This is a genomic window from Larkinella punicea (genome assembly GCF_003334855.1).
GTDB classification, from domain to species: domain Bacteria; phylum Bacteroidota; class Bacteroidia; order Cytophagales; family Spirosomataceae; genus Larkinella; species Larkinella punicea.
In genome coordinates, this window is the sequence record NZ_QOWE01000028.1 from 57,672 (window position 1) to 115,342 (window position 57,671).

A 57,671-nucleotide genomic window follows, 5' to 3' on the forward strand; every position below is an offset into this window, starting at 1 on the left:
ACGAGCGATACCACGACCCGAACGCCATGCCTTTGGGGTCGATAAACGACTGCTCCAGTTGCCGCATGGTCTTGTTCAGTTCGGCCAGTTTGTCGGTGCGACCCGCCTGCAAATAATTCTGGCGGGCGGTTTCGGCGGCTTCAGCATTCTTTTTCAGATCGACCACCGCCGTCAGCAACGGTTCAATGGAATAGGTCGGCGCATAGGCTTTGATGGCTTTTTCGGCGGCTTTCAAATGAGTCGAAAGATCGTTGGCATAGCGCACCAGATCGTAGGGCAGCACGTCGGCATTGGCCAGCCGCAACGTCATGGTTCCCACCACCTGCTCCACCATCGGCCCCATTTTGTAAGTCGGATCGGCAAATTTATCGTAGAAAAACAGGTCGTCGTAGGACGAATGGTAGAGCGTCGGCCCACCCGTTCCGGCGTTCAGCGACGGAATGCCGACGTGCATGTAGGGCGCAATGTGATCCGAACCACCGCCCAGGTTGCCGATAACCGGCTCGTTGACGACCGTAGCCGGTGCCGATGAGGCAATGCCGACGGTGCTGCCACCCCGGCGACCGCCCTGCGCTAGCCAATGCTCATAGACGGTTTTGTTGGAATCGGGGTATTGAACAGCCTGCGTGGCTTCAATCAGAATCTTTTTCAGAGACGGCGACGCGCTGGCCCCGAAATTCCGGCCCGATACGGCGGCATCATAATTCATGTAGGCAACGGCTTTCTGCGTCAGTTCATCCCGAAACTGCTCCGCCCATTCCGCCGAGCCGATAACGCCGAACTCTTCGGCATCCCAGTGCGCTATTTTGATCGTCCGCCGGGGTTTTTGACCGGTTTTTGCCAGTTTGCCCAACGATTCGGTTAGGCTCAGCAACATCGCCGTGCCGCTGTTGGGATCGGTGGCTCCGAACGACCAGGCGTCGTAATGGCAACCGGCAATGATCCATTCGTCGGGAAATTCCGTTCCGACCATCGTCCCGACCACTTCATAAATCCGGGTAATGGCTTTTTCCTGCTTCACCATCAGCCGCACTTTCAGGGCCGAACCGCCTTCCAGACGGTACGTAAACGGCAAGCCGCCCTGCCAGCCCGTCGGAACGGCTTTGCTGCCCGTCATGCGTTTCAGAATTTCGGTGGCCGAACCGTACGGAATGGGCGTCACCGGAATGGTGTGCAGGGCAACATCCTTTGGATCGAGCCGTTTGATTTTGGTTTTTCCGTCGATCGGCAGCGCGGGTTCGCCGGGTGTCAGTGGGTCACCGGTGTACGGAACCGTCAGCAGCGATCCGCGCTGAATGACGCTCTCGCTGGGTTGTGGCCCTTCCGGAAACGTCAGTCCTTTCGTATACCCGTTGTCGGCCGGATCGGTGTAAATAATGACCCCGGCGGCTCCGGCGGCCTGGGCAAACAGGGCTTTGTAGCCCCGGAAATTACCGCCATAACGCGCCATGACGATTTTTCCCTGCACCGAAATGCCCATCGCCTTCAGTTGCTCGAAGTCTTCCTTGCGTCCGTAGTTGGCGTAAACGATTTCCGCTGTCACATCGCCCGAACCGGAATAGGCATTCCAGCCCGGCATCAGGCGCGGGTCTTTGGCGTATTTGTCCTCCGCAAAAAGATACTCCCGAATGTTCAGCGGCTGGCGAATGGGTTCTACCAGTTCGACGGCAATTTCGCCCGGACCTTTCGGCAAATAAATGTCGTGCGGGTAAATATCGACCTGCCAGCCCGCTTTCCGCATGGTTTCGGCAATGTAGTCCCGAACCTTCTCATTTTCAGGCGTTCCGGCCACGTGGGGCACACTGCTCAGCATTTCGAGGTGCTTTTTGAAAGCCGCCGACGACTGGTGTTTCTTGAATTCGGCTTCCGCTTTTTCCTCAGTGGCCTGACGAGCGGGGGTAAAACCGGTAAACTTTTGGGCCTGTGCCGCGGTCAGACTCAACGCCAGCCAAAGCACTGAGCAAACGGAGTTGTGTTTCATAGATGAGCAGGTTGTTCAGGTTAACAGGCCTAAAAGTTACAGAATAGTTGGCAAAAATCGTTTTTGGCCGAATATTTTCCGGTTTTTATTATACAATAACTACTTTAGTGAATTGAAACCACCGATGAAACCGCCCATGAAACCACCGTTTACCCGTTCCGTCCTTTCCTTCCTGCTTTTTGTCGGCCCACTGGTGGCATTCGCTCAACCGAATCCGGCGAACGGATTATACCGGCAAACGAGCGATGTTCATCATCTGCTGACGAACTATGAAGCCGATCGGGGCAGTCTCAGCCGGTTTTACACGCTTGAAAATTCGCCCGAACGGCGGGAGCGTTTCAAGACGTTTCACACCGATTACCTGCGGCAATTGCAGCAACTGGATTTTGACCGGATGAACACCGACAGCCGGGTGGATTATCTGCTGTTTCAACGAAATCTGAAGAAAGCGCTTCAGGAATTAACGGACGAAGAACGAGAGGTTAACCAGACCAAAGACTGGTTTCCGTTTGCCGACAAAATCTACGCACTGGAAAAATTCCGTCGGCGCGGAATGCCGTTGGTGGCCGAGCAGGTAGCTGCGGACCTGAACACTATTGGGAAACAAATTTTAACGGTTCGGAAGGTGGTTGAGAAAACCGAGAAGATCGAACCAGCGCAGGCCCGGCGCGCCGAAGGAACCGCCAAAGGCTTGCAGGCCGCCCTGAAAAGCGTCTTTACGTTCTACAATGCCTACGACCCGCAGTTTAGCTGGTGGGTACCGGAACCCTACCGAAAAACCGACAGCTTGCTGACGACGTATACGGCTTTGCTGGCTAAAAAAGTCACAGAAGCGGCCCCGGCCAAAGACGACGGCAGCGGTATTTCGGGCATTGCCGTGGGCCGTGACGAACTCCTCCGGCAGCTTCAGTTTGAACTCATTCCATATTCGCCGGAAGAACTGGTCGACATTGCCAACCGCGAATTTGCGTGGTGCGACCGGGAGTTGCTGAAAGCCTCGCAGGAAATGGGGTTTGGCACGGACTGGAAAGCTGCCCAGGAAAAAGTCAAAAATACCGCCGTCCCGACCGGCAAACAGCCGGAACTGATCTTACGTCTGTACGATGAATCCATTGCGTTCCTGAAAAAAAACGACCTGGTAACCATTCCGCCCATCGCCGAAGAAACCTGGCGGATGAACATGATGGCAGCCGCCCGGCAGAAAGTATCGCCCTTTTTCCTGGGGGGCGAATCCATCCTGATTTCGTATCCGACGAACACCATGGAACACGAGGATAAGCTGATGAGTATGCGGGGCAACAATCCGCATTTCTCCCGCTCGACGGTTCATCACGAACTCATTGCCGGACACCATCTCCAGGGGTTTATGAACAACCGGCACAAGACCTACCGCAATTTCGACACGCCGTTCTGGACGGAAGGCTGGGCCTTATACTGGGAAATGATTCTGTGGGACATGAAGTTTCCGCAGTCGCCCGAAGACCGGATCGGGATGCTGTTCTGGCGGATGCACCGCTGCGCCCGCATCATTTTTTCGCTGAATTACCACCTCGGCAAATGGTCCCCGCAGCAGTGCATCGACTTTCTGGTGGACCGGGTTGGCCACGAGCGCGCCAATGCCGAGGGCGAAGTGCGCCGTTCGTTCGTGGGCGGCTATCCCCCGCTCTACCAACTGGCTTACATGACGGGCGGTTTTCAGTTTTACGGCCTGAAAAAGGAATTCGTGGACAGTAAAAAGATGACCTACAAGCAATTCCACGACGCCATTTTGCAGCTCAACGCCATGCCGGTCGAAATGATCCGGGCCATTCTGACCAATCAGAAACTGAGCAAAGATTTCAAGACCTCCTGGCGGTTTTATGAGAAAGACGGGAAGTAAACGGTTTTGTGGTTCAGACAGACAGTCTTACGGCTTTTTCGGAACAATCAGGAAAGGGTAGCTAAATGATCCGATGGTGGTTTCGGGGAACCCGGTTTCGGCAACGGACGACCGGGCCATCACCTGAGCCCGGCCAAATAGTATTTCCAGCACATTGTTGACGCCCCTCATGCTCAAATTGCCCCGTTCACGCATTTTAATGACATTACGCAGGTCAAATTTTTCGAGGGATGCCAGCACTTTGAACGTCTCGCTTCCGTAGGGCGCAGAAATTGCCACACGGCTCGGAATGATCAGGCTTTGCTTCGGCTCAAGTCGGTATTGGTCGGGCGTATCGGGCGTGTTCGGTCGGGGAAAAATAACCGACACCAGGCCGTCGGGTTGAATGTCGATCACGGAATAATAGACCGGTAAATCGCCTGCATTGATCATGCGCACCGAGATCCAACCCGGCGGCAACGCCAGCAACCCATTCTGAAGAAACGGCTCCCGGCTGGTGGTATCGTTGGCGTCGCGGCTTTGGGGTTTGTTGGGAAGGATTTCCATCCGAACGTCGATACCGGGATACGACGGGTTGAAATTTTGCAGAAATTTGGCCTGTACATAATCCTGAATCCGGAGACTCACCCTTTCTGCCCCGCCCGGTTCATCCAGCCTTATCAAGTCGCCAAATTGCGTTCCGTCAGACGTTCGCTTCACGGCCACCCGCGAAAATCCCGCGGAATCGCGCTGGCAGAGTTGCAAGTCGGGCGTCGTCCGGTCAAATTTCACCAGCGGCAGTTTAGCCAATGAAGCTTGCATCTGTTGTCGCAAGGCGGGTCGCGGCAGGCTGTCGAGACTAACCCGAACCGTCAGATCGCCAAAAGTCCGTTCCTGCAGAAACACCCAGTATTCACTCTCCAGACCCGGAGGAAGCGGTTTGGCCAGGTTGATGGTCGTCGAAAACAGCGTACCGGTCGTTACGGTGCCCGAAACCGCCTTCGTTGCCATCGCGGGATTTTGGGTTCCGGCCGGGCAAACGCGGACGGTTGTTCCGGGATAAATCATTTCCAACCGCCCCGCCGGAATGGTCAACTGGCGCCGGTTTTCGGCCATTTCGCTGAGGGTGTAATAGGGCTGCTGCTCCACCACCTGCCCCCCAAACAGTTGCCGGTCCACATCCCCTTCCACTTCGGGGTGCTGACTCTTGCCCATGCGCAGCAACTCCGTGACAATCCGGTTAAATAATAACCGGTAGGTCTCCCCCGGCCGAAGGTTCGTCATCGATCGGGTGAAAGCGTAGGAGAGTGATCCGGCGGGCATTTTGGTCGCCGTAATGCACTCCTGATTGACTTCGTTTGCCCGGGCCGCCGAGATCACGACGTAGGGTGCCATATCGGTCTGGCTGGCGGGGCGGTTGTAGGTCGCAGCCAAAAAAGGACGCGTTTTTTGCGCAACCGGAGGGGCGGTTTTGGTTTTATGATTTGCCAGATACATCGTTTTTTTGTTGCCGCGTACGAGGAACGGGCCATCGTTTCCGCGCGTAATGGTGCCGGAATGACAGGCATCGGCAATCAGCAGGACGTCGCCACCGACCCCTAGTTTGGTACGGAGCCGGTTGATGGATTCGCCCAGATCTTCATCGCGCAGGTGCTGGCTTCCGTCATACGCTGCAAACTCACCGGTTGTATCGCTCGGTGCGCCGTAACACACAATGGCTTCGTCGAGGGCATCCAGTTCGTCGCTGTCATTATCATTAATCTGCTGGCCGTGGCTGGAGAAATGAATGACCACAATATCCCCTTTCTGGCTATGGGCAATCAGGGTGTCTACGGCCGCCAGAATACCCTTCCGGGTCGCTTTGTCGTCGCGCAGCACGACGATGTCCGTAAAATTTTGCCGTTTCAGCGCTCCCTGAATCAGCAACACATCGTTGGCCGAATTGATATCCGGCCAGTCGGTGTTGCCCCGGTTTTTGTTGGTTTCGTTCGGGTAGTCGCCAATGGCTACAATGAGCGCTCGTTTGGTCTGGGCCAGCGCGGGCGTCGTTGCCAGCACCAACGTAGCTAAAACCGCCAGAACCGAATACGGGATAAATGGAGGCAGGATAGGCATAGAGAACACGACTTGGATTGAGAGACTGTATTTAGTGGGTTATTCCGAAAACCGGGGAAAAAGTAACAGGTGAGAACGACCGAAATGGGTTAAGAGTAGCGGTTTTATTTCTTTTCCGGGCAATAGGTTCGGATCAAGTTCATAAACCCGGTGTCCGGTTTGATGGGATCAAAATCGGGATTGGTCAGAATGACGCTGGCATCGGTGCCGAAGCCTTGTTTAAAGGCTTTCTCCAAGTGGGGTAACGCTTCTCTGGTGTTGCCCTGCCGCGCAAACCAGCGGGCATAAAAATAGGGCGCTTCCCACAGATTGACTGTGGCTATTTTTTCGAGCCGTTGCCCCCACTGCCAGGCTTCGGCATACCGGTTTTGGCGCATGACGGCAACGGCTAAGGTCTGCGTAGCCCGCACATTGACGGAGTCCAGGCGCAACGCGGCTCTGGCTTCGGTTTCACCTGCGACGGCATCACCCGATCGGACCAAAGCCACCATTAACTGTAAACGATAACTGATATCCTTGGGCTTTAATCGAATGGCTTCCCGGAAAGAGGAGATGGCTTTGGCGGGTTGATTTAAATCGATGTAGGCCAATCCAATCTGGGACAAATAATAATCGTTGAACTTGCTTTCAGGTTGTTCAGTTATCGCTTTCCTATTCCAAAGAATGGATTGTAGATGCTGTTTCCGGGCAAATAAAACTTTTCCTAACATGCCATAAGTTGTCGCTAGCCGGGCCCTTACGACAGAATCACGACGGGCGGCTACGGGATAAGCAATTGTGTCGACAGCGATTACGCGACTGGCCATCTCGAAAACCAGGTCTGGTTTGCTCAGATTGTAGCCATCATAGAAGTATAATTTAGCCGCTTCAAATGCATACTTGACATTTGTACTGTCCAAATCGGAAGCCCGTCGATAAGCCTCGGCGGATGATTTATATTGCTTAGCAAGCATGTGGATATTTCCGATTGCAAAATAGCTCTTCGCATTTTTAGGATTCAGCCGAATCGCTTCAGTATAAGCAGCTAGTGCCTGAGAATATTTTTTTTCTTCGTAATAGATAGCACCGGGCACGATCCAGACGCCTTCGTCGGTAGGTGTGAGTTTTTGAAGGCGTTCACACAGTGCTATAATTTCGGTCCAATTTCTCTTTTGAAACACCAAACTCTTTGCCAGGCCAGCCAGATTGGTTGGATCGTTGGGGTTCAGCGTATCCGCCCTGCGGTAGGCCTTTTCAGCGGCTGCATAGTCTTTCCGGATTTCATAAAGAAGGCCAAAGGCTTGCTGAATAAGAGCCTTATCGATGCCGTTTAGCGAGTCGGCACGCACCAAACTAAGTCTAGCCTGTGTAGTATCCTTGAGTGCAATGCAAATCACTCCTATAAAATAGTGCGTTTCAGCAATAGACGGGTTACTCCGAACTGCTCGCTGGGCCAGCGGTAAAGCCGCCCGGAAATTTTGGCGATCAAATTCAACGATGCATTTAACAAACAGCCCTGCGAAATTTCCTGGATTCCAACGTAGACTTTCTTCGGCACTTTCATTCGCTTGGCGCAAATCGGCAGGTTCCTTTGTTGTCTCATACCGTTTATAATACTGTAACCCCCGGTAAGAATGAGCTACCCCCAAAGCAGGATTCAACCGAATGACCTGTTCAATTGCAGCGATGCTTTCATTTATTTTCTTCTGATCTGAAAAAATCAAACTGAGTTCCAAATACGCTTCAGCGTCGGTCGAATCCGTTTTTAGTAGTTTTCGTAATTGACTGATGGCCAGATCATATTGTCTGGTATTTTCGAGTAACCGAACTAAGTCCAGCCCCCCCTCTCGTTTGCTATTTCCAGTAGACTGCCGTTGATATTCCGCCAACGCTTTTTTTCGGTACATTTCCACCTGCTTTTCATCGCCCAATAGACGAAAAATATCGGCTAATGCAGCATGAATGCCCAAGTCGTTAGGGTCAATTTGACGAGCCTGTTCAAAGCAAAGCCGTGCTTTTTGTAACTGGTGCCGAATTTTATACTGATGACCGAGAGACTGCAATACGGGTGAGCTATTGGGTACTAATTCACGGCATTTTTCCAGATAAAATAACATTGAATCGATTTGAGTTAGGATTAGATTAGCGTGGCTCATCTCCCAATAGGTGTAAGGAATATTCGGCTCTAAACGAGCCGATTCGCGAAAGCGAGAAATAGCCAATAGGGTCAGGCTATCGCTGGTATCCTGCCGTTTGCTAATCAGAAGCCGTTTCCCCTCCAGAAAAAACCGCCGGGCCTTTAGGTTCGGAATCAGGTTATGATTATTCCCCAACAGCACAATAGAGGTATCGATTTCAGCCATGGCGGAGTCGAGTTGGCCGGTGGGCATAGGCGGCTCATAATCTCGGATCACCCGCAGCAAAGGGCGTAACAACCCTTCCGTGCGGACTTGCAGCGCTGCCACCAGGTTTCGCGTCATCAGTCCCCGCAATTTAGCATTGTTGCGGGCGGGCAGTTGCCGCAGGTAATCCAGTGCCGACTGCCCGGCGGGGTGCAGCAGATGCCGGGCGGTGAGGGCTTGCTCAAACTGCTTATAGACCCGCTGCGTGGTCGAGTCGAGGCCCCGGAGCAAGTCGGCTTCAAAGCCCTTGGTTTGGGTGGTCGTCAACAACGAATAGTCGCGGGTTTTGCGCTGTTGATAAACCCGCAACGAATCGGAATTGACGGTTCCGATGGACATATCGCCCTCGCCACCCAGCAGTTCCGGATGCTGGACGTGGGGTCTGGCGGTTTTGGGCACGGTGGTTTTCAGGTACACCTCCAGTTCCGATTTGGTGACGATACGATCCTTGTCGCTGTCGGCCATGCCCATCAGGCCATCGACCAGACAGTAGGAAAACAACCCCCGGCCGTTGCCGAATTCAACCCCTTCGATGGCCAGTTCACCCGGTTCGCAGGACAGAATTTTGACCTGCCCCGCCCACTCCTTGCCCAGACCCAGCATCGTCCGGCTTTGGCCCACACTCCCGCCCATCAGGGCAAACGCCCCCGACCGGCAGGCATCAGCCACAAACACCACTTCGGCTCCGGCTGCGGTCAGTTCGTCGAGCCAGCGTTTCATCTCCCGCAGGTAACACTTGTCGAAGGTTGCATTATAGTCCTGGCGGGAAGCTCCGTAGAGCATCAGCATGGCGTTTTCGGCACTGTCGGTGCGGGTTTCGATGTCACCGTGTCCGGCAAAATAGACATACACCCGATCACCGGTTTTCACCTTTTTTTTGACCGTTGTCAGGGCGTCGGTCAGGTTGATGAGGGTCGCCTGCCGGTTGACTAGTGTTTCGACCTGCGACGCGGGTACGCCCGCTGACCGGACGAGGTAATCGGCAAAAACGAGCGCGTCCCGATCCGCAAACCGCAGCGACGGCAGGAACTGGTAGGTCGAAATTCCCACCACCACACCGTAGGCCGTCGTGCCGACGCCAGATGCCGTCTGAGCCGTCTCGGCCTTGCCGCCCCGGTTGGTAGACGGTGGCTGGGCGAAGACGGAAGTAATCAAGAGCCAAAAAATGCAGGATTGAAGGAGCAGAGAAAGTCGGGTGAGCATAGCGCAAATGCTGGTCTTTTTTGATTATTCCGTTGATGCTTAAGAAAGTAACAAAACCACAAAATTGATTTTACGCTGAATCAGACGCCTTACTCCACCAGCACAAAAGCCGCCCACTTGAACGGCTCCTTCGGATGCCGCGTCCGCATTTGGCTTTGGGCATAGTCGTAGGCTGCGGGGACAGAACCTTTTTTGAGTAATTGACCGTAAAAGAGGGTCATGTATTCGGCGGTTTCCTGGTCCGACACCCGCCACAGGCTCATCAGCAGATACCGCGCTCCCGCCATCTTCACCGCCCGTTGCAGGCCATATACCCCTTCACTACCCCGTACCTGCCCCAGCCCCGTTTCGCAGGCACTCAACACCACCAGTTCCGTGCCGCGCAGGTTCAGATTCGACAATTCGTAAGCGGTCAGAATGCCGTCATCGACGCCCTCGATGGGTGTGCCTCCTTTCCAGACGTAGTTGGCTCCGGCCATCACCAGCCCCGACCGCAGCAGCGGATTCTCCGAAAACTGAAACCGACTCCGGTCGTCGCTGGCATCAGCCAGCCGTTTAGCAGCCTCTCGTTCTTTTCTGGCTTTTTCGGATAATTCTCTCACGTCGATCGTAATGTTGTCGCCCGGAGGAATCTCGATGACATTTTGCGGTACTGGAGGGGGAGGAAAGAAAAAACCGTGGGTGGCAATGTGTAACACGGAAGGAGCCCGGCCCGACAACGCTTTTACACTGCCTTCGGTGGCGGCTTCGCGATTCAGGAAGGTCGTATGGGCAGGCGGTAACAGCCGGCGCAGGGCATCGATTTCAATTTGAGTGCCGGGCAAATAATCCCAGGCCTTAACTATTTTATTGTCAATTGATTGATCTATTTTCTGGCTCGAAGACCTACCCTTGTTAGCATCATACGTAATGCCACCATACAGACTGGTTTTAAATGATTTTTCAGCGAAGGGCCGTTCGATCTGTGCATTGCGCAGGGCCACCACGCGGGTACTCCCCACCTCCCGAATCTGGAAACGATCGGCCATGCGCTGGTTCGTATCGGCTGGGTAAGGCAAGGCTGCCAGTGCAATCTGGTGCAACCGCCCGGCGGGGGACACATAGACGGTTTTTACGCCCTGCAACAGCGAATCGAGGGGTTGCCAGATCAACCGGGAAAGGGCTCGTCCCCGGGCTAACTGCGTTTTGTCGTTTCCCCTTTCGGCCACACCGCCCCGGTACAGGTCGTTGATCTGAGCGGGCGATTCGGTATCGGTAATGAGAAGTTCATCAAGATCTCCTTCTTTCCCCAAATGTATGAACTTGGGATGGCGATAGCCCGGCCGCAACACCAAGGCTGCGTAAACGATGCCGCGAATACCCGGTGCGTATTTGTTGTGATAAAAATCGTAAACAACAAATTCAATCGCAGCTTCATCGTTACCAAGGGCTCGTTGAACCTCTGGCCACTCCATTTTCAGCACGTTGAACGATTCACGGTATTCGGGCAATCGCATCACAAGCTGTTGCTCCAGTCCATCCGATAAGCGTTGTAACGAGTCGACGCCCCGCTGTTGGCGAAGCGGTACGGTAAGCTGGCGATTGAGGAGTTCCTGCGTGTCCCGGTGCCGTGTTAGTAAGCGGACGGTTGCCGTATCCTTGATTTGACCCAACAAGCGATTAAATTGCTGACCAGCCATGAGTCCTATCCCTTTACTCAGTAGTAAATCATTGTAACTCTGATCGATAAGAGAGACATCGCGGGTTTGCCTGGCGAGAGAATACGTGAAATCTTTGCGATCAAACTGCAGTTGAAATTGGATCAACGCTTTTTCACTGAGGATCGTACTGTTTTTTAGAAGCTGGTTTTTATACTGTTGCCGGGTCTCAATAAGCAGGGATGCGGCTTTCTTGAATTCGCGGGTTTCTTCATACAAATCGGCCAGTTCATACTGGATTTCGGCATAGTCCGGGTGCCATTTCCCCAGCACTTTCTCCGTGTTTTTTAGGGCTTCCAAATACAATTCAAGGGCGGGTTGATATTGCCTCCTGCCTTTGTACAAAGTAGCAAGGCGCACCTGGATAGCGATGTAATCAGGATGCATTTTCCCCTGAAACTTTTCACTAACGGTCAGAGATTCCTGCAGCAAAGAAAGGGCTTTGTCATATTGACCATCTTCTTTATAAAAATAAGCTCGCTTTAGTAATGAATTGACGTAAGCAGTGTGTTCTTTCCCAAGCACAGCTTCCCGAATCCGCTGACTTTCTTTTAATAATGAATCGGCCTCTGTGTGAAGCCCTCTTCCCTTGTACTGGCTAGCGATGTCAGCCAATGTCGTGGCATAATGATCCTGTCCCAGGTTGCTGTTTTTTATAACCGCTAAAACTTCTTTATACAATTTTAAAGCTTCATCACTTTTGCCCATTTCGTTATATAAACTGGCCAGGTTATGTAGTGTTGTTACATACAAAAAATGTTGTTTTCCTAAAATTTCTTCCTGAATCTTCAGGCAATCTAAAAATAGGGGGAGCGCTTTATCGAATTGGCCCATTTTGTCATACAAAACAGCCAGATTATTCAGTGTAGAGGTATAATCAGGATCTCGTTTCAGTCCTACTCTCTCCTGAATCGTTTTACACTCAATATACAACGGCAGCGCTTTATCGTACTCCCCCTTCTGTTCATAACTATGAGCCATGTTGTTACACAAGAGGGCGTAGGAAGGATGAATATTGCCAAAAACCCGCCCCCCAATCGACAAAGCTTCTTTGCAAGTCTCCAACGATTTGTCGTACCTATCTAGATTATCGTAAACAGTAGACAGACCGGCTAAAATGCTGACATAAGTCCGGGTTTCTTTTCCTACTGCTCTTTCACAAATACCCAGTGCTTCTAAACCCAGTGATAATGCTTTATCGTAATGCCCCATACCCCTTTCCAACACCGCTATGTCGTTCACCATAACGGCGTACAATCCATCCGTTTGGCTAACGGTTTGGGCGTAAATCGCACGTCTTAGTTCCGCAAAATAAGCCGCTAGATCATACCTGCCCTTTTTATTATACTCCCTTGACATTACCCCGATCAACCCTAGATATCGTTCACTGTATTTTTTATAATCCGGATGTGTCGGCTGCAATCGCAATCCCTTATAAATTAAAAATCCGGCCACAGGGGCTTTTTTCTGATCCAATGCCAATACGAGTGCATTGTCGTTAGTTACCTTCAAATCTGCCCCTCGTTCAGCCAGATAAGTCAGTATCGCCAAATGGCCATTAAAAGCCGCCCACTCCACCGGTGTCCAGCCGTCATTCTTACCGGTTTCAGGATTAAATTCCGGCCCGTTTATAGGTAATTTCAGCGTTTCGAGCAAATACCGCAGCAGAGGCAACTTGTTCAGTCCGGCGGCCAGGCCCGTCAGGCTCCCGTAGTAAGAACTGGTGTCGGCAGAAATGATGCCCCGGCACTCGGTTTTGGCTCCGCGTTGTACCAGAAGCTTCACCACGGCAGTATCGGCTTTAAAACACGCCCACATCAGGGGAGTGGCCCCCAATGAGTCGGTGGCATTCGGATTAGCTCCGGCCTTGAGAGCGGTTTGCACCCCGGCGGGGTTGTTCTGGCGGATGGCGGTTAGCAGACGCGGGTCAATCTGAGCCTGCACCAGCAGCGGCATCAACAAAAAAAGAAGTCCGAATCGACCTGACCGGGAAAGTGTTGGCATACAAACAGGATTTTCATCTATATTCGCCAATTCGGTGAAATAGTAACATCAAAACGCTGTTTTTTTTGATCCGCCATTCTTTTCTGCCGCTCCGAGCCTGGCTGCTGCTTTTACTTGCCCCGCTGGGGATGCTCCCTGCCCTGGCGCAGTCGGCAGAGGCTCTGCAACGGGAGGGCAACGCCATCTACCGCACCGAGCCCGCCAAAGCCCTCCGGCTCTTCGGTCAGGCGCGGCAACTGGCGCTCCGGCACAAACAAGCCGACCTTGCCGCCAACATCCGCGTGGACGAAGCCACGGTGTATAACGTGATGTACGATAACTACCAGCAGTCGACCACGATTTGCCGGGCCGGGCTGCAACTAAGCCCGCTGGCCGACAGCACCCGGTTTAAACTCTGGGCCAGTTTGGGTGAGTTGTACCACCTGCGAAACCGCCCCGACTCGCTGAACTGGTTCTGGCAACGCGCCAACGCCCTGCTGACGGCCCGGCACGCCCTCGAACGGGAAACACCTGCCTACGTAGCTGTATTCTGGAGTAACCAGGGTATGGCTTACCTGGAACAAGGCGACTACCGACGGGCTGAAACCTGTTTTCAGAAACGGCTCCTGCTACTGGCCAACCAGAATACCCTTACCCGTCAGGCCATCGCTGAAAATCAGTTCGCTTATTTCTACCTCCAAACAAACCAGCCTGCTCTCGCTGACTCGCTCTTTCGCGCATCGCTACAACATTACACCGCTCCGGATCTCACGCGGGGATGGTTACTGCTGGGTCTGATTGAGTGTCGATTACACCAAAAGCGGACCGATTCGGTCTTGCTGTTCGTGCGTGAAGCGAGGCAATGCGTACGACGGGCGGGGGCCGATGGAGCCGAACTGGCTGCTTACCTCAATCAGTCGCTGGGTAAGTACCGGGAACAAAAAAACCAGCTAGTCAGGGCAAAGGGTTTGTTTGCCCGGTCGTTGGTAATGAGCCAACGGCTGGCGGCATCGTACCGGTTACAGTGGCGTGGTTTGATGGCGATGAGTCGGATTGCCCGGCAGCAGAACGACCTGCCCGGCGCACTGGCCTTTGCCCAGCGGGCTATCCAGCAGGCCAGCATCCGGTTTCAAAGCGCCGACCTGAGCCAGAATCCCGCCCCCGGTGATTTTTTAAATGGACCTGACCTCTTCGAATCGCTTTGTCAGAAAGCCCGCTTGCTCCGATCGGCGGGAGAAATCCCCAACCACCTGCGCCTGGCCGACCAAACTTTTGAGCGGGCCTTTGCCCTCAGCGACCTGTTGCAGGGGTCATACAGTTCAGAACTGACCAAATTATTTGTGCAGGAAAAACTCCGCCCAGCCTATCGCGAAGCCGTCGCTGTCGCCTACGCCCGTTACCGGCAGCAGCCCGACCCCGCCACGCTCGCAACCTTGCTGCACCGGCAGGAACAGGGCAACGCGTCGGTTTTGCACGAACTGCTCCAAACATTGCAAAAACCGTATGCCAACGCGCCCCCGCACCTGATTGAAGCTCTGCAACAGGCCAAAAGTCGGTTATCGGAGGCCAAAACCGTCTGGGTCGAACGTAATCAGGCGGGTGTACAGCAATCCATTGATCCTGACCTGGTCAACGCCGAACTGGCCTGGAGCCGCGCCTACCAGAAGCTACAGCCCTACAGTCGGCATCTCCCCACGCAACCCAATGAACTAAAGCACCTGCAAAGCCGCCTGGATCGCCAAACCGCCTTCTTACAGTACAGCCTTACGCCCGACTCACTGCTGCTGACGGTGGTGAAGGCGAATACGGTTCGGGTGCAGTTGTTGCCCATTAGCGGAGCCGACCTGAACCGGCTGAGTGTCCTCCTCCGGCGCGAAGCCTACCGCAATCCCGATCCGTTTCAATACGCCGGTCAGGCCACGGCGCGGGCCTTGTTCGAGCGGCTCCTGGGTCCCGTCTGGACGGATTTACAAGGCATCACCCGACTGATGATCGTGCGCGACGGGCCGCTGCACTACGTTCCCTTTGAGGTGCTGGAAACGGGCCTTCGCCCGGATGATTACCTGCTGCGCTATGCTGCCATCACCTACGCGTACGCGATGAACCGGGTAGCCGAAGGCCAGGGATCTCGCCCGGACGGGAATCCATCGGTGCTGAGTATGGCGCCATTTGCCGTAACAAAAACCGCCCTGGCAACCGTTCGGCAATGGGGCTACGAACCTCTGGCGGGGTCAGATGTTGAAGCCGAGGTGTTGTCGGGAACCCATTCAACGGCAAACAACGCCAGCAAAAGCACTTTTCTGGCCCTGCTTCCCCAACACCAGTTGCTGCACCTGGCCACCCATGCCGAAGCCAGCGATACCGACCCCGGTAATTCCAACATTGCGTTTTTCCCCGCCGATTCGTCGCACCGGCTCTATGCCCACGAACTGGATTTACTGGATTTGCGGCACATCCGGTTGGCGGTGCTGAGTGCCTGCCGCACCGGAAGCGGCCAATTCCACGAGGGCGAAGGACTCCTGAGCCTCAGCCGGGCTTTCGCTTCTGCCGGTTGCCCGCAGGTGATCACCTCGCTCTGGAATGCCAACGACGGTACCACGGCGACCCTGACACGACTGTTTTATGAAGAACTCCGGCGCGGCCAACCGACGGATGTAGCCTTGCAACAGGCCAAGCTCCGGTTTCTGACGATGCAGGCGACGGCCGGCGCATTTACCCCACCGCATTTTTGGGCTCACCTGATCCTGATGGGCAACCACCAGCCCGTTTACCCAGGCACGTCCGGGTGGCTCTGGAGCTGGCTGGGATTTGGCATTACGGTTTTTCTGGGTTTTTCTACGTATATATTATACCGTTACTATCAATTACACTAAGGTGCCAGTTTTTTCCAGCGAATTTGCCACCAGACCTTCCAGCGATCGGTTCGATTGATGGGATACACCGGCTCCCCTGACTGGTCGAGCAACTGAAACGTCGCATCGGCATTGTCGGGCTGGTTGTTCAGAAGATACGCGTTCAGCAAGTGCCACTGCACCGCCTGCCGGAAATACGGCCGCAGGCTGTCGGCCCGCGACAGCGTCTCCAGCGAGGGAATGGCCATTTCGGGTTGCCCATTGGCCAGAAACGCCTGCGCATCGAAAAAGTCGCGGTAAAACGCCCGCTGCCGGGGGGTCAGGTCGGTCTCCTGCAAATCGTCGCCCGACGCCCGGTAGCGTTGGGTTAGCGTCACGTCGTCGCGGTAGCTTTGCAGATCAACCCGGTCGAAGGTCAGGTACGCCAGTCCCAACCCGATCAAAACCATTCCGCTCACCACGACCCGCCCCAGGCGCCACCGGCGGAGTGGCTGGCGGTGCGCCAATTCGTGCCGGACGGTTTTCCGAACGGTATGTTCCAAACTTAAGATCCTCAGGGCCTCATCGGCGGTTTGCAGCCGGAGAGCGGTTTCCCGAAAGTCGGCATCGCGGGCCAGTTCCTGTTCAAAAACCAGCCGCTCGGCAGCCGGTAATTTGTTCTGGTAGTAGGCTTCGATCCATTCCCATTGTTGTACTTGATCGGTTGGTCGCATAACAGATGTGGTTTGTGGGGAGCGGGCCGAAGCCCTTGCTCCTGGTGTTTTTAGTCAATCATCCGTTCGGAATCAGAACGGTTTCGGTACGGGCAAATCACTCAGCCCGACCGTTTTTTTTGCGCAGGATTTCACCCAGTCGCAGCATACAGCGGTATTTCCGCACTTTAGCCGCTTCCATCGTGATCTCCAGCAGGCGGGCAATCTCCTCCATGGAATAGCCCTCCCAGTAAAACAGTTTGAGTAGTCGCTGGCAGGCCTGACCCAGCCGCGCCAGAGCCTCTTCCAGATCCGGGAGCCGACGGTCTTCGGTGAATGCGTCGCTGGTCCGGTTTTCATCAAGATCGCCGGGTACGACCACCGACCGTCTTTGCAGCGTTCTCAGCCATTTATTCCGCACAATGGTCGTCGCATACGCATCCAGCGCTACATCGGGCCGAACCTGATAGCTGCCCGACCGGACCTGCTGCCAAACAGCCAGCACCGTATCCTGCACCACATCATCGACATCCGAACGGGTTCCGCTGTTGCCCAGCACCATGCGCCGGGCAATCACGTTGACCCGCCGGGTTAGCAGGCGGATCGCACCGGCCAGTCGGCGCGGGTCGTCTGAGCAGAGGTCTTCGTAGAGCTTTTGGTCCTGGCTGGTCATGCGGCAGCGAATTGGGTTTCACACACCTATTCCGCGATAGCCGAGGAATGTAACATTTTTTTCAGGCGGGTTGTGATTTTTTTTTCGAAGCCGGGCATACACCCTCGAAACCCTGCTTCGAAAGCTTTTAGCGGACGTCCCGGAGCCGGTTTTCACCAACCAATAAACGACCCGTAAAAGGGTATCGGCTATGCAAAAAAAGACCAAAGCTTCGACTATGGGCTGGATGGGCATGTGCGGATTGGTGGTGATGCTGGCGATGAGTGCCTGCGAATCGGTGGCGGTTGAACCCGCTCCGGCCGAAACGCAGCCCACTGTCCGCGTGACTTCCGCCGACGAAGACCCACCAGACCGACCTGGCAAGCCGCCCGGACGGTAAAAAACAGCCGCCACGTTACGGGAGTGTAATGTGGCGGCTTTTTCTTTACTTTGTGGCTTAATCGTTCCCGTTCCTGATGGCTGCCCCCCCGCGTACTCCCGACGACCTCCCGCTGTATCTATCACAAATCGAACCCGTTATTGCTCAGACCCTGGCGACTGACTTTGCCCATTTGTCCGAAACAGCTATCGACCTGATTATGGGCAAGACGATTGAGACGGCGCTCCACATCCGGCGCGTGGCCACCAAACAGCGGCTGCACCAGGCCGCTTTTGCGCAACGGCTGACCCGGGAGCAGGCGCAGGTCTGGCTGACCGTACACGGTACATCCCGAAAGCAGGCGGAAGCCATGAACCAGATTATGGCCGAAAATCAGGCCACCGTCCAGCGGTTTTTAAGTGCCTATACCTTTCGGACCACCGACCAGCAACAAGAGGTTCTGAACGACAGTTTCAGGGTGTTTTTTGAAATGATCGCCAACCAAAAACCGGTGGTGGCCCTCATCTCAACCGTCGTGAAGGGAATTGCCCGCTATAAGGCCCTAAAACAATTGGGCATCAATCGAAAAGATTCGTGGCAATGGCTCGAAACACCCTATGAATCGGATGGAGACGACGACATCGGAACTTTCGACTACCCCGTCCCACCCGATGACAGTCAGGAACCAGACAGTGTCGATCTTCACCTGCGGTTCGAAGAGGTTGTCCGGGAAAATACAACACCAGGTCGACCCGATGAGGAAAGACCCCTCCTCAAACGAATTGACTATACAGAACTCCAGCGCTCCATTGCTGATTGTTTCAAGAAGTTACAGGACCGACGGCAATTGTTGCTGCGGCTCAAATACGCCTTCTGGAAAGGCTATGATAAAGTCCTGCTGAGCGACGAAGACATAGACAGTAGTTTCGACAAATTAACCATGGAACAAATTGCCGCAATGGCCGGCTACAAGGACGCCCACACCGCCAGTGTACGCCTGAAAGAAACCCGGCAAAAGATTTATGATTGCCTGAAAAGCAAACTTAACATTACCCCTTCAGCCCAATGATTACGGACGAAAATAAATGGACCTTTATCGAGGCATTCCTGGCCGGAAAACTCGATGCGTCGGCGCAGGCCCTGGTTCGGCAGAAGATAGACGAGGATCCGGTTTTCCGAACCGATGTGCTGATTCAACAGGCGCTTAACCGCGAAATCGAAGCGCAGAAACAGGCCGAAGACCGCGAAATCGTAGCGCAGTTCATGGCGAACCGGCCGAAGCGAGGCATCGTGAAGCCGCTGCCGATACCGATTTGGCGACAAACCTGGTTCCGGGCCGCAGCCGTCCTCGTTCTGGTGGTGGGCTTAGGCTGGCTGGCCTACAACAACCGCGCTCCGGAAATGCTGGCGGTTGAAATTCCGTATGACCAACGGGACTTTGGGATGGCAACTGACACCTCAGTTAACCGAACGACTTTTTCGGTTGAATTCAACAGCCGGGGGCCGTCGGGGGGCGAATACAGCAGCGGTGAAGGCCGTATCCAGCTTTTCCTGCCTGAGCTGCCTGCCGATGCAAAACAATGGATTCTGAGCGATCGGCGTGAGGGCGACTATTTGCTCAGAACGCCCCAGGGAAAATCCTACCAGCTTGATAAACAAACCTCTGGCGAACGAAAACCGCTTTTACCGATTAATTAGTTTCGGTAGCCACCCAGCCCGCCAGCCGGCTGTCGCGGTATTCCAGAAAAAGCCACCGTTTGGCACTCCGAAATCCGTAGAAAACCGTGTTCCGGGCACCGGCGACCGTTATCGCCGGTGCCCCATACCGTTTTAGCTGACTGGCCGGACTACCGATGGCGAATCCTTTCAGCGCCAGTCGGCTGCTTTTCAAGACCCGGTACATCCGCACTGTCGGCGACGAACTCCTGGTTGGCTCGTCGGCAATCGGCAGCCAGTAGCTGGTCAGCGAGTCGGTTCGGGCGATCCGGGCGGCCTTTGAAACGCCGGGGAGTTGTTCCATCGGCGGAAGTTTGGGCAAATTCTTCGGATCTGGCCAGGCCGGAATGGGCGTCTGTTTCCCCGATTTTGCATCCCGGTCCCGAACGAAGCCGTCCAGCCACTGTTTCCAGCCGGGTTGCAAGCCTTTTTCAAAATACGACAGATTCCCGGCTGCCCGAAAAGCCCCCTGTGTTACCGCCAGCTTGAACGACTTCCGGGCTTCGTCAGTCTGACTGAGGTCGGCCTGAACGATGCCCAACATCAGATGGGCATTGGCCGACAGCGGTTTCTGCAAATTGGCCAGCGTTTGCCGGGCCTCGTCAGAATTGTTGAGCAGATACTCCGCAATGGACAGGTTGAGCCCGGCCGTCTGGTGCGTGGGTTGCTCCGACAAAGCGATTCGGAAAAGGGTCCGGGCTTCGGTCAACAGTTGCCGAAACGGCAATGAGCGATCGCGTCGCAGCACGGTCAGCAGCCGGTTATCGCTATCGAATTCGACCGGAAATTCAAACCGCAGCCGGGGATCTTCCTTTGCTAAAGGCATCAGGGCCAGCGCCTGATTGAGTTTGATTGCTCCCAGATTGTTGCGCGTTGCAGCACTCGGATACCGTTTGATTAACCCGACAAAAGCATTACTGGCAGATTCATAATCGCGCAAAAGGTAACTGATTTCGCCGACCTCGAACAGTTGGGCTAGTTCCCGCACCCGGTCGGTGGTGTCGGCCACCATTTTTAAGCGTTGCTGCTTGCTGAGATACCCCGTCAATTGACCGTGTACGAAAGCGTCATAAAACCGGGTATAGACCTCCGGGGCCAGAGAAAAAGCATCGTAACCCGACAGATAAGCCATAAATACCCCCGAACGATCGGCGAGGGCTTCCTGATTTTCGAACGAATTGGGTTTGCTGTTTGGCACTTCCAACGGCGAAAAGAATTCCTTTTTACTGCCGTGCCGATACTGAAAATGACCCAGTTCATGTCCCAGCAAACAGGCCAGTGCCGCATCGGCATCGGCACCAAAGCCCCCGCAGAGCGACAGCACATCGTCACCCAGTTCGATTCGGGTCGGATTGTCGGGTCGGTATCTCAGCCGACCTTCGACACCGGTTTGTCGCCGTGGCAGGAGTTTCAGCACGGGCGCATCGGGCGGATTGCCAATGGTCTGGAGCAGCCGGGCATAAACGCGGTGCATCAAAACCGTTTGATCGACCGGTTCTTTCGGGGGTGATACGGGAAAAAGCAGGCTAACTGCCAGTACAAAGTGCATCCAAAAGGGCTGGCCCATGCGACAACGGTTTTTTTTCGGCGAACCTGTTACATTTCTTTATTCCGCAAGAATAACCAAATGTAACACCCGCCACACCACGGTTTTCCGATTTTATCCATATCCATTGAAACGACACCCGGTTTCGGTCTCTACGAAGCCGGGTGTTGAATCGATTAGCTGAATTTCATTTTTATCTTGTAGCGTATTTCCGCCAAACAGACGCCCAACCTGAATCCTGTAAAATGATCGCGATGAAAACCCTGCTGCTGTTTATCCTGTTTTTCTATCTCTTGCTGGCTTCACTCATCACGTACAGCCAGAAACCGGAGCTGGTGGTGCCAGTTGGGCATACGGAGGACATTCATTCCCTGGCGTATTCTCCGAACGGAAGATATGTTTTGTCGGGGTCTGTAGACCGAACCCTTAAGCTATGGGAATTTGGGACTGGCAAATTACTGCGTACGTTTGAAGGTCATTTATATAGCGTTAACTCAGCCGTTTTTTCCCGAAACGGCATGTATATTTTGTCCGGTTCCAGTGATAGTACACTTAAACTCTGGCAAGTCAATACCGGCAAATTGGTTCGGACGTTTGAAGGCCATGCCGGTTGGGTTACCTCCGTTGCCTTTTCACCGAATGGCAAATTGGTCCTGTCGGGCTCCGATGACAAGACGATCAAGCTTTGGGACGTCAATACCGGCAAATTAATGCAAACGTTTGAAGGCCATGCCGACGAAGTAAATTCGGTGGCGTTTTCGCCCAATGAGAAATACATCGTATCCGGCTCTGATGATTATTACGGTTCTACTGATGGGACGGTCAAACTTTGGGACGTCAGAACAGGCACGTTGATCCGAATGTTGAAGGGACACACCGACAATGTAAAATCAGTAGCGGTTTCCCCGGATGGCAAGTATATCGTATCCGGTTCTGACGATGAAACGCTCAAACTCTGGCAAGTCACTACCGGCAAGTTAATCCAAACGTTTAAAGGACATGCCGCCAGTGTTTCCTCCGTACTTTTCTCGCAGGATGGCTCCCAGATTGTATCTTTAGATGACGATAATTCGGTTCGATTTTGGGAAGTTCCAACGGGTAAGTTGATCCGAACGTTTGAGACGTTTTTCGGAGAATCTGCGGACTTATCTCCCGATGGCAAGTATTTGGTAACCGGGCTTGGAAATAGCATCGGCTATTGGGAAGTAAGCACTGGACAGGTATTTCAATTTCTTGGCGGAAATACCAATCCGGTCCACTACTTAACCTTTTCCTCTGATGGTCAATTAATTACGGCAGATCATACTAGTTTTAGTTTTTGGTCAGCCAATTTAAGTCGACGGATGCAGGCCGTACGGGTTGATTACTCTTCATCGATAGCCTTTTCTGCGAATGGTCGGCAGGTATTAACCGCAACGCAATCGGATACACTCAAACTTTGGGATGCCAATACCGGCCAATTAGTGCGAACATTTAAGGGATATAGTGGCTATGTAAGATCGGTCGCTTTTTCACCCAACGGGAGATACGCCCTGTCCGGTTCTGATAGTATACTTAAACTTTGGGACGTCAATACCGGCAAGTCAATTCGAACCTTCAAAGGATATAAAAGCTCTTATCCGGTGGCATTCTCGCCCAATGGGAAATATGCCTTATCCGGTGCATGGATCGAGTCGAATAACACCCATCCACTTAAACTCTGGGACGTCAATTCGGGCAAACTGATCCGAACATTTGCCGGACATGATAAGGGAAATATCAATTCGTTAGCGTTTTCACCCAACGGAAAATACATCGTATCCGGCTCTGATGATTATTACGGTTCTACTGACGGGACGGTCAAACTCTGGGACGGCAACACCGGCAAGTTGCTCCATACGTTCGAGGGACATGAGCATGGCATCAATTCGGTGGTATTTTCACCCAACGGAAAATACATCGTATCCGGGTCGGGTGATCAAACACTTAAATTATGGGATGTTACTACCGGCAAATTGATTCGAACGTTTGTGGGACACGCGCACATCGTTAAATCCGTAGCCTTCTCCCAAAATGGACAATTTATTTTTTCCGGTTCCTATGACCACACCACCAAAATCTGGAACACGGAGACGGGCAAAGAAATCGCTACGCTCATCACCGTTGACTCTTCCGACTGGGTGGTAACCACCCCCACCGGTTTGTTCGATGCCTCGCCGGGCGCGATGGCACTCATGCACTACGTGGTCAACGATTCTACGGATCGCGACGAACCGTGGAAAGTGATTGAACTGGAACAACTGAAACAGCGCTACTATCAGCCGGGGTTGCTGCCTATTCTGATGGGAAACAGCAAAGAGACCCTTCGTCAGGTGCCCGCTTTCGAAGGGGTCAACCTGCCGCCCAGCATCCAGCTTTCCCTGAAAGGCGACAAGCTGACCGTCAAACTCAAAAACCGTCGGGGCGGTATTGGTCCGGTTTCGGTCTTCATCAATGGAGCTGAAGTCGTCAATGATTTGCGCGCTAATCCGGTGCGGGATGTGAACAAAAATGACCTTACCCTCACGCTGTCATTGAGCCGATTCGCCAACCGATTCGATACGCTCAATACTGTCCGCGTTGTGGCACTCAACGGGGCCAACTGGCTGCGCAGCCGCCCCGTCGAACTCAACTACCAGCCTGCCGGTCGTACCCGGGGTGGGGTGCCCGAGAAAGGTGAATCTGCTCTTCCCCGCAAAACCGTGCGGCTTTGGGCCGTGGTGGTCGGCACCTCCAACCTCGGGTTGAACTTTGCCCATACCGATGCCGAGCAGATTGCAAATGGCCTGCAACTGGCCGCTACCGAACTCCTCGGCCCGACAAATGTAAGCGTGCAACGGCTCGTTACCAAGCCGGGCGCACCACCCCAATCCACCAAAGCCGAAGTTGTAAAGGCGTTGGAAGCGGCTCAGAAAACCCACCCGGAGGATATTTTTGTGCTGCACCTGTCGGGCCACGCCATCAACTACGGCGGGCAGGACGGCGATTTGTATTACCTCACCTCCGGGGCCACCTCGGCCGACGCCAGTTACCTCACCGATCCCGCCATCCGTCAGACCTACGCCCTGTCGAGTCAGGAGCTGACCCGGTATCTCAACCTGATACCGGCCCGGAAGAAGCTCCTGATTCTGGATGTGTGCGCGGCAGGAAAAGGCGCAGAGAAGCTGCTCGTCGCGGCCCGTGACATTCCCGCCAGCCAGATCCGGGCACTGGATCGACTCCAGGAGCGAACCGGCTTTTACGTGCTGGCCGGTTCGGCGGCTGATGCCGTCAGCTACGAAGCCAGCGTGTATGGGCAGGGGCTACTCACCTACGCACTCCTGAAAGGCTTGCGGGGTGCGGCCCTGCGCCGGGAAGGTTCCGAGGAGTTTGTGGACGTAGAAAAGTGGCTGGGCTACGCCGTGGAGCAGGTTCCGCTACTGGCCAAAGGCATTGGTGGTATCCAGCAGCCGTTCTACCGGGGAATTCAGAACCAGCGCAGTTTCGATGTGGGGCGGGTGACGGAGGAGGTAAAAGCCAAAATCCGGATATCCGAACCCAAACCGGTGCTGCTGGTCAGAAGCTTTCAGGAAGAAACGCAGTTTGACGACGTGCTGGATTTGAAGAACAAGGTCGAAAGTGCCCTGAACGACCTGATCGCCACGCGGGGCGCCGACGCGCCGGTGCTCACGATGGAGGCCAAAGACTATCCGGGAGCTTACACCCTGAGCGGTCGCTACACACTCCGGGGCGAGGAGATTTCGGTGTCGTGTAAAGTATTTAGGGCCACCGTTGCGGTGGGCGAATTTGTGGTAACAGGGACAAAAAGCAAGCTACCCGAACTGGCGCAGTCGGTGCTGACCCGGGCGCAGGACCTGGTGAAACCGTGAGAAATTCCGGGCTTTTCCGGGGTAACTGACGGGCGTGACGCGTAGGCAAAAAAAGGTTGTAAAATTTTTCCGGACGGGTTGTTACATTTTACCCCCCCTCCTGAATAACCTACTAAACAACCAAACATTTTGCTAAGTCCCATGAAAAAGCCCGCTATTTTCGCCCTGATTTTAACCCTGTTGTGTGGTTCTCTGTTCGCCCAAAAGACCCCGGTCACCAAGCCCGAAGAGACCGAAAAACCCGCCGTACCGACAACACCCCAAACCCAGAAGGTGCAGGACTACAGCTCGGCCCTGAGCCTGGCCCGCTACGGTTATGCCACGAAAAACGCGTTGTGTCTGATTACGGCTGCCGACATGATGTACAAGCTGAATGTCAGCCCCCTGCCCGCCAGCGCCCGTCAGAACCCCTCCGAATCGGCCCCGACGGATTCCAAACCCGCCAAGCCCGACCTGGCCAATCCTGAACAACTGCTGATCGACGCCCGACGGCTGGCCAAAGGTGATGCGACTGTGCTGGCCCTGGCAAACCGGGTGAAGCCTGCTCTGCCCACCCGGGGCGCCGTTGGTGGCCCCAAGCGCAGCACGACCAGCGTTTCTGCCAACTCGGTCGACGTGTTCCAAATCCGGTTTCGCGGGTATGAGTCGGCCATCGTAGCCTTGCGGGGTGATGGCGACACCGATCTCGACCTGTATATCTACGACGACAATGGCAACCTGATTGCCCGCGATGACGACTACACCGACGGCTGTGTGGCCTCCTGGACACCGCGCTACACCGGCCTGTTTACCATCCGCGTTAAAAACCGGGGAAGCGTTTACAACCGCTACACGCTGGCCACCAACTGATTACCCACGCAACATCCAAGACGAACACGACCATGAAACATAGTCTATTTTTCGCCCTGCTGATCGGAATTCTGCTGGGTTGCAAAAAAGAAGGGGAGCCTGATCCCGTTGCCCCTACACCCGTTGTTCCTACGCCCGTTGACCCGATTATTACACCGCAAAAGGTTACCGGCGAGTGGGTGGCAGCCCAGGGTGGGGGGGGCGGTTTCAATAACTTCGATACCTTCAAAAATTACCAGTTCAATTTTGAGGTCAAAAACGCGAATCAGGATGTGATTGTCGGACTTACCTCGTCCGACATCAATGTAGCCTATGCCTTGTTCGACCCGCTTGGGCAGCGTATCGATGTGAGCGGGCAATCGCGGAGTATGTCGAAACCGTATAAACTCAACGCCGGAAAACACCGTGTGGTCGTCACTTCCGACCGACGCGCCGTGGGCAAATTTGAACTCACGATGTTGGGGGTAAACGGTGAACCCGTCCGAATACCGTCGCAACTTCTGCAATCGGACACCCAAAACTGGGGAACGCTGGGTGGTGGAGGGCTCGATAAATCATTTAAGAATCATTTCTACACGTTTGACATTACCGACGATAACACCAGCATCGATGTTGAACTCGAATCGCCCGATACAGATATTTCGCTGCATTTGTATGATGAATTGGGACAACTTGTTACAAAGGAATTCGGTAACCGCTACGGATTCAGGATTATTGCCGCGAAAAAAGGCACTTACACGGTTATGGCTGGTACCCGTGAGCGGGGAAGCATCGGAAGTTATCGTCTGAACGTATTCGGCAAAGTAGGTAACCTGAAACGGGTGGTCTCACAGTCGACAACGGTATCGGGAAATTGGGCCTCAGGCGGGGCATTCGATACCTATACGATCCAGATTACCAATAATAATTCGCCACTGGATATTAATCTCTCCTCGGCCGACATCGACGTTCGAATAAACTTGCAGAACAGCGTCGGTCAGCAGCTCGACAACACCTGTTGTGCGGTCAAGTCAACGTATCTCGCGGTTGAAAAAGTAACACAGGGTACCTACCGGATCATGGTGCAATCGTATCCCTCTGCAACCAGACGGGGCCCTGGCAACTACACCCTCACGGTTCACGGCCAGTTCACCGATTTCAAAAAGATTTAACTTCTCTAAACAAGCCCACAAATGAAAAAGTCCCTGACATTATTGATGATCCTGCTTACGCTGAGTCTGTCGGTTGCCGTTCGCGCCCAGACCAAAGCCCGGGTTCTGAAAACGCCGGCTGCGGCACCTGCCAGAAAACCGGCACCGCGCACGCCCGGCCCCCCCGCTGCGGACCGGGCCAATTCGTCGAAGCTTCCCCAGAAAACCACTCCGCCCCCACCCCCGCCACCCACTCCGCCACCGGCTCCACCGAGTACGACGACCCAACCGTCGCCCGTTCGGGGGTATGCCTGGAAATCGAGCCGCTCGCCCAGCTATGGCTACAAAAAAGGCGACAACCTGCTCAATATCGGTGTCGGTTTATCATCGTATTACTACGGCAATCCCATTGGTCTATCGTATGAAGTGGGCGTTGATAAGGATTTCAGCGTCGGCGCTCAACTGGATTATAACTCCGGCAATTACGGCAATTACTACTACAACAGCTCCCGCTGGCGCTACACCGCCACGTATCTGGGCCTACGAGGGTCTTTCCACGCCAACCGGTTGCTGAAGTTGAACACCCAGAAGGTCGACCTCTACGCCGGTCTGGGGCTGGGCTACCGCAGCTTCCGGTGGAATGATTCGGGGTATGGCTACGGGTATGATTCCCGCAGCGGGCTATTCCTGAACTACTTTATCGGCGGCAAATACTACTTCAGCCCAAAGGTCGGCGCCTTTCTGGAACTGGGCTACACCGGCCTGTCGTCGTCGCGGGTTGGGCTTTCGGTCAAATTTTAAGGACACCAGGACGATCAAACGGTTTTGACGGATGAATAGTTACAAGAAAATTGCCATTGGGGTATTCGCTCTGGTCGTGTTGTGGCATCTCGTTGTGGCCATGACCAACCAAATCACGGTTTGCGGCCTGTTTTTGTCGAAACCGGCTGACCCTGGGTATGGGTGGGCCGACAGCGGAAATGCCGATGCCCGGTTTTTTTGGCAAATCACCGGCGTAAAATGGCTGGCGGGCATCAAGCATCCGGAGTTCAATGCCGAAACCACCCCAACCCAGGGCGACTGGAAGCCACTTCCGGGCTATCAATTTACCGACCGGACCAAAGGGCTGGAAACCCACTGGGAAGCCGGTTTGCTGCATTCGGATTACATGGCCTGGTCCGACGAAGTGGAGGGCAAGTGGATTCCCGTTACCGGATACCGGTTTGTTTATCAGGGTGATACTTTTATCGAGTCGGTTTGGGATCCGGGCAAACGCTATGATGATCTGAAGGTTATTTCGCTGCCGGAAAAAGACCAGTACAAACCCTTTGCGGGCTATACGTTTCTCGAACCGGGTCAATCGCTCAAAGTGGTCTGGACACCGGGGCTGGTCAATTCCGATAATCCAAGGCTGGTTGCGGGCACGAAAGAGGGCACCTGGAAGGTAAACCACACGCCTTCCCGACGGTCCGGTGAGGTACCCTGGGTGGTTAAAAAGATTGCCGAACGGGTCATCATTCACGCTTTCTGATCGTCCCTCAGAAGCGTTTGATCCGGAAATAATTCAATACCAGACACCACGCGAATCGGGCATATCAGGCCGGATTCGCGTGGTGTTTTTTGTAAAAACCGGGTTCTTCCGTGGAATCGTAGCCGAAAATTTGGGACACTTCCGCTTTCGTTTTATCTTTAAAGCGCACTTCATCCACTTTTGTACGCGAAAGACTTTTACGAACCTATGAGACTAAAAATCACCGCCCTGGTTGCGGTATGCATGACCCTGACCAGCCGAATCTGGGCGCAGGCGCCTTCAACAACGCCTTACAAGGCCAACGACCGCTTTGAACAGCTCGGCCCCCAACTACCCACCCCCAACACCTTTCGGACGGCCACCGGTGCACCGGGTCGGGATTTTTTTCAGAACCGTGCTGATTATGACATCAAGGTTGAACTCGACGATACGAACCAGAAAATCATTGGTTCTGAACTGATTACATACTACAACAATTCGCCCGACGCCCTGAAATACATCTGGCTCCAGTTGGATCAGAACCTGTTTGAGAAGAATTCAACGGCTAACTTAGCCACCCGGTCGGCGGTTTCGACCAGCGGGAGCAGCCTAGCCCGGTTGCACAACCTCAACAATGCCGAGCCCGGTGCCCAGATCGATCGCCAAAAAGAATATGGCCATAAAATAACCGCCGTTCGGGACGCAACCGGGAAACCGCTGAAGTACACCATCAACGGAACCATGATGCGGATCGATCTTTCCGCTCCGCTAAAACCGGGTCAGAAATTCGGGTTCGGCGTCGACTGGAATTACAACATTACCGCTTATTACGGCCGGAGCGGCTACGAATTTTTCGAACAAGATGGGAACCGGAATTACTTCATTGCCCACTGGTTTCCGCGTTTGTGCGCCTACGACGACGTGAACGGCTGGCAGAACAAGCAGTTTCTGGGTCAGGGCGAGTTCACGCTGATTTTTGGCAACTACAAAGTGGCCATCACCGTTCCCAACGACCACATTGTGGGTTCGACCGGCGAATGTCTGAACTACAAGCAGGTGCTGACGCCCACGCAGTTCCAGCGTTTGCAGAAAGCATCGACCTCGAAAACGCCACTCAAAATTGTGACGCAGGACGAAGCCATTGCGGCCGAAAAAGGCAAACCAACCGGCAAGAAAACCTGGATTTACAAAGCTGATAACGTCCGGGATTTTGCCTTTGCCTCGTCGCGAAAATTCATCTGGGATGCCATGCAAACCGACGTCTACGGCGATGGCCGGAAAATCTGGAGCATGTCGTTCTACCCCAAAGAAGGCAATCCGCTCTGGGAACAATATTCGACGCGGGCCGTCGAACACACGCTGCGTTCCTACGGAAACCGCACCTTCAAATACCCGTATCCGGTGGCCATTTCGTGCCATGCCACGCGCTACGGCGGCATGGAATACCCGATGATCAGCTTCAACGGCGGTCGGCCCGAACCCGATGGCACCTATTCGGAGAGCAATAAAGCCGGGATGATCGGGGTGATTATTCATGAAGTGGGTCACAACTTTTTCCCGATGATCGTCAACTCCGACGAGCGGCAGTGGACCTGGATGGACGAAGGATTGAACAGTTTTTGTCAGTATCTGGCCGAAAAAGAGTGGGACTATAACTTCCTGAGCGGTTATGGCGAACCGCAACGCATTGTACCCTATATGAAGTCGGACCCGGCCACGCTGTCGCCCATCATGACCTCGTCGGACAACATCATTCAGTTTGGCCCGAATGCCTACGATAAACCCGCCGTGGCCCTGAACATTCTGCGCGAAACCGTGATGGGCCGCGAACTGTTCGACTACGCTTTCAAGGAATATGCCAATCGCTGGGCCTTCAAAAACCCCACCCCGGCCGATTTCTTCCGCACCATGGAAGACGCTTCCGGCGTCGATCTGGACTGGTTCTGGAAAGGCTGGTTCTACGGCGTCGAACCCGTCGATCAGGATCTGGTCGAAGTCGACTGGTTTACGCTCAACACCCAGAATCCAGAGATCGAAAAAGCTCTGGCCCGCACCGAAGCCGAAGCGAAAGCCAAAACCATGAGCAAGATTCGCGACGCGGCTACGAAAGACCAGACCGTCGTAGCCAAAGACTCGACGATGCGCGATTTTTACAACAGCTACGACCCGTTTGCGGTGACGGATGCCGACAAAAAGAGATACCAGGATTATCTGGCGTCGCTCAACGATGAAGAACGCAAAACACTCGAATCGAAGAACAACTTTTATACGCTAACGCTGAAAAACAAGGGCGGTTTGCCGATGCCGGTGATCATTCGGATGCAGTTCGAGGACGGCACGGATTCGGTGGCACGGTTTCCGGCGGAGATCTGGCGGTTCAACGATGCGCAGATCAACAAGGTGATTGCAACCAGCAAGAAAGTGACGCAGTGGACGCTCGATCCGTTCCAGGAAATCGCCGACATCGATACGGACAACAATTCATTCCCGCGCCAGCCGCAAAAGCCGACACGTTTCCAGTTGTATAAGCAGCAGGTCGGCGGCCGTGGGGGCGCTCCGAATCCGATGCAGCAACAGCGGCAAAGCACGCAACCACCGGCTACGCAGGGCGGAGCACCTAGAAGGTAAAAAATGGATTTCAAATGTAAAATGATGAATATTAAATATAAAAGTAGCCAGGCACTCTTCACTTTTTCATTTAGCATTCATCATTTTACATTTGAAATTCCTTTTTTTAATTGATTAGTGCCTCACCAACCACCGGTGTTTCCTGCCGACGTTCGCCGATTTGTTGCCGCCACATCGCGTAATACAAGCCTTTTTGTTCGAGTAGTTCGGCATGGGAGCCGGTTTCGGCAATTTTCCCTTTTTCCAGCACAATAATCGTATCGGCGTGCATGATGGTCGAAAGGCGGTGGGCAATCAGAATAGTGATCTGTTCGCGCCGGGCCGAAATGCTGCGGACGGTGTCGGAAATGGCTTCCTCCGTCAGCGAATCCAGTGCCGAGGTGGCTTCGTCAAAAATCAGCAGCCGGGGATGCCGGATCAGGGCGCGGGCAATGGAAATCCGCTGTTTTTCACCCCCCGACAGTTTCATACCGCCCTCGCCCAAAACCGTCTGAATGCCCTTTTCGGAGCGGGCAATGAGTTGATCGCAGGAGGCTTTGTGGAGCGCTTCCCGAATGTCGTCGTCGGTGGCATCCGGTTTCACGAACAGCATATTTTCCTTGATCGTACCGGCAAACAGTTGCGTATCCTGCGTTACAAAGCCGATTTGCCGGCGCATCGGGTTGTAGCGAATCTGACTCGCCGGCACATCATTGAAGTAAATTTCGCCAGAAACCGGTTTATACAACCCCAGCAGCAGCTTCACCAGCGTCGATTTTCCCGAACCCGAAGGCCCTACGAAAGCCAAGGTTTCGCCCATGCCAACCCGGAACGAAATGCCGTCCATCGCGTTCTGCTTAGCGGTTTGGTGGCGAAAAACGACGTTGTCGAACCGCAGGTGTTCCAGAACGCCAAAGTCGATGGAGTCGTCGGGCCGCCGTTCGACGGATTTGTGCATCAGGTTGTCGAAAAGTCCCAGCGACGATTCGGCTTCGCGGTACGACAGGATGATGTTGCCTAAATCCTGCAAGGGCGCGAAAATAGCCGTGGAGATGAACTGCATCGAAATCAGTTCGCCGGTGGTCAGCACATCCCGAAATATGAGCCACAACAAGGCAAACAAAATCGACTGTCTTAGCACATTCAGGGTGGTTCCCTGCAGGAATGACAGCGTCCGAACCTGTTTGGTTTTTTCCATTTCAAGGTCGTAAATCCGTTGGGTGTATTGCTTGAGCCGCCGGATTTCCGGAAATGTCAGCCCCAGACTCCGCACCAGTTCGATGTTGCGCAGGGATTCGGTGATGGCCCCGGCCAGCTTCACGGTTTGCCGGTTGACGGCCTTCTGAACGGTTTTGATTTTCTTGCTGAGCAGTCCGGTCAAACCACCCAACACCAGAATCCCGATGACAAAAATGGGAATCAGCGCCCAGTGTTTGGTGATGGCATACCAGATCAGAAAACCCATGCCGACGATGGACGAAAACAGGATGTTGATGAAGGCATTGATGAACTTCTCGGTATCGGTTCGCACTTTCTGCAACAGCGCCACGGTTTCGCCACTCCGCTGCTCCTCGAATTCCTGAAAAGACAACCGCAGCGTTTGTTTCAGACCGTCGTTAAACACCTGCGTACCAAACCGTTGCACAACCAGCCGCATGAAATATTCCTGAAACGATTTGGCCAGCCGCGCCAGCGTGGCAATGCCGACGGCAACCGCCAGCCAGAACAAAACGCCTTTCACCAGCTCATTTTCAGGCCGAACCGCCGGCTTGGTTGCATATTCGTCGATGATCTTTCCAAAAATCAACGGATCGATCATCATCAGAATCTGGCTGACACCCGCCAGCAGCAGCGACAAACCCACCATCCACCGGTGCGGTTTCAAATATGTCCACAGAATACCCATAAACGCTCACATCTAAAATTCATACCAGCCTGAAAGGCTGCAATCACTAGCCCCGGGCATCGCCCGGGGAACGCCGGGTGTATGGTCACCAATCCGCAAACACCGGATGTGATCATTATCATCCACACCCCAAACACCGGATGATTCCCCGAAATCCCCGGAGGTTTCCCGAACCCCGGGTGATTCCCGAAAAACCCGCGTAATTTTTAAAAACCCGTATCTCCCAAACCCCCGGGTATCACCCGGGGCTAATGATCACAGCCTTTCAGGCTGGTTGGTAAGTAGACTCGAAAACCGGTGGTTTTGTTCGGTTGGATTTCTGAACCAGCCACGGAACGAATAGGAGATAAAAATGGACTTAATTGCTATTTTTTCATGAAAAACTCGTCCTTTTTGAAATTTTCATACTGATTAATCAGAATACGCTTTATTTGCTGAACTGTACGCCTAAAAGAGATAATGAAAGATCGTGCTTTACTTTTAACCAATGGATTGCTGGCCTCACCGGATGCAAAAACCGCCCACGGACTCATTCGGGACAGCGAACGCTACACCATCGCCGGTGTGATTGACCCACCGACTGCCGGACGCGACGCGGGTGAGGTGCTGGATGGCAAACCCCGTCAAATACCGGTTTTTGCTTCGCTCGAGGAGGCTCTGGCCGCCGTTGGGCCGGTGCAATGCGGCATTGTGGGCGTCGCTACCGTCGGCGGTGTTTTGCCGGAAGAGATTCTGGCGTTGATCAAAACGTGCCTGAAAAATGGGTTGTCGGTCGTCAACGGCCTCCATGATTTGCTGAACGACCGACCTGAACTGGTGGCACTGGCGACTGAACACCATGCCAACCTAATCGATATTCGGAAACCCAAATCCCGCGCCGAACTACATTTCTGGTCGGGCGATGTTTTCAAGATTACCGCCCCCATCATTGCCGTGCTGGGCATGGACTGCGCGATGGGCAAGCGAACCACCACCCGGCTGCTGACCCAGGCCTGCCAGGCCGCCGGACTCAATGCGCAAATGATTTATACCGGCCAGACCGGCTGGCTGCAGGGTGGGAAATACGGTTTTATTTTCGACTCGACACTCAACGATTTCATTTCCGGCGAAATTGAACACGCCCTCGTGTCGTGCTGGCAGGAAACCGGCGCCGAGGTGTTGCTGATTGAAGGGCAATCGTCGTTGCGAAACCCCAGCGGCCCGTGTGGACTGGAATTTATGGTTTCGGGCCATGCCAAACACGTTGTCCTGATGCACGCGCCCAAACGCAGGTATTTTGATTATGATGAACATTGGGGCGAAATCCCGTCGGTAGAATCGGAAATCGAAATCATTCAAAAGTTCGGATCGGAGGTGCTGGCGCTGGCGCTAAACACGGAAGACTGCACGCTGGAAGAGGCCAAACAGTTTCAGCAGGAATACACCGAACGACTGGGCATTCCGGTGTTGCTGCCCCTCCAGGAAGGCCTGGCTCCGGTGGTTCCGATCATCCGTCAACTCGTTGAAAAAACCGTTCATCATGCAGATTAAATCCATCCGGGCCTACCGCCGGGATCTGGCACTCACGAAACCGTATACGATTGCCTATCAGACGATTTCGGCCGTTGAGAACATCTTTCTGACCGTCGAATTAGCCAACGGCATCATCGGCGTTGGAGCCGCCAACCCCTCGCCGGAAGTGGTCGGCGAATCGCCGGATCAAACATTTGCCAATTTGCAAAGTGACGGCATCACCCGGTTTGTGGGTCGTGACATTCGCCATGCGTTTCAGTTGATCGACGAAGCCGGGCAGCAGTTTCCGAATCTACCCGGCACGCTGGCGGCTTTCGACATTGCCCTCCACGATGCCCTCGGGCAGTTTCTGGGCATTCCGGTTGTCGAACTGTACGGGCAAAAAATCACAGCATTGCCCACTTCCATCACGATTGGGATCATGCCGATTGCCGAAACGCTGGAAGCCGCCCGCGAGTATATTCAGCAGGGTTTCCGGGTGTTGAAAGTAAAAACGGGGCTCGACGTCGCCGAAGACATCGGACGAATCCGGAAACTTCGGGAACAGTTTGGCCCCGACATCGTGCTGCGCGTCGATGCCAATCAGGGGTATACCGTCGATCAGTTGATTCAGTTTATCGGACAGACCGACGACGCCAACGTTGAACTCATCGAGCAACCGTTGCCGGTGGGAACGGAGGAAGAACTCCGCTCACTGCCGTTGCCTCTTCGTCAGCGCCTGGCCGCCGATGAGTCGCTGAAAGGGGGTGAGGCCGCTCTGAAACTGGCGCAGGAACCACAACCGTTCGGGATTTTTAACATCAAACTCATGAAGTGCGGGGGCATTCGGGGCGCGTTCGACATTGCGACGGTGGCGCGTCTGAGCCAGATTGAGCTGTTTTGGGGTTGCAACGACGAGAGTATTGTCAGCATTGCGGCCGCTTTGCACACAGCGTTTGCCTGTCCACATACCCGCTACCTCGATCTGGACGGCAGCCTGGACCTCGCCGAAGACGTTGTCAAAGGCGGTTTTATCATTGAAAATGGCCTGATGCGACCCACCGGATTGCCCGGTTTGGGACTCACCGACTTAACCCTGTAACCGATGAAACCAGCCCCTAAATTGGCGCGGGTACTGAGCTTGCCCACGGCTATTGTGCTGGTGATCAGCGTCATGGTGGGATCGGGTGTTTTCAAGAAAATCGCTCCGATGGCCGACGCCCTGCAATCGCCCGGCCTGATTCTGCTCTGCTGGCTGCTGGCCGGGCTGGTGAGTCTGGCCGGTGCGCTGACCAACGCCGAAATGGCCGGCATGTTTCCGAATTCGGGGGGCGAATACATCTATTACCAGAAAGTCTATAACCGCTTTTTTGCTTTTATTTACGGCTGGAGCAATTTCACGGTGGTCAAAACAGCGGCTATTTCTGCGTTGGCGCACATTTTTGCCCAGTCGCTGGTCGGTTTGCTGGTGCTGGACGACGGAGCCGGTTTCTGGACCAAAGGAATCGCTTCCGCGCTGATTGTCCTTCTCAGTCTGGCCAGTTACCGCGGCATCCGGTTTGCGGGCGGCATCAGTTGGGTGCTGATGTGCGTCATTCTGCTCACCATTGTCGGCATCACCATCGCGGGATTCAGCTCTCCGCTGGGTAGCTTCGACAACCTGAGCCGGAATAGTCCGGCGTTTGACGGCGGGGCCATTGAAGGGATGGTTCTGGTCAAAGCCCTTTTCATCGCGTCGCTGGGTGCTTTCTGGGGCTACGACGGCTGGAACAACATTGCTTTTCTGGGCGAAGAGATCAAAAATCCGCAGCGGAATCTGCCGTTGGCCCTCGGACTCGGCACCTTGTTCGTCGTGGGCCTGTACCTGCTCCTGAACGTCATGTACGTCTACGTATTGCCGATTGAGGAGTTGATCGCGCTCAACCAGACGCCCGGCCGCATTGCCGCCGTCGAAGTCATTCGGCGGGTCAGTGGCTCGACCGGGGCCACGCTGGTATCTGTTCTGATTTTGTGTACGACCTTCAACGCCACCAACAGTTCCATCCTGACGTCAGCCCGGCTGTATTATGCAATGGCGCGCGATGGTCTGTTTTTCAGTACCGTAGCCCGGATTCACCCCCGGTTTCAGTCGCCCTCGGTTTCCATTGTCTGGCAGGGCATTCTAGCCGTGGTGCTGGTCTGGTCCGGCACATTCGACCAGTTGACGGATATGCTGGTTTTTGCTTCGTTCATTTTCTACGGTTCAACGGCATTCGGCGTCCTGCTGCTCCGGCGATCACAGCCCGATTTGCCCCGCCCCTACCGCGTCATTGGCTATCCGGTTTTGCCAGTCGTTTTCTGTCTTTTCTGTCTGACGCTGGTGGTTATCACCCTCATCGAACAGCCCCGAGAAGCCTTGATGGGCCTGGGACTGATTGCTACAGGGATTCCGTTTTACGGGTTTTGGTATCGGCAGAAACCGGGAAAACTCTAGGCCCGCGCAGATGGGAACACGGATTGGACGGATGAAACGGATTTACACAGAAATAGAATCTGTTCTGATCCGTTCCATCCGTCCAATCCGTGTTCCCATCCAAATTTCAAACCCGATTTCAGGATGCTGGCTCAGTTTTCAAACGGTCTGAATAAAATAATCAGAAACTCCTTTTCCCGTGTAGCCGAAAAGGGATAATGAGCGCCCAAAAGGACTTGTCAAAAGAAGCCGAATGCGGGCCGCTGGTGGCCAAAGCCACCCCAAATCATAACAATTATCGAATTTCGGTAGTATTCATTTAAAGCGACACAACGAATGAGGAGCTTGATTTGAATAAAACCGGTAGCAGAATGATTGGGAATAAAATCCACTCAATAGACCAATGCAGCATTAAAAACCGCCTGATTTTCAGTAGCCTGATAGCCGTCTTTCTACTTTTAACATCTGCGCTGTATGCCCAGAAAACCGCCGAAAACAACGCGGTAGACAGCCTGCCCGTGATCTCCCAACCCGGTATTCCAGTCGATAGCATCATTGCCCGGCTTGAAAAAGGGCATACGGCCCTGAATGACATCAACAACCGCACCCGGCGGGGATTCAGCACCTGGCAAATCGAGAATAACCTACCGGAAGTTCAGTCGTACATCAAAACGATTCGGACCAATCTGACGCTGTACCAAAAGGTGCATGACATGAAAAACATGCTCATGTTTCAGGTGCTGCTCGAGGACATGCAAACGCAGCTCAAAGTCTGGCGGGAAACGCTTTCCGGGCATGAAAAACAGTTGTCGGGCATGAACGGGCAGTTGATTTCGCTGGCGCGGGATTCGGTGCTGGTTCTCCCCGCCGACAGTTCGTACCGGGCCTTGTATTTTAACTCGCTGAAAGAATTACGGCAACAGTGGATCGACGCGAGTGAATCGACCAATAAAAACCTGACCCGCATCAATAAACTTCAGGCCGCGGTTTCCGACGGTTTTTTCGAAACCGCCGAATTAACCAATGTCGTCAATGAGCGCATTCGGGAGTTTAATGTCAAAATTACCGGCAAGGAAACCGATTTTATCTGGGCCATTCCCAAAAGCGAAGGTTCCGACGATCACCTGGATAATTTGATCAAGCGTTCTTACGAAGGACAGCGGGATATGCTGGCGTATTATTTTGATCGAAGTGCGGGCAACGGACTTTATATGTTGCTAATTGGATCGGCCTTTTTTGCCTGGATATTCCGGAGTTTTTCAATTATTAAACGCCACGGAAAACAGCAGGAAGTTCAGAAAGAATTAAAAATTAAATACCTCCGCGCCATTCCCATTTTTCCGGTGCTGGTTGTCGTCTTTAATTTAGCTCCTTTTTTCGATCTTCGCCCCCCGGCGGTTTACGTCGAACTGACGCAGTTTATTCTTTTATTGGCCCTTACCGGCTTGTTTTTCCGAAGCTGGCCCCGGCAGCTTTTCCTCAACTGGCTGGGCATTGTTACGCTCTATATTCTGGTCATTATCACCCGGACGTCGATCATCGATCCGGGCATCACCTTCCGGCTTTGGCTCCTGGTTCTCAACGCCATATCGGTCGTCTTCGGGTTTCTGTTTCTGTTCCGAATCCGCAAAACATTATCGCTTACCGGTTTTATCAAACAGGTTTCCATTCTGTATATTATCCTGAATATACTGGCCATATTCTGCAACATTTTTGGACGAATGAGTTTGGCGAAAATATTCTCTACAGCCGCCATTTATGGGTTGACGCAGGCCGTTGGCCTTTTTACACTGATTCAGATTATCAACGAAGCCTTTGCGCTTCAGGTCATGCGTGGAAAACTCACCGAAGGCATTGCCGCCCGGTTTAATTACGCCAAACTGGAAATCGGGTTGCACCGCATGATGAGCGCCCTTGCCGTGGTCGCCTGGCTGATCATTTTCACCAATAATCTCTACATCTACAATGCAGTTTATCAGTTCCTTGCCCATTTTTTAGGAACGGAGCGAAGCGTTGGCAGCACGAGCTTTACGTGGGGAAACATCGTGTTGTTTTTTCTGGTACTTTACCTTTCCGGTGCGCTGCGGAAATACATCGGGTATTTTTTCGGGGAAACCGACGACGAAATCGGCGGAAACATCAGCAATGCCGATTCGCGGCTGGTGATGATCCGGCTTTTCATGCTCATCGGCGGTTTTCTGTTCGCCATTCTGGCTTCCGGCATCGGGCTGGACAAGGTAACGGTGATCGTCGGTGCGTTGGGTGTCGGGATCGGTTTGGGGCTTCAGAACATTGTCAACAACCTGGTTTCCGGTATCATCCTGATCTTCGATAAACCGTTCCAGATCGGTGATTTTATTGAGATTACCAACAAAAAAGGACGCGTGAAAACCATCGGGATTCGCTCCAGCCGCCTGCTGACGACAGAAGGTTCTGAAGTGATCATTCCCAACGGCGATCTGCTGTCGGGGCAGGTTATCAACTGGACGATCAATCACAAAGCCAAACGAATCGAGCTGACGATTAAAGCCGATGCGGAACACGAGTTAAGCACGCTGAAAGCATTGATTAAAGAAGAAATAACGAAACATCCGAACGCCGTTAAACGCCAGCAACCCGAAATTTTATTGTCCACGATCACGAACGATGCCATCGAGTTAAAAGTGCGGGTCTGGATCAATTCGGTCAACAAAGAAGATCAGTTTCGGAGTGAAATTTTGTTGAATCTGTACCGGCGGTTTAAAGAAGCGGGGATTAAGATGATGTAACGTTGACAGGAACGCGGATTGTACGGATTAGGACGATTTAGTATTCTGTCACTCACTCCGTAAACCCTTCATCGAATTCATCAACGCGGCTTTGATGCTCTGGAAGCTCACGGTCAGCAGCGTGATTGCCAACGCGCCCGCGACCGATGCAGCCGAAATCTACTGGTAGAGCCGGAAATAATCGTGGTCTTCAGAGTTTGATTTCACCGCTAATCTTAGCAGCTTTACACCCATTTATACCACGTTTACAATGGATGTGATTCAGGAAGGTCTAGCTAAAAAATACATTAAATTCGATTCCGAGGAGCGTAAATACATTACCTACGTTATTCCTGATGTAAAAAAATCGTTTACAAACCCGGAAGAAAAAGTTCGGGCCGAAACCTACCTTCAACTGATCCTTCAATACGAGTACAAACCCCAGCATATCGATGTTGAGGTTACGGTTCCGGCTCGTATTCCATCTATCCACGCCGATCTTGTCGTCTATAAAGATGACGCAAGGAAATCGCCCTACATCGTGGTCGAGTGTAAAAAAGAAACGGTTTCTGAAGCCGAATTTGTTCAGGCTATTGAACAGGGATTCGGCTACACCCACTCCTTACGGGGTGATTATCTTTGGGTTACGTCAGGACTAAAATCGAAATATTACGATGTTGGTAATTTCCCGGCGGGAGAACGCATTGATAACATCATTGCGGCTATTCCCCGCTTCGGACAAAGTAAACTCAGCCGGGCAAAATACTACAAACGGGCCGTCGATGAAGATGGGCGACCCGCGTTTGATCTGGAAATCGTTGCCCAGGATGAACTGACGCGCGTATTCTCACAAGCCCACCAGGCCCTTTGGGCGGGTGGCAAACGCAATCCTTCAGAAGCATTTGATGAACTCGACAAACTTATTTTTTGCAAACTGTGGGATGAAAAAAGGGCTCGCAAGAAAGGAGAACCGTACGATTTTCAGGAATTTACCAAAGAAGATCCAGATTTTCTACTCAAGCGGGTACGGGCCATCTATGAGGAAGGCCGGTTAAAAGACCCTGAAGTGTTTCGGGAGCCAATTCGGCTAACCGCGTCTGAACTCCGCACCATTGTGGGTTACCTGGCGAAGCTCAACATCGGCGATACCGACCTGGACAGCAAAGGCCGGGCGTTTGAAACCTTCCTGGGTTCTTTTTTCCGGGGTGACTTCGGGCAGTATTTTACGCCCCGCGAAGTGGTCGATTTTATTGTAAAAGTGCTGCCCATCCGCAATGAATCGCGGGTGCTCGACACGAGTTGTGGAAGTGGGGGTTTCCTGCTCTACGCGCTGGACAAAGTGCGCGCACAAGCCAACCACATGGCTGAGGAAGGATACTTTAAAAAAGAGAGTGTACAGCATTACAACCATTGGCACGATTTCGCCGAGAAGAACCTATACGGCATCGAGATTTCGGAGAGCATTGCCCGAACGGCCAAAATGAATATGATCATCCACGACGACGGCCACACCAACGTCATTAGTTTCGACGGCTTACAGTCGGACCAGGAAATCATCGGAAAAACCGGTAACAAAGGATTCAAATACAACAGTTTCGACTACATCATTACCAACCCACCTTTTGGTTCCTCTGTAAAACAGACTGAACAGGCTTATTTGAAAAACTACCGGCTGGGTATTAAAGACGTGAGCTGGATCGACCGCAAGCAGAAAAACATCAGTCAGTTGGGTCCGCGCGACAGCCAAAGTACCGAGGTGCTGTTTATCGAACAATGCTGGCGGTTTTTGAAACCGGGTGGCAGGCTGGCTGTGGTGGTGCCCGATGGCGTACTGACCAACAGCAGCGCGCAGTATGTACGCGACTGGATGGAGGAACATTACCGCATTGTGGCCGTGATCTCGCTGCCACAGGATGCGTTCAAAGCCACCGACGCCGGCGTAAAAAGCTCGGTATTGTTCCTACAAAAACTAACCGAAAAGCAAACCGAACACATTCAGCACGCCAAGCAAAAACTACAAAACCGCCTTTGGGAGAAGCCGGACTACAGCCAGGCCATTGCAAAACTGGAAGCCGAGCGCGACCGCATCATGAAAAACCATCAGGGATTCGACGCGTCGCTCATTAACTGGGAGAGCGAAGAAAACCTGAAGAATCTGAAAGGACAAGCCATTGATCCCGGTTTATTTGACAAAGCCAAACAGCCGCTTGGCGGTCCAAACCGCAAACTCATCGAAAAAACGGAGGAATACCGGGCCTGGAAAGCGGAGATCACGAAAGAACACAGCGAACGCATTACAGAACTGAAAGAAAACCTTCAGGACGAATACCAGGCCGAACTCGCGCGCGACGTTGCCAACTATCCCATTTTCATGGCCATCGCCGAGCAGATCGGCTACGACGCCACGGGCCGCAAAACCGGAGTGAACGAACTCGATACCATTGCGGAGGAGCTTAAAGGGTTTATTGCTGACATCGACAGCGGGCGAGACCGTTTTTTCGCCTAAGCCCCGGTTTAGACGAAAACAAACTGTTTTTGTTGAATCGGGGCGAATTGGTGGGGCGTTGGGACCTATTATATCCCTGAACTAGTTGCTTTAGAGAAAAAAGTTTGGGCAAGGGGCGCAGTACCTCTTAGACATTTTATCCGGCGTATGGCAAGCGGTGCCACACCTGCAAAGGCAGAAGAGGAAAAGTTTTATTCGACAAAAGCGACTGGAGGAATACCATTTATTCGCGTTCAAAATTTAAAAGAAACCTCCGAATTAGTTACTGATGAACTGAAATACATCAATGATTTTACACATACTGAATATTTGAAGCGTAGTCAGGTAAGCGGTGGCGATTTGTTGACAAAAATTACGGGCGTAGGGCGTATGGCTGTTTCGGCAGTTGCTCCCACTAACTTTAGTGGTAATATTAACCAGCATATTGTTGTCTCAAAAACGGAAAACTATAGAACCAGTGAGATATTAGCTGCTTACTTAAATTCGGATGTAGGAGAAAAACTAGCTTCGCGCCGATCAACGGGAGGCACACGCCCTGCCTTAGATTATCCTGCATTACGATCGATACCAATAGTTTTTGATCCTATTATTGTTGATGTATTAACAAAGGCTGTTATCCAAAAACGCCAACAGGAAACCCAAGCGCAAATTTTACTCGACAGCATTGACGAGTATTTATTGAGCGAGTTAGGCATCAAGTTGCCCCCGGACCTGGATAATACCACCGAAAACCGGATGTTCAAAACGTCGTGGCGGCAGTTATCAGGTGGGCGGTATGATCCGACTTTCCAGAAAGTAATTACTGAATTCAAAGGGTCTAAATATCCGTCCAGACGACTTCGCGATTTTGCTCAAATTAATCCAGCTACTAAATTCAAAGGGTTGCAAGATGCCGATGAGGTGACATTTATACCCATGGAAAACGTTAGCGAAGATGGCTCTATAGATACATCATTAAATCGTATAGCTGCTGACAGTAAAGGGTACACTACATTCGCTGAAAATGATCTTTTAGTAGCCAAAATTACTCCTTGTATGGAGAACGGCAAAACGGGCGTAGCTCGCAATTTGACGAACCAATTTGGCTATGGCTCTACTGAATTCCATGTTTTTAGGCCAAAATCCGATAATCTTAATATAGATTATCTTCATGCCTTCTTTCATGCTAATTTTTTCCGTCAAAACGCAAAATTGACTTTTGGCGGATCGGCAGGCCATCAACGGGTCCCTCCTGAATTCTTCAAAAAAATGTATATCCCCTTGCCCCCTACTCCTGTACAAATCAAAATTGTACAAGAAATAACAACCAGGCAGCAGCAAGCGCAATCCCTCCGTCAACAAGCGCAACACGATTTTACCGCAGCGAAACGGGAAATTGAACGATTGATTTTAGGCTAATCCAATTTTGTTACAATATCAAAATACAGACACTTTTTTTTCTTAAGTGTAACAATGAACAAGAGCATATTTTTATTTTTTTAGCTTACAGACAAACAGTTATCCCGAAAGGACTGTTTTTAGAAGGCAGGTAATACCACAAAAAGTATTATCTTTGTAACAGTCTTCCCAACCTCATCTTTACGCTATGAACACCCAACACGAAACGGTCGGCCAGAATATCCGGCAGTTTCGCGAGCGGCTGGGTTTTACGCAGGCCAGCGTAGCCGATTACCTGGGCATTGCCCGTGAGCAAATCAGCTACTACGAAACCGGTACCCGACCCGTCTCGACCGACCACCTCCAGAAACTGGCCGACCTGTTCGGCATCGATGCTTATGACCTATTAGAAGCGGATAGTGTCCAACAGCAAATCAACGTAGCCCTGGCTTTCCGGGCCGAGGAACTTACCGTGCAGGATTTGGTGAGCATCGCCCAGTTCCGGCGCGTTGTGAACAATTACCTAAAAATGCAGCATGTTCTGGCCCATGAAGCGTAAGCACAACAGCACACAACTCCTGCTGGAAAAGCGAGCCAGCGAATTTCGACAGGCTCACGGCCTAAACGACCGTGAGCCTATTCGCCTGAAAAGTCTGTTACAAAAACTGAACGTACAAACGTTGTTCAAACCCTTAAGTGATCAGTTCTGTGGTATGGCGATTAAATCGGGCCAGCATCGTTTTATGCTGGTTAACACCAATCAATCGCTGGGGCGTCAACACTTTACCATCTGCCACGAACTCTATCATTTATTTATCCAGGCAGATTTCACTTTCCAAGTTTGCATACCGGGGCAGTTTGATTATAAAAACCCTGAAGAATACAAAGCAGACTGGTTTGCCGCCTACCTGCTTATTCCACGCGATGGCGTGCTGTCGCAGATCAACAATCTGGATGAGTTGGATCAAAATCAGATTAAGCTGAGCACGATACTAACCATTGAGCAGTATTTTTCCTGTTCACGCCAAGCATTATTACGTCGATTGGAAGACATGGAACTGATTGACCGGGCGTATGGCGAATCACTCAAACAGGACGTTAAACGGTCGGCTACGTTGTTTGGATTCACGACTGAACTATACGAATCGGGTAATGAAGGGCAGCACATTGGCGATTATGGAACGAAAGCCAAGCAATTATTCGATTCAGAGAAAATTTCAGAAAGTCACTACTACGCCCTTTTAAAAGACTTAGGCGTCGATATAAATGCGCTACAAGTCTGATTTGACCGATAATGAGTAAGATTATCCTGCTGGACGCGGACGTCGTTTCCCACTTCATATACGCCGGTGAGATTCTCACCTTACCTCAAGTATTCAAGCCCATTCCAATTCGCATACTGGACAAGGTTTACGATGAGTTGGAGCAATGGCGCGAAAAGAAGACACAGGTGGATAACCTGGTTAACATGAAATTGCTGGAAATCATGCCTTTCCCAGACGATAATCCTGCCATCGTCCGGGAATTTTTGCATATTCAGAAAATGCTGTTTAAAGGCAAAGGTGAAAGTGCCTGTATGGCCGTTGCTCAGTATACGAAAGATATTCTGGCCAGTAGCAACCTAAAAGACATCAAACGATACTGCGATCTACACAAAATTATCTACTTGACTACGATGGATTTTTTGTGCCATGCCCGATCAACGGGCCTATTTGATGAAAACCGTTGCGATGCCTTTATCCAATCCGTTCGTAGCAAGGGACAAAAGTTGCCCGTTGAAAAAATGAGTGCTTTTACTTGCCGCGATTTATCGGCTATCGAAATTCCGTAATACAATCCGTCTCTGCTTACTCGCTTCTCAAACTCTTCACGGGATTCATCAAAGCCGCTTTCACCGTATGAAAACTGACGGTCAGCAAGGCAATGACCAACGCCAGCAGACCGGCTGCGGCAAAAATCCATCCCGAAATGCGGATGCGGTAGGAATAATCCTGAAGCCACTGGCTCATGGCGTACCACGTAATCGGAGTGGCAATCAGAAAGGCCATCAAAACCAGTTTCAGAATGTCTGTGGATAAGAGGGTAACGATCTGGCTCACCGTGGCTCCCAACACCTTCCGGATGCCGATTTCTTTCCGGGATTGTTCAACCGTGAAGGAGGTTAATCCGAATAAACCGAGACAGGAAATAAAAATAGCCAGGGCCGCAAAAAGGCCCGCTAAGGTCTTGGTACGCTGTTCATTTTCGAATTTCCGGGAATAATCCTGATCGACGAATTGATAATCGAAGGGATAGGCCGGGTTGTATTTTTTGAAGGCGTCTTCGGCTTTTGCCAGATTTTCCGCCGTCGAATTTGCGGGGTTAAATTTGATGTGCATGGTATTGAACCAGGCCCCCGGCCCCTGAATGACCACCGGCGGGATGGGGTTATACGGCGAACCCACAATATAATCCTTTACCACGCCCACAACCCGCCAGCTTCGCTTTTCGTCCCGGTTTGAAAGCGTCTGCCCGATCGGATTTTTAAAGCCCATCAGCTTGACGGCAGTTTCGTTCAACACCACGGAGAAGCTATCCGCCGGGTACCGGTAACCATCGATATCCCGCCCCTCGACCAACGTCATGCCCGCCGTTTTGATCAGATCGGCATCCGAACTGAAGAGCGTGATGGCGGTGTTGGTATCTTTCGGATTTTCACCCGGCCACCGAAGGCCCCAGCTGCGCCAGCCGTCGTTCGTCAGATCCGTCATGGTTTTTGTGACAGAAACCGCAGCCCCCGAACGGATTAACTCCTGTTTGATCGGCCCGTAATTTTTCTCAATATCACCGACAAAACTGACCTGAATCAGATCGGTATTGGCGTAACCTTTGTCCCGTTCCTGGCCGTAAATGATCTGGTCGCGGACAATCATCGTGGCGATAACAAGCACAATGGCAAAGGTAAACTGGAGCACCACCAGCACTTTCCGGGGCGACAGACCCAACTGGCTTTTTTTGAATTGCTTCGTAAAAATTCCGACTGGCTGGAAGGAGGAAAGATAAAAAGCCGGATAACTGCCCGCCAGCAAGCTGGTGAGAACCACAAAGCCAAAAGTCCAGAGCCAGAATGAATACTGCTGGTAGGGAATCGAAAGCTGCGTGCCGATGAGCATATCGAACGACGGCAAGGCCAGCATAACCAGCAACAGGGCAACGGCTCCGGCCAGACAGGCGGTGAGAAAGGCTTCGGTAATAAACTGCCCGATCAACGACCCGCGACCCGCCCCGGCCACTTTCCGAACGCCAATTTCTTTGGCCCGTTTTTCGCTTCGGGCCGTGCTCAGGTTCATGAAGTTGATGCAGGCAATCAGCAAAATAAAGGCAGCAATCAGTCCAAACACGCGCACGGTTTCGATGCGCCCACCCACCGGTTTTCCGTTTTCAAATTCAGCATACAAATGCCACTGGCTCAGCGGAAACAGGAAATGCGTCCAGACATCCCGGCGCCCCGCATACCGCTGCGTCAGGTCTTTGATTTTTGCCGTGAAGGCGGCAGGGTTTGTATTCGGTTTCAGCAAGACATACGTTGGCGTGTTGTTGCTGAGCCAGCTCTCGTTGCTCCAGCCGCTTCCCAATTTTTTCAGATAATCCCAGGGTAACAGGTATTCAAAGGTAAAGCGCGTATTCGGCGGCAAATCCTTTAAAATACCGGTGACCACGAAATGATCGACAGAATCGAGCCGGATGGTTTTATGCAGGACGTCGGTGGTACCGAACAGTTTCCGGGCGAGTTTTTCGGTAATGACAATGGACGAAATTGCGTTGAGTTGCGCGTTTTTAGACCCTTCCACCAACGGAAAGCTGAACAGTTGCAGGAAAGAAGGGTCCGCAAAAGCTCCCTGAATGCCGGTGAAGCTTTTATCATCGACCCGGATCAGAAACTGGTCAACGTCTTTTACCCGCGTAACGGCTTCTACTTCCGGGTAATTTTGTTGCAAGGTCGGAGCCAGCGGTTGCGAGGTGGCCGGTATCGCAACCGGTTCTCCACCTGCGCTGTTCGTCAGGCCATAGACCTGATAAAGCCGGTTTTTGTGTTCATGGAATTTGTCAAAGCTAATCTCATTCTGGAGCCACAAGGCAATCAGCGCGGCTCCGGCCATGCCCACCGCCAATCCGCCGATGTTGATGATGGAGAAACTTTTCCCGCCCATCAGGTTGCGGAAAGCAATTTTAAAATGGTTGGATAGCATGGCCGTAGGAGTTGGATTCGGATACTCGGATGGTTTACGTTTGATGAATGATAGCCTGACATACGCCAGCACGTCCCACCAATACTGTCGCCGGGCTTTCGTCTCGCCCAGCCGCTCCGCCCGCCGGAAATACCGTTCGTGCATGTCGCCCAGCACCTCCTCGCGCAGATGCGGAGCAATGAGCCAGGTCAGGAGCTTGTCGGGCCAGCGGGGCGGGTTTGGGGTTTCCATAAAATGAATATTAAATAATAAATGATGAATGCTAAATATTAAAGTGGCTCCGCACGCTTTCAACGTACTTCCTTAATCATACTTTTACATTTGATTTTTAGCATTTTACATTTATTATTCCCTTATTTTCATTCCGAACGAAGTGACTTCACCGGATTCATCAAGGCCGCTTTGATGCTTTGAAAACTCACCGTCAGCAACGTAATGACCAACGCGCCAGCGCCCGAAACCGCAAAAATCCACCAGGAGATTTCCGTGCGGTAGTCGTATTTTTGCAGCCAGTGATGTAGGAAATACCAGGCAATGGGCGTAGCAATGCCGAAGGCGATAACGACCAGGATGACAAAGTCTTTGGATAATAACCGCCAGAGGTTGAAGACCGAAGCACCCAGCACTTTGCGGACACCGATTTCTTTGGTGCGCTGCTCGGCCACGAACGACGCCAGCCCGAACAAGCCCAGGCAACTGATGAAAATGGCCAGAATGGCGAACACCGAAGCCAATCGACCGATCCGTTCTTCGGTGGCAAATTTCAGGGCATACTGCTGATCCGAGAACTTATAATCGAACGGACTACCGGGGTTGAACTGGCGAAAGACGGTTTCGATCTTAGCCAGCGATTCACTGGCGCTCTGGTTGGGGTTTAACCGGATATTGATCACACTGGCCCACTCATAACTCAACAGGAAAACCGTCTGATAAACGGGTTCGAAAGGAGAGCCCATCACCAGGTCTTTGACAACGCCGATAATCTGATGCGGTTTTCCATTCCATTTGACCGTTTTCCCCACCGGATCTTTGAGGCCCATGTAGCGGATGGCGGTTTCGTTCAGCACCATACCCGACGAATCGGTTGAAAAGGCCCGGGAAAAGTCGCGCCCTTCGATGAATTGCCAACCGACGGTTTTCCCAAAATCATGGGTCACGGCAACCGTCCCAAACTGCTCCTTCAAATTGGGATCTTTGCCTTCCCAGTCAAACCCGATCAGCCGTGAATTCAAATTCGTTACTGGAGTCGAAGCGGTCGACATCTCCAGGACCGCCCCCGTTTGCAGGAGTTCGTTCCGCAAGGCATTGTAACGCCCGTACAATTCCGGTGTATTCATGGTAATCGTAATCAGGCCACTGCGGTCATACCCAATCGGACGGCTTTTCGCGTACTGGATCTGGCGAAAAACAATGATCGTACCGATGATCAGCGTGACGGAAACCGTGAACTGGACGACGACCAGCACCTTCCGGGGAATGGAAGCAAACCGGCTTACCCGAAAAGTCCCCTTCAGCACGTTTATGGGGCGGAACGACGACAGGTAAAACGCCGGATAACTGCCCGCCAGGATGCCGGTCAGAAAACTGAAACCGATCCCGGATAGCCAGAAAATGGGATTGGCCCACAGAATCGCAATGTTTTTATCGGCCACCTCGTTGAAGAATGGCAACATGAGCTGCACCAGCAGCAACGAGATCACAAAGGCAATCGCCACCACCAGCAGGGATTCGCTAAAAAATTGGCTGATCAGTTGGCTTCGGAGGGAGCCAATGGCTTTGCGGATTCCCACCTCTTTCGCCCGCTTTTCCGACCGGGCCGTCGAGAGATTCATAAAGTTGATGCAGGCCAGAAAGAGCACAAATACGCCGATGATGCCGAACAACCAGACGTATTGAATCCGGCCCTCTACGTTACCGGATTTGTCCCAGCCCGTATACAAATGCCAGCGGCTCATCGGATGCAAAAAAACTTCCGGCTTCGCATAAGCCGTTTCTGGAACATGTTTTAGCCTTAGATTTTTAATTTTTGCCGTAACAGCTTCAAAATCAGATTTCGCTGCAAGCTGAGCCAGAATTTGCCAGGAGTTGTTCCCCCAGTCGGCGTTGTCCTGCGCTTGCTTCACCCACGACTCCGACGAAACGTATAAATCCCAGGGTGCCATAAACGTCATGTCCCGAAACTCGGTGTTATGCGGTAAATCCTGGTAAATACCGGTTACTTTGACGTTCAGTTTATTATCGATCTTCAAGATTTTGCCCAGCGGGTCGGCATCGCCAAAAAGCACTTCAGAAACGGATTGAGACAGGAGAATGGAGGACGGATCGTTTAGTCCTTCCCGCGTTCCTTTAAGCATCTTGAGGGTCAACAGATCGGGAGCTTCCGGACTCATGAAATTCCCCGTTTTCGTCAATTTCGTATCGCCATAGGCCAGGATATGTTCCCGGGTCCAGGAAGACAGCACCACGGATGTAAAATCATCGGCATAAGCGGTGCGAAGTTCATTTCCCAACGGAATGGGCATGTACTCTCCGGCCCCAAACTCCCCGTTCACGACCGCACTTTGCATCACCTTGGCAATGCGATCGTAATTTTGGTGGTATTTGTTGAAGGACAACTCATCATAAATCCACAAGCCAATGAGCATCGCCACCGCCATGCCCGTGGCCAGCCCGCCGATGTTAATGAGCGAATAGCCCTTGTGTTTCAGCAGGTTTCGTTGCGCGATTTTAAAATAATTTCGTAGCATGACAGGACTCAGAAAGAAAGGTGAAGAATACGCCGATGGTTTTCGTTTCAGGTTTGACAGCCGCAGATACGCCAGCACGTCCCGCCAATACCGCTGCCGGGCCTTGGCTTCGCCCAGGCGCTCCACCCGTCGGTGAAACCGTTCGTGCAGATCGCCCAGCACCTCCTCGCGCAGGTGCGGAGCGATGAGCCAGGTTAGCAGGCGGTCAGGCCAGCGGGGCGGACACGGTTTTCGATTCATATGGTTTAATATCAAATGATGAATAATAAATGTTGAATGATAAAGTGGCTCCGCACGCTTTCAACGGGCTTCCTTGCCCCTACTTTTACATTTAGCATTTATCATTTTACATTTATTATTCCCTTCTTTTTCATTCCGAGCGAAGTGACTTCACCGGATTCATCAAGGCGGTTTTGATGCTTTGAAAACTGACAGTCAGCAGCGTAACGGCCAACGCGCCAAAACCCGATGCGGCAAAAATCCACCACGCGATATCAATCTTATAAGCAAAACTTTGTAGCCACTGATTCATGGCATACCAGGCGATGGGCGAGGCAATCAGAATAGCAATCCAGACCAGTCGAAGAAAATCCCGGGAGAAGAGCATGATGATCTGGCTTACCGAAGCGCCCAACACTTTCCGAATACCGATTTCTTTGGTACGCTGTTCGGTAGAAAACATGACCAGACCCAACAAACCGAGACAGGAAATCAGAATCGCCAAAACCGCGAATACATTCGAAAGCTTCGCCATCACCTCTTCGCTGCGGTACAGTTTTTCGTATTCCTGATCGATGAATTGATACGCAAAAGGATAGTTCGGATTCAGTTCTTTATACACTTTTCCCAAACTGGCCAGTGCTTCTTTGGTCTTGCCGGCTTCGGTGCGCACGAGGATCACCCCGAAATACTCGTATTCCTTCACATCCATCACCAACGGTTTGATGGGCTCGTGCAGCGAGTGCGTGTGATAGTCCTTGAGGATACCAATGATATGCCCCTTTTTTTGCCAGGCGGAGATCCATTTCCCGATGGGCTTTTTCAGCCCCATCTGTTTCACCGCTTCTTCATTCACCAGGAACGCATCGGTCGAATCGGTTGCGTTGGCTTGGGAGAAATCGCGACCTTCGGCCACTTTCAGGTTCATGAGCTTCACAAAATCGAAGCCAACGGACGTGGGTTTAAAGCCAACGGAAACATTCTTCTCCTTGCCTTCCCAATTGATGGCATCATTGCTGGTGTTGGCCGCGCCGTCGTTGGCATCCACCACAAATCCCATGACGTGCGGAGCTTCGCTGCTGCGGTCGACCAGTGCAATGCCCGGCATTCTGGAGACCTGTTCTTTGAATAATAAATAGTTGCGCTGCGTCATCAGTTCACCTTCAATCCGGACGTACAGCAGGTTTTCGCGATCGTATCCCAGGTGTGTCTTCTGTACGTAGCGGGTCTGCCGGGATACGACGATGGTGGCCACCAGGAGAATAATAGCCAGTCCGAACTGAAAAACCGTCAATCCCTGCCGAAACCAGATGGCGCTTTGCGTAAACCGCAAAACCCCTTTCAGAATGCGAACCGGTTGCAGCGAAGACAGAAAGAGCGCCGGGTAACTCCCCGCAATCAGACCGGTGAATACCGTCAGACCCAGCAGCGAAACCCAGAAAGAAGGTTGGATAAGGGGCGAGGCAATCTGTTTGCCCGTGAATGCATTAAAGAGGGGCATCAGGAGAACGACCAGCAGCAATGTGACCAGCATGGCCAGAAACGCGAGCAGCAACGCTTCGCCAAAAAATTGCCCGATCAGGTGGCCGCGTGTTGAGCCTAACACTTTCCGAACGCCTACTTCTTTGGCCCGCTTGACGGAACGGGCCGTGGCCAGATTCATGAAATTGATACAGGCAATGAGTAAGATAAATAGGGCGACACCACTAAAAATCCTGACGTATTCGATGCGTCCGCCATCGGGTTTTCCATTCACAAAATTGCCGTGCAGGTAGTGTTCACCAAACGGCTGAAGCCCGATTTGGGTTGTAACGCCTGTATTCTTGGCCAGCCGGGGTTGCAAAAACCGGTTGATTTTCGTCTCGACGGTTTTGGGGTCCGCCATTTCCGCCAGTTGCACATACGTCCGAAAGTCGTTGGAAGCCCATTCCAGTTTACTTTTTTGGGCTTCCCAGGTAAGCAGAAAATCGAATTTCAGGGAGCTTTGCACCGGCAGATTTTCAAAAACCGCCGTTACCCTGAAATCCAGTTTGTTCTCATACCGCAGACTTTTACCCAGTGCATTCCGGGGGCTTCCGAAAAACAACTCCGCCATTTTTCGGGAAATGGCAATCCCGCCAATGTCGTTCAGGGCCGTTTCTGCCTGACCCGCCAGCAGCGGATAGCTGAAGATTTTAAAGAAATCCGGACTCGCGCGGGAGCCCTCCAGTTTGAATTTCTTTTCCCCCGTCTGAAACGTTTCGGGATGTCCCCACGGCAGTTCATACCCCGTAGCATAAAAGACGGTGTTTTGCACTTCAGGAACAGCGGATTTGACATCTTCCAGTAAGAAAACTGCGCGCTGGTTCACCACCCGCATGGGCGTTCCATATTTTCCATCCACTTTACCAGGGGTTGAAAAAGTCTGATAGGCCGTATACAGGTTTTTGCCGTTCGCATGAAAATTGTCGACGCGCTCTTCATCCTGCACCCAGAGAAAAATAAACAGGCAACAGATCATGCCCAGTGCCAGGCCAATCACGTTAATGGCGGAAAAAACCGTGCTCTTGACCAGATTTCGAAGGGCGATTTTTAGATAATTTCGTAGCATACCGGGCGTAAGGAAAAAAGGGGTTGGGTAGTCAGCGGGTTGTCGTTTAATCATCGAAATTCGCACATAGGCCAGCAGATCGCGCCAATACCGTCGCCGGGCCTGCGCTTCGCCCAGCCGCTCCGCGCGCCGGTGAAACCGCTCGTGCAAATCGCCCAGCACCTCCTCGCGCAGGTGAGGAGCAATGAGCCAGGCAAGGAGTCGATCAGGCCAGCGGGGCGCGTGGTCCGGCATTCCGGTCCGACGGTTCGGTTTTGGGATTTGGGAGGGCTTCATTTTTTTAATTTCAAATAATAAATGATGAATATTAAATGTAAAAGTTACTGCCACCGGTTTCGGTTTTTAGAAGCCTTTTACATTCATCATTTTACATTTGATATTTACAATTTTTGCTCAGTATCCTAGCTCCATTCCAGCAGCGTCGGCGGCACAATGCGATCCCAGAGCCGGTTTCGCACCGAGCGCACTTCCGTCAGCACCCGGCCGCCCAGCGCCGAAACGGTGAACAGCCGCTTCCGGCGGCCCCCACGCTCCGCCGTTGCCTCGCCCAGCACCGAGGTTACGTAGCCTTTCTGCTCCAGCCGTTGCAGAGCCGCGTGAACCGCCCCGGTGCTGACGTTTTGCCCGGTTTCCCGTTCCAGTTCTTCCGCGATCATCACGGAATACGCTTTCGGCACCAGCACGGCCACGGCCAGTAAAACCACTTCTTCAAATTCGCCTAAATCACTGCGTCGCATGAGCCAAAAACCAGTTGGGTTAAGAGTCTGATTGATTTCTTCTATTTCCGTATATCAAATCCTTTGCCAAACCGAGAAAGGTGCATTTCCGGCGAACAGAAGTATGTTTTCAAAACCGGAAACAAATCGTACTGTCCGTTTTTGGACAATGGCTGTACGCATCTGGACAGTTCGGTGGCGCGTGGAAAAAGGGCTTCAACACGCAATTAATTTCCTACTTTTGGGGATAGGAACGCGGATTAAACGGATTGAACGGATCAAAACGGATTTTATTTAATCAGTTCAAATCTGTTCAATCCGTTTAATCCGCGTTCCCATCATAAGCCAACCGATTATGAATCGTCGTCATTTTATCCAACAATCCGCCGGAGTCAGTGCCGGTATCATGCTGGGCGTACAGCCGGTTTTTGCAACCCGCCAACCCGCTTTCCCGGTGGTTCGGGTGGCCGCCGACCAACGCAACTTCACCAGTGCCGCCGTCGAACGGGCGATTGAACGCGTGAAGAAAACCGTCAAAGACCCCGAACTGGCCTGGCTTTTTGAAAATTGCTTTCCCAACACGCTCGACACCACCGTTCAGTTCAGCGAAGCGGGCGGAAAACCCGATACGTTCGTCATCACGGGCGACATCGACGCCATGTGGCTGCGCGACAGCACCGCCCAGGTGTGGCCGTATTTGCCGTTGACGAAAGAAGATGAACCCCTGCGGAAGCTGGTTGCGGGCGTAATTCGGCGGCAAACGCAGTGCATCAAACTCGACCCCTACGCCAACGCATTTTACTCCGACCCGAAAAAAGAAGGCGAATGGAAAAAAGATATTACCGCCATGAAACCGGGTTTGCACGAGCGGAAATGGGAACTTGATTCACTTTGTTACACGATCCGGCTGGCGTATCACTACTGGCAAACCACCAACGACACCAGCCCCTTCGATGCCGACTGGGCCGACGCCATGCGTCTGGTTGTGAAAACCTGCCGCGAACAGCAGCGCAAAACCGGACCAGGCCCCTACAAGTTTGGCCGCGAAACGTCGTGGTCGACCGATACCGTTCCGGGCAACGGCTACGGCAACCCGACGCGTCCTGTTGGCTTAATCCACAGCATTTTCCGCCCGTCCGACGACGCCACGGTTTTCCCGTTTCTGGTGCCGTCCAACTGGTTTGCGGTGGTATCGCTCCGGCAGGTAGCCATGATGATTGATAAAATCAGGCCCGATGCGGTTTTTGCGAACGAGTGCCGGGCGCTGGCCGACGAAGTGGAAAAAGCACTGAAACAATACGCCGTTTATACGCATCCGAAATACGGCAAACTATATGCCCTGGAAGTCGACGGATTTGGCAATCATTTGTTGCAGGACGACGCTAATGTGCCCAATCTGATCTCATTACCGTATTTGGGAGCGGTTTCGGCCAGCGATCCCCTCTATAAAAACACCCGCCGGTTTTCGCTCAGCGCCGACAATCCGTATTATTTCCGGGGAAAAGCCGCCGAAGGCATCGGCAGTCCGCACACGCTGGTGAACAACATCTGGCCCATGAGTCTGACGATGCGGGCGCTCACTTCCACCGACGATCAGGAGATTCTGGCGCAACTCCGCCAGTTGAAAAAGACCCACGCCAATACCGGTTTCATGCACGAGTCCTTCGACAAAGACGATCCGGCAAAATTCACCCGCAAATGGTTTGCGTGGTCTAATACGTTGTTCGGGGAGTTGATTCTGAAAGTGGTGAATGAACGACCGCAATTGCTGGGCAAGGTATTATAGCCCTGACAGCGGTCGAAGACCCTGTCAGCGGCTACAGCTAAAGACCCTGTCAGCAGCTACAATACCTTGCTCAGTGGCTAAAGACCCTGTCACTTAACCGCTGACAGGGTCTTCGACCGCTGTCAGGGTTTTATCACCATTTTACGCCAACCGTCAGGAAGAAAGCCCGCCCGTCGGACGGCAAAATGCCGGGACCGGGGTAGCCCGTTGCCCGGCGGGTGTAATAAAATTCATTCGTCAGGTTGTTGACGCTGCCTTCCAGTTTGAGCCACCGGTAATTCCACGACAGCGAAAAATCCATGATGTGATAGGCCGGTATCCGTCCGACAACTCCCGAAAAACCGCCATCGACCGCGTTTGTCGCGTCGGAAAACTGGTCGGTTAGGTACGTAAACTGGAACGACGCTTTGAGGTTGCGATAGCCCCACCGCATGCCCGATTTGAGGTTGACGGCGGGAACAAACTCAACCTCATTGCCTTCTACCCCCGGAATCTGGCTGTTCACATACCGCGAACGGATCAGGGCCAGATTGCCGAAAACCGACCAACCCCAGCGATCCGGCTGGGTTTTTAACAGCCGCAGCAGTTCCACTTCGCCGTACGACTCCAGCCCCACGATCAACGCCCGGCCGATGTTGGTCCGTTTGCGCAGAACACGGTCGTTTTCGTCGTAAAACTGCACTTCGCCAATGCGGTTTCCGTAGTTGAGCGCAAACAGACTCAGGTCATAATTCAGCACTTCGTTTTTCTCACCCCGTACGCCCACGTCCGCCGAAAAACCGCGTTCATCCTGCAAATTGGGATCGATCACTGCCGACGGGTTCGAAATCCGCATGTCACTGAAGGTGATCGAACGGTAATTCTGGGAGATGTTCCCGTACGCTTCAAGCTGAGCCGACGGCTTGTAACTCAGGCCAATACCGGCAATCAGAAAACCGCGCGGATTGATCCGTTTCTCCTGTGTTTTGGTAATATCGATGATGTTGCCCGCCAGATCGCGGACGACGTTGCCATAGAAACCGTCGGCGGTGGTGCGGATGTGTTCATAGCGCAAACCGGGCGTTATGGATACTTTTGAATTGAGGAAAAGTACATTTTCGGCAAAAAGCGAGACGTTCCGATTTGGGAAACGGTAGTCGGACGACGTGAGTTGATCGGGTTCGATGAACGTAAAGTCCGCACTTTTTCCTGTTGGCCCCACACCTTGCCGACTGTGGTTGAAACCGTGGTAAAACCGGGTTCCGACCAGAAAAACGCCGTCTTTTTGGCCCAGTTTATACCGGTTCAGAAACCGCCCTTCAAAACCCCAGTTTCGAAAATCGCCCGCGATCAAATCCCGCTCAAAGCTCTCGTTGTCGACCGTTGCCACGCGATTGGGCCGAAAACCCAGCGAATACCGGGAAGCCACCACGCCAAACGCAATCAGGTTAATGTCCGAACGGCGGTTTACTTTCCAGTCGTAATGCACATTGAACAGGTTCCAGTCCACCTTAAACCAGTTTCGCTCCCGGTTCGACTGTCGCGGATCGGCCCGAAACATGTCGTCACTCAACCCGCCCGGCTGCTGAGCCAGGTAGTCCATGTGCGTCACTTCCAGGCCGATTTTGGCTTCTTCGGTCAACTGGTAATGCAGATCGGCATAGAGGGTTTTGCTGTCGAAATGCGAATTGGGTCGCCAGCCGTCTGCCCGTTTGTACTGAAAAAAGGCGTAGTAACTCAGCTTTTTAGCCGTGCCACTCACGCTATTGAACGAGTTGAAAAAACCAAACGAGCCCACGGTTTGCCGCGACGTCACTTCAACGGTTCGGTCGGTGACGGGCTGGCGCATTTCGAAATTGAGCAACCCGCCAAACTGCGTTCCGTATTG

34 protein-coding genes (2 of these 34 cut by a window edge) are annotated in these 57,671 nt (G+C 52.7%); 21 read left to right on the top strand and 13 right to left on the bottom strand.

Annotated elements, in window-relative coordinates:
• Positions 1-1,981, bottom strand: the 5' portion of a protein-coding gene (locus tag DUE52_RS27115) for a M28 family peptidase (protein WP_114409225.1). Its footprint begins 209 nt before the window's first position; only the first 1,981 of its 2,190 coding nucleotides appear in the window; its start codon is at positions 1,979-1,981; its stop codon lies beyond the left edge, outside the window.
• 136 nt (positions 1,982-2,117) lie between these two features.
• On the opposite strand from DUE52_RS27115, the gene DUE52_RS27120 reads away from it, so the two are divergent.
• A complete protein-coding gene (locus tag DUE52_RS27120; RefSeq protein WP_114409263.1) occupies positions 2,118-3,860 on the top strand; it encodes a DUF885 family protein in 1,743 nt (580 codons plus the stop codon).
• Between the two features lie 27 nt (positions 3,861-3,887).
• Here the strand turns inward: DUE52_RS27120 and DUE52_RS27125 are convergent, their stop codons facing one another.
• The 3 genes from DUE52_RS27125 to DUE52_RS27135 form a co-directional block, all read right to left on the bottom strand.
• Entirely contained in the window at positions 3,888-5,954 is a 2,067-nt protein-coding gene (locus DUE52_RS27125; RefSeq protein ID WP_114409226.1) for a caspase family protein, read from the bottom strand.
• Between the two features lie 104 nt (positions 5,955-6,058).
• On the bottom strand, positions 6,059-9,490 hold the full coding sequence (locus tag DUE52_RS27130) for a tetratricopeptide repeat protein (protein WP_165841047.1): 3,432 nt from the start codon (positions 9,488-9,490) through the stop codon (positions 6,059-6,061).
• A gap of 137 nt (positions 9,491-9,627) precedes the next feature.
• Entirely contained in the window at positions 9,628-13,239 is a 3,612-nt protein-coding gene (locus DUE52_RS27135) for a tetratricopeptide repeat protein (RefSeq protein ID WP_114409228.1), read from the bottom strand.
• A 65-nt stretch (positions 13,240-13,304) separates the two neighbouring features.
• Between DUE52_RS27135 and DUE52_RS27140 the strand changes: the two genes are divergently transcribed.
• Complete coding sequence (locus DUE52_RS27140) at positions 13,305-16,091, top strand: CHAT domain-containing tetratricopeptide repeat protein (protein ID WP_114409229.1); 2,787 nt, start codon at positions 13,305-13,307, stop codon at positions 16,089-16,091.
• Here DUE52_RS27140 and DUE52_RS27145 read toward each other — a convergent pair.
• Both DUE52_RS27145 and DUE52_RS27150 read right to left on the bottom strand, forming a co-directional pair.
• The gene (locus DUE52_RS27145; RefSeq protein WP_114409230.1) at positions 16,088-16,783 is read right to left on the bottom strand and encodes a hypothetical protein; all 696 of its coding nucleotides are present in this window, start codon (positions 16,781-16,783) and stop codon (positions 16,088-16,090) included. The genes DUE52_RS27140 and DUE52_RS27145 overlap by 4 nt on opposite strands.
• Before the next feature lie 97 nt (positions 16,784-16,880).
• Positions 16,881-17,435, bottom strand: a complete 555-nt coding sequence (locus DUE52_RS27150; protein WP_114409231.1) for an RNA polymerase sigma factor — start codon at positions 17,433-17,435, stop codon at positions 16,881-16,883.
• 190 nt (positions 17,436-17,625) lie between these two features.
• Between DUE52_RS27150 and DUE52_RS27155 the strand changes: the two genes are divergently transcribed.
• The 3 genes from DUE52_RS27155 to DUE52_RS27165 all read left to right on the top strand — a co-directional run bounded on the left by DUE52_RS27155 (position 17,626) and on the right by DUE52_RS27165 (position 19,491).
• Positions 17,626-17,814: a hypothetical protein gene (locus DUE52_RS27155; protein ID WP_114409232.1), complete on the top strand. Its 189-nt coding sequence runs from the start codon at positions 17,626-17,628 to the stop codon at positions 17,812-17,814.
• A gap of 76 nt (positions 17,815-17,890) precedes the next feature.
• Positions 17,891-18,862, top strand: coding sequence for a hypothetical protein (locus DUE52_RS27160; protein ID WP_133299956.1), 972 nt, complete (start codon positions 17,891-17,893; stop codon positions 18,860-18,862).
• A complete protein-coding gene (locus DUE52_RS27165) occupies positions 18,859-19,491 on the top strand; it encodes a hypothetical protein (RefSeq protein WP_114409234.1) in 633 nt (210 codons plus the stop codon). Before DUE52_RS27160 ends, DUE52_RS27165 begins: the two co-directional genes overlap by 4 nt.
• Here DUE52_RS27165 and DUE52_RS27170 read toward each other — a convergent pair.
• Positions 19,484-21,076 (bottom strand): hypothetical protein, encoded by a 1,593-nt coding sequence (locus DUE52_RS27170; protein ID WP_114409235.1) that lies wholly within the window; start codon positions 21,074-21,076, stop codon positions 19,484-19,486. The genes DUE52_RS27165 and DUE52_RS27170 overlap by 8 nt on opposite strands.
• 233 nt (positions 21,077-21,309) lie before the next feature.
• On the opposite strand from DUE52_RS27170, the gene DUE52_RS27175 reads away from it, so the two are divergent.
• The 6 genes from DUE52_RS27175 (at position 21,310) to DUE52_RS27200 (ending at position 31,059) form a co-directional block, all read left to right on the top strand.
• Positions 21,310-24,942: a WD40 domain-containing protein gene (locus DUE52_RS27175; RefSeq protein WP_165841048.1), complete on the top strand. Its 3,633-nt coding sequence runs from the start codon at positions 21,310-21,312 to the stop codon at positions 24,940-24,942.
• A 141-nt stretch (positions 24,943-25,083) separates the two neighbouring features.
• Positions 25,084-25,791: a hypothetical protein gene (locus tag DUE52_RS27180; RefSeq protein WP_114409237.1), complete on the top strand. Its 708-nt coding sequence runs from the start codon at positions 25,084-25,086 to the stop codon at positions 25,789-25,791.
• Positions 25,792-25,823: 32 nt separating this feature from the next.
• Positions 25,824-26,942 carry a hypothetical protein gene (locus tag DUE52_RS27185; protein WP_114409238.1) on the top strand — a complete coding sequence of 373 codons (1,119 nt, stop codon included), beginning with the start codon at positions 25,824-25,826 and terminating at the stop codon, positions 26,940-26,942.
• 21 nt (positions 26,943-26,963) lie between these two features.
• Positions 26,964-27,722, top strand: coding sequence for a hypothetical protein (locus tag DUE52_RS27190; RefSeq protein WP_114409239.1), 759 nt, complete (start codon positions 26,964-26,966; stop codon positions 27,720-27,722).
• A 31-nt stretch (positions 27,723-27,753) separates the two neighbouring features.
• A complete protein-coding gene (locus DUE52_RS27195) occupies positions 27,754-28,452 on the top strand; it encodes a hypothetical protein (protein ID WP_114409240.1) in 699 nt (232 codons plus the stop codon).
• Between the two features lie 243 nt (positions 28,453-28,695).
• On the top strand, positions 28,696-31,059 hold the full coding sequence (locus DUE52_RS27200; RefSeq protein ID WP_374755926.1) for a M1 family metallopeptidase: 2,364 nt from the start codon (positions 28,696-28,698) through the stop codon (positions 31,057-31,059).
• Between the two features lie 106 nt (positions 31,060-31,165).
• Here DUE52_RS27200 and DUE52_RS27205 read toward each other — a convergent pair whose 3' ends face one another.
• Positions 31,166-32,944, bottom strand: a complete 1,779-nt coding sequence (locus DUE52_RS27205) for an ABC transporter ATP-binding protein (RefSeq protein WP_114409241.1) — start codon at positions 32,942-32,944, stop codon at positions 31,166-31,168.
• Between the two features lie 459 nt (positions 32,945-33,403).
• Here DUE52_RS27205 and DUE52_RS27210 point away from each other — a divergent pair, with 459 nt between their 5' ends.
• The 9 genes from DUE52_RS27210 to DUE52_RS27250 all read left to right on the top strand — a co-directional run bounded on the left by DUE52_RS27210 (position 33,404) and on the right by DUE52_RS27250 (position 45,348).
• The gene (locus DUE52_RS27210; RefSeq protein WP_114409242.1) at positions 33,404-34,474 is read left to right on the top strand and encodes an N-acetyltransferase DgcN family protein; all 1,071 of its coding nucleotides are present in this window, start codon (positions 33,404-33,406) and stop codon (positions 34,472-34,474) included.
• Positions 34,464-35,537, top strand: coding sequence for a mandelate racemase/muconate lactonizing enzyme family protein (locus DUE52_RS27215; RefSeq protein WP_114409243.1), 1,074 nt, complete (start codon positions 34,464-34,466; stop codon positions 35,535-35,537). The genes DUE52_RS27210 and DUE52_RS27215 overlap by 11 nt, the downstream gene beginning before the upstream one ends.
• A 3-nt stretch (positions 35,538-35,540) precedes the next feature.
• A complete protein-coding gene (locus DUE52_RS27220; RefSeq protein WP_114409244.1) occupies positions 35,541-36,908 on the top strand; it encodes an APC family permease in 1,368 nt (455 codons plus the stop codon).
• Between the two features lie 350 nt (positions 36,909-37,258).
• Positions 37,259-39,655, top strand: coding sequence for a mechanosensitive ion channel family protein (locus tag DUE52_RS27225; protein WP_114409245.1), 2,397 nt, complete (start codon positions 37,259-37,261; stop codon positions 39,653-39,655).
• Positions 39,656-39,905: 250 nt separating this feature from the next.
• Positions 39,906-42,140, top strand: coding sequence for a type I restriction-modification system subunit M (locus tag DUE52_RS27230; protein ID WP_114409246.1), 2,235 nt, complete (start codon positions 39,906-39,908; stop codon positions 42,138-42,140).
• A gap of 147 nt (positions 42,141-42,287) precedes the next feature.
• Positions 42,288-43,538: a restriction endonuclease subunit S gene (locus DUE52_RS27235; RefSeq protein WP_114409247.1), complete on the top strand. Its 1,251-nt coding sequence runs from the start codon at positions 42,288-42,290 to the stop codon at positions 43,536-43,538.
• Between the two features lie 187 nt (positions 43,539-43,725).
• On the top strand, positions 43,726-44,076 hold the full coding sequence (locus DUE52_RS27240) for a helix-turn-helix domain-containing protein (protein WP_114409248.1): 351 nt from the start codon (positions 43,726-43,728) through the stop codon (positions 44,074-44,076).
• Positions 44,066-44,800 carry an ImmA/IrrE family metallo-endopeptidase gene (locus DUE52_RS27245; protein ID WP_114409249.1) on the top strand — a complete coding sequence of 245 codons (735 nt, stop codon included), beginning with the start codon at positions 44,066-44,068 and terminating at the stop codon, positions 44,798-44,800. The genes DUE52_RS27240 and DUE52_RS27245 overlap by 11 nt, the downstream gene beginning before the upstream one ends.
• 11 nt (positions 44,801-44,811) lie before the next feature.
• Positions 44,812-45,348: a hypothetical protein gene (locus DUE52_RS27250; RefSeq protein WP_114409250.1), complete on the top strand. Its 537-nt coding sequence runs from the start codon at positions 44,812-44,814 to the stop codon at positions 45,346-45,348.
• A 16-nt stretch (positions 45,349-45,364) separates the two neighbouring features.
• Here DUE52_RS27250 and DUE52_RS27255 read toward each other — a convergent pair whose 3' ends face one another.
• From DUE52_RS27255 to DUE52_RS27270, 4 genes are all read right to left on the bottom strand, one after another.
• Complete coding sequence (locus DUE52_RS27255; RefSeq protein ID WP_222930331.1) at positions 45,365-47,977, bottom strand: ABC transporter permease; 2,613 nt, start codon at positions 47,975-47,977, stop codon at positions 45,365-45,367.
• A gap of 128 nt (positions 47,978-48,105) precedes the next feature.
• Positions 48,106-50,733, bottom strand: coding sequence for an ABC transporter permease (locus tag DUE52_RS27260; RefSeq protein WP_222930332.1), 2,628 nt, complete (start codon positions 50,731-50,733; stop codon positions 48,106-48,108).
• A gap of 130 nt (positions 50,734-50,863) precedes the next feature.
• A complete protein-coding gene (locus tag DUE52_RS27265) occupies positions 50,864-53,578 on the bottom strand; it encodes an ABC transporter permease (RefSeq protein ID WP_229312331.1) in 2,715 nt (904 codons plus the stop codon).
• 125 nt (positions 53,579-53,703) lie between these two features.
• Positions 53,704-54,039, bottom strand: a complete 336-nt coding sequence (locus DUE52_RS27270; protein ID WP_114409251.1) for a PadR family transcriptional regulator — start codon at positions 54,037-54,039, stop codon at positions 53,704-53,706.
• 334 nt (positions 54,040-54,373) lie between these two features.
• Between DUE52_RS27270 and DUE52_RS27275 the strand changes: the two genes are divergently transcribed.
• Positions 54,374-55,804, top strand: a complete 1,431-nt coding sequence (locus DUE52_RS27275) for a glycoside hydrolase family 125 protein (protein ID WP_114409252.1) — start codon at positions 54,374-54,376, stop codon at positions 55,802-55,804.
• A 133-nt stretch (positions 55,805-55,937) separates the two neighbouring features.
• On the opposite strand, the gene DUE52_RS27280 is transcribed toward DUE52_RS27275, so the two are convergent.
• A protein-coding gene (locus DUE52_RS27280; RefSeq protein WP_114409253.1) for a TonB-dependent receptor crosses the window boundary here: on the bottom strand, positions 55,938-57,671 show its 3' portion. The gene runs 816 nt beyond the window's last position; only the last 1,734 of its 2,550 coding nucleotides appear in the window; the start codon falls outside the window, past its right edge; its stop codon occupies positions 55,938-55,940.

Excerpts from the sequence above, each read along its gene's own strand:
- DUE52_RS27175 (WP_165841048.1), top strand. The coding sequence starts at position 21,310 with ATGAAAACCCTGCTGCTGTTTATCCTGTTTTTCTATCTCTTGCTGGCT.
- DUE52_RS27205 (WP_114409241.1), bottom strand. The coding sequence starts at position 32,944 with ATGGGTATTCTGTGGACATATTTGAAACCGCACCGGTGGATGGTGGGT.
- DUE52_RS27240 (WP_114409248.1), top strand. The coding sequence starts at position 43,726 with ATGAACACCCAACACGAAACGGTCGGCCAGAATATCCGGCAGTTTCGC.
- DUE52_RS27265 (WP_229312331.1), bottom strand. The coding sequence starts at position 53,578 with ATGAAGCCCTCCCAAATCCCAAAACCGAACCGTCGGACCGGAATGCCG.
- DUE52_RS27185 (WP_114409238.1), top strand. The coding sequence starts at position 25,824 with ATGAAACATAGTCTATTTTTCGCCCTGCTGATCGGAATTCTGCTGGGT.
- DUE52_RS27190 (WP_114409239.1), top strand. The coding sequence starts at position 26,964 with ATGAAAAAGTCCCTGACATTATTGATGATCCTGCTTACGCTGAGTCTG.
- DUE52_RS27145 (WP_114409230.1), bottom strand. The coding sequence starts at position 16,783 with ATGCGACCAACCGATCAAGTACAACAATGGGAATGGATCGAAGCCTAC.
- DUE52_RS27155 (WP_114409232.1), top strand. The coding sequence starts at position 17,626 with ATGCAAAAAAAGACCAAAGCTTCGACTATGGGCTGGATGGGCATGTGC.
- DUE52_RS27150 (WP_114409231.1), bottom strand. The coding sequence starts at position 17,435 with ATGACCAGCCAGGACCAAAAGCTCTACGAAGACCTCTGCTCAGACGAC.
- DUE52_RS27255 (WP_222930331.1), bottom strand. The coding sequence starts at position 47,977 with ATGGAAACCCCAAACCCGCCCCGCTGGCCCGACAAGCTCCTGACCTGG.
- DUE52_RS27125 (WP_114409226.1), bottom strand. The coding sequence starts at position 5,954 with ATGCCTATCCTGCCTCCATTTATCCCGTATTCGGTTCTGGCGGTTTTA.
- DUE52_RS27195 (WP_114409240.1), top strand. The coding sequence starts at position 27,754 with ATGAATAGTTACAAGAAAATTGCCATTGGGGTATTCGCTCTGGTCGTG.
- DUE52_RS27170 (WP_114409235.1), bottom strand. The coding sequence starts at position 21,076 with ATGGGCCAGCCCTTTTGGATGCACTTTGTACTGGCAGTTAGCCTGCTT.
- DUE52_RS27165 (WP_114409234.1), top strand. The coding sequence starts at position 18,859 with ATGATTACGGACGAAAATAAATGGACCTTTATCGAGGCATTCCTGGCC.
- DUE52_RS27225 (WP_114409245.1), top strand. The coding sequence starts at position 37,259 with ATGATTGGGAATAAAATCCACTCAATAGACCAATGCAGCATTAAAAAC.
- DUE52_RS27275 (WP_114409252.1), top strand. The coding sequence starts at position 54,374 with ATGAATCGTCGTCATTTTATCCAACAATCCGCCGGAGTCAGTGCCGGT.
- DUE52_RS27120 (WP_114409263.1), top strand. The coding sequence starts at position 2,118 with ATGAAACCACCGTTTACCCGTTCCGTCCTTTCCTTCCTGCTTTTTGTC.
- DUE52_RS27215 (WP_114409243.1), top strand. The coding sequence starts at position 34,464 with ATGCAGATTAAATCCATCCGGGCCTACCGCCGGGATCTGGCACTCACG.
- DUE52_RS27180 (WP_114409237.1), top strand. The coding sequence starts at position 25,084 with ATGAAAAAGCCCGCTATTTTCGCCCTGATTTTAACCCTGTTGTGTGGT.
- DUE52_RS27235 (WP_114409247.1), top strand. The coding sequence starts at position 42,288 with ATGGCAAGCGGTGCCACACCTGCAAAGGCAGAAGAGGAAAAGTTTTAT.
- DUE52_RS27245 (WP_114409249.1), top strand. The coding sequence starts at position 44,066 with ATGAAGCGTAAGCACAACAGCACACAACTCCTGCTGGAAAAGCGAGCC.
- DUE52_RS27135 (WP_114409228.1), bottom strand. The coding sequence starts at position 13,239 with ATGCCAACACTTTCCCGGTCAGGTCGATTCGGACTTCTTTTTTTGTTG.
- DUE52_RS27230 (WP_114409246.1), top strand. The coding sequence starts at position 39,906 with ATGGATGTGATTCAGGAAGGTCTAGCTAAAAAATACATTAAATTCGAT.
- DUE52_RS27210 (WP_114409242.1), top strand. The coding sequence starts at position 33,404 with ATGAAAGATCGTGCTTTACTTTTAACCAATGGATTGCTGGCCTCACCG.
- DUE52_RS27250 (WP_114409250.1), top strand. The coding sequence starts at position 44,812 with ATGAGTAAGATTATCCTGCTGGACGCGGACGTCGTTTCCCACTTCATA.
- DUE52_RS27270 (WP_114409251.1), bottom strand. The coding sequence starts at position 54,039 with ATGCGACGCAGTGATTTAGGCGAATTTGAAGAAGTGGTTTTACTGGCC.
- DUE52_RS27220 (WP_114409244.1), top strand. The coding sequence starts at position 35,541 with ATGAAACCAGCCCCTAAATTGGCGCGGGTACTGAGCTTGCCCACGGCT.
- DUE52_RS27160 (WP_133299956.1), top strand. The coding sequence starts at position 17,891 with ATGGCTGCCCCCCCGCGTACTCCCGACGACCTCCCGCTGTATCTATCA.
- DUE52_RS27200 (WP_374755926.1), top strand. The coding sequence starts at position 28,696 with ATGACCCTGACCAGCCGAATCTGGGCGCAGGCGCCTTCAACAACGCCT.
- DUE52_RS27260 (WP_222930332.1), bottom strand. The coding sequence starts at position 50,733 with ATGAATCGAAAACCGTGTCCGCCCCGCTGGCCTGACCGCCTGCTAACC.